Here is a 56,181-nt window from a genome sequence, read left to right as displayed (position 1 = left end):
GCTGCCATGATTGGTCAGCCGCAGTTCGATTACGCATTGAATCGGCAAGCCCACTTTGGATAAATCCACCTTGGCCTGGTAGCCGGTGATCACGCCGCTGGCCTCAAGCTTGGCCACGCGTTCGGCCACGGCGGGGGCGGAAAGGTTCACGGTGCGCGCCAGTTGCGCGTAGGAAGCACGGCCATCTTCAAGCAGGGCGCTGAGGAGCATGCGGTCGTATTTGTCCATGATAAGGCTCCGGTTGCGCGTGGCTTTCGAAAACACGGTTTATAGCCTTGATAACCATGGTTTGAGAAGTGTATTGGCGTTTTAAACAGGTTTTGTAACTTAAGTTTATCCGCCTTCGTTTCTAGAATAAGTCTCCCATTTCCTGCCATAGAGCCGCCCAATGCCTGGCCCACGTCGCTTTCCCTTACCGTTGATCGCCGCCTTTTTTGCGTTGTATGTGATCTGGGGTTCCACCTACCTGGTGATCCGTATCGGCGTGGAGTACTGGCCGCCGCTGTTGCTGGCGGGGATTCGGTTTTGCACGGCGGGGGTATTGATGTATGGCTTCCTCAGATGGCGCGGGGTGCCGGCGCCGACCTGGCCGCAGTGGAAGGCTGCCGGGATGATCGGCATTTTGTTGCTCACCGTGGGCAATGGTGGCGTCAGCGTGGCGGAACATATGGGCGTGTCGTCCGGCGTGGCGGCGCTGGCGGTGGCGACGGTGCCGCTGTTTACCTTGCTGTGTGGTTTTTTCTGGGGCGCGCGTAATACGCGGTTGGAATGGGCAGGCGTGCTGCTGGGGATCATCGGCATCGCCATGCTCAACATGGGCAGTACCTTGCAGTCGAGCCCACTGGGCGCGGTGTTGCTGTTGATGGCGGCGGCGTCCTGGGCCTTCGGCTCGGTGTGGAGCCGCCATTTACCGCTGCCCCAAGGCGCCATGGCCAGCGCCGCGGAAATGCTCGTGGCTGGCGTGGCGCTGCTGATCGTCAGCGCATTGTCTGGCGAGCACCTGAAGGCCATGCCGCCGCTGGAAGGCTGGCTGGCCCTGGCGTACCTCACGGTGTTCGGCTCGATCATCGCCTTCAACGCTTATATGTACCTGCTCAAGCACGTACGCCCGGCGGCGGCGACCAGCTACGCCTATGTGAACCCGGCCGTCGCCGTGTTGCTGGGGATTGTGTTCGTGGGTGAGAGCATCGGCCTGGAAGAAGCCCTGGCAATGCTGGTGATCATCAGCGCGGTGTTGCTGATCAGCCTGCCCCAATGGCGCAAGCCCAAACCCGAAATAAGGTAAACTGCCGCGCATTACGCCCTTGCGCTGAATTTTTCCTACGGTAACTACATGACTTTCGCCACCCTTGGCCTGATCGAACCCTTGCTGCGCGCCCTTGAGACGCTTGGCTACCAGACCCCGACGCCGGTGCAGGCGCAAGCCATTCCGGCAGTGCTGGCCGGTCGCGACCTGATGGCCGCGGCCCAGACCGGCACCGGCAAGACCGCAGGTTTTGCCTTGCCGCTGCTGCAACTGCTGACCCTGGAAGGGCCGAAAGTCGCCGCCAACTCGGCGCGTGCGCTGATCCTGTGCCCCACCCGTGAACTGGCCGAGCAGGTTCATGCCAGCGTTGCCGAGTACGCCCAACACCTGCCGCTGACCACTTACGCGGTGTACGGTGGCGTGAGCATCAACCCGCAGATGATGAAGCTGCGCAAAGGCGTCGACATTCTGGTCGCCACCCCTGGCCGCCTGATCGACCTGTTCCGCCAGAACGCGCTGAAGCTCAACCAGCTGCAAACTCTGGTGCTGGATGAAGCCGACCGTATGCTCGACCTGGGCTTCTCCGAAGAGCTTGCCAACATTTATCGCATGCTGCCGAAAAAGCGCCAGACCCTGCTGTTTTCCGCGACCTTCTCCGATGACATTCGCCTGCTCGCCGGGCAGATGCTCAACGACCCGCTGAGCATCGAAGTCAGCCCGCGCAACGTTGCCGCCAACACCGTCAAGCAGTGGGTGGTGCCGGTGGACAAGAAGCGCAAGCCGGAGCTGTTTGTGCACCTGATGCGCAAGGGCCGTTGGAAGCAAGTGCTGGTGTTCGCCAAGACCCGCAACGGCGTGGATGCGCTGGTGGACAAGTTGCAGGGCCTGGGGGTCAACGCCGACGGCATCCATGGCGACAAACCCCAAGCCACCCGCCAACGCGCACTGGACCGCTTCAAGGCCAGCGACGTGCAGATCCTGGTGGCCACCGATGTGGCGGCCCGTGGCCTGGATATCGAAGACCTGCCGATGGTGGTCAACTTCGACCTGCCGATCGTGGCCGAGGACTACATCCACCGTATCGGCCGTACCGGGCGTGCGGGCAACACCGGTGAGGCGATTTCCCTGGTGTGTGCCGATGAGGTGAACATGCTCTCGGCCATCGAGATGCTGACCCGCCAGACTCTCACCCGCAAAATGGAACCGGATTTCGAGCCGGAGCACCGCGTGCCGGAAACCGATGCCAGCGGGCAGGTGGTGAAGAAACCGAAAAAGCCGAAGAAGCCGAAGGCGTCCGGCGGTGGCGGCAAGCGCAACCTGGGCAAGTGGGTGGACAGTGGGGAAGTAGCCCCGGCTGAGCCGTCGATCAAGCCGGTGCGCAAGGTGCCGGTGTTTAATACTGGGCCGCGTAAGAAGAAGTGATTGATCATTCCCACGCGCGTGGGAACGCATCCTGTGACGCTCTGCGTCACGAACCTAAAGTGGGACGCAGAGCGTCCCTGGCGGCATCCCCACGCAGAGCGTGGGAACGATCAGCGTTGGAGCCATTCCAACATCCCCAGCCCAGCCGCCCGGCCACTGGCAAAACACCCGGTCAGCAAATACCCACCGGTCGGCGCTTCCCAATCGAGCATTTCCCCCGCACAAAACACCCCAGGCAACGGCTTGAGCATCAACCGCTCATCCAGCGCTTCAAACGGCACACCACCCGCCGTGCTGATCGCCTCATCCATCGGCCGCGTTTTCACCAGCGTCAGCGGCAACGCCTTGATATCCACCGCCAATTGCGCCGGGTCGGTGAAGTGTTCAGCAGGCGTCAGCTCGCGCAACAACGCCGCTTTCACGCCATCCAACCCCAGCTGACTGTGCAAATGCTTGCTCATCGACCGCGAGCCACGGGGCTTGGCCAATGCGGCCTGCACCTTGTCCAGCGGCTTGCTGGGCAGCAAATCGATATGCACCGTGGCCGCACCGTCGCGGTTGATCGCTTCGCGAATCGGCGCCGATAAGGCGTAAATCAAGCTGCCTTCGATACCGGTGGCGGTGATCACGCATTCGCCCAGCCGAGGCTTGTCATCCCCCAGGCCAATGGCGACGTTTTTCAACGGCGCGCCAGCGAATTTGCTGACCATCAACTCGCTCCATGCCGACACTTCAAACCCGCAGTTGCTCGGTTGCAGCCTCACATAGGGCAGGCCTTTGCCTTCAAACAGGTTGAGCCATGCGCCGTCGGAGCCCAATCGCGACCAGCTGCCGCCGCCCAGGGCCAGCAGCACGGCGTCGCTGTGGACAACTTTTTCGCCGTCCGGGCTGTGGATAAGTAAATCGCCCTCGTCATTCCAACCCGTCCAACGATGCCGGGTGTGGATAACCACACCTTGCTCCCGCAGACGCTTGAGCCAAGCGCGCAAAAGTGGCGCGGCTTTCATATCGGTAGGAAATACGCGACCGGAGGTGCCGACAAAGGTCTGGATACCCAGGCCATGGATCCATTCGCACAACGCCTCGGCGCCAAAGCTGCGCAGCAGCGGCGCCATGTGCGGGGCGCGTTCGGCGTAGCGCGACAGGAACGCCGAGTACGCCTCGGAGTGGGTGATGTTCATGCCGCCCACGCCTGCCAGCAGGAACTTGCGCCCCACCGACGGCATGCCGTCGTACAGGTCCACGCGCACGCCAGCCTGGCTCAAGACTTCGGCGGCCATCAGCCCGGCGGGGCCGCCGCCGATAATGGAGACGTGGTGGGCAGAAGTCTGAGGCATGGGCAGGGCTACGGTGATGTGAATAGGCCGAGCATTCTACCCGACCACGACGCCGCTGCCTGATCAAAAAACGTACACTTTCCTACAGGCCATGCGGTCAAACGCTTGCAGCCGCTTACGCTCAAGTTATCCACAGGCCGTTCCACAGGCATTGTGGGTAACGCTCACACTTCAATGACAGCCTGATGACGTCCATACCCGCTGCGCGCTGTGGTGCAGGATGCCGTGGCGGCGGGCGAGGGCAGGGCGGTCCTTGCTATAGCCGCCACCGATCACGCCCATCACCGGAATGTCGCGGCCCAGGCAGTGGCGCATCACGCTTTCATCACGGGCGGCGACGCCTTCGTCTGTCAGCTTGAGGTAACCAAGGGCGTCGTCCTTGTGCACATCCACGCCGGCGTCGTACAGCACCAGGTCCGGCTGGTAGAGCGGCAGCAGGTAGTTGAGCGCGTCATCCACCACCTTGAGGTAGTCGGCATCGCCCATGCCCATGGGCAGCGGGATGTCCCAGTCGCTTTGGGCCTTGCGTGCCGGGAAGTTCTTTTCGCAGTGCAGCGACACGGTGATGGCGTCTGGCGTGTTGTGCAGGATGCGTGCGGTGCCGTCGCCCTGATGCACGTCGCAATCGAAGATCAGCACGCGATTGACCCGGCCGCTGGCCAGCAGGTAATGGCTGATCACCGCCAGGTCATTAAAAATGCAGAAACCCGCCGGATAATCGTAATGGGCATGGTGGGTGCCACCGGCCAAATGGCAGGCCAGGCCATGTTCAAGGGCCTGTTCGGCCGCCAGTATCGAGCCGCCCACCGCACGCACCGTGCGCCGGGCCAGGGCTTCGCTCCACGGCAGGCCGAGGCGGCGTTGGTCTTCGCGGGGCAGTCCGCCGCTCATGTAGCGTTCGATATACCCCGGTTCATGGGCCAGGGCCAAAATGTCTGCCGGGCACAGCGGCGGGCGCAGCAATTGGCTGTCTTCGGTCAGGCCGCTGTCCACCAGGTGGTCACGCAACAGGCGAAACTTGTCCATGGGGAACCGGTGGTCCGCCGGGAACTCAGGGCTGTAGTCTTCGTGGTAGATCAATGGTAAGGGCATGGGATTTTCTGACGGGAACCTGCGAAGGATCTTAACAGCGCTGTACACTCACGCACATGGCAAGGCAGGGGGGACCCATGGAGCCGATACTGGAATTGGAAAGTGCACGCTTGGTGCTGCGCCAATGGCGCGACAGCGACCTGCCGGACTTTGCGCGCATGTGCGCCGACCGGCAGGTAATGCGTTACTTCCCGGCTCAATTGAGCCACTTGGAGAGCGCAGCGTTGATCGGCCGGATTCGCGGGCATTTTGCTGAATATGGCTTTGGGTTCTGGGCTTTGCAGCGCAAGGACACCGGTGAATTTATCGGCCTGACGGGCCTTGCGAATGTCAGCTTCGAAGCCGGCTTTACCCCGGCGGTGGAGATCGGCTGGCGCCTGGCCCGCGAACATTGGGGCCTGGGTTATGCCAGTGAGGCGGCCTGGACGGCGTTGCGCTGTGGTTTTGACCGCTTGCAACTGGACGAAATCCTGGCCTTCACCACTGAAGCCAATCTGCCCTCACAAAAAGTCATGCAGGCCATCGGTATGCATTACGATCCGCAGGCAGATTTTGAACACCCGAAAGTCGCAGCCGGTGACCCGCTGCGCCCGCATGTTTTGTACCGCATCACCCGCGCCCAATGGTTGGACACGCTGCACGGATAAGCAGGCGGTCATGCTCAACAGAAACCCGTAGGAGCGAGCTTGCTCGCGAAGAACGTAAGAGCGCTGCGGTAAACCAGAAGCGCTGCGTCATCGTTAACGACCTTCGCGAGCAAGCTCGCTCCTCCAGGTGGATACCGTTTTGCTTTGAGGAGAGTTTCAATGAGCCAAGTATTGGAAGATCTGGTGGACTTGCTGACCCTGGAGCCGATCGAGGAAAACCTCTTTCGCGGCCGCAGCCAGGACCTGGGCTTTCGCCAACTGTTCGGCGGCCAAGTGCTCGGCCAGTCGCTGTCGGCGGCCAGCCAGACCGTAGAAGAAGCGCGGCATGTGCATTCCCTGCACGGTTATTTTTTGCGCCCTGGCGATGCCGCGTTGCCGGTGGTGTATTCGGTGGACCGCGTGCGCGACGGTGGCAGTTTCAGCACGCGTCGTGTCACCGCGATTCAAAAGGGCAATCCGATCTTCACCTGCACGACCTCGTTCCAGTACGACGAACAAGGCTTCGAGCACCAGACCACCATGCCGGTGGTAGTGGGCCCGGAAAACCTGCCGTCGGAGCTGGAGCTGACCCAGCAACGTGCGCACCTGATCCCCGAGCACATGCGCGACAAGTTGCTGTGCCCCAAGCCCATTGAAGTGCGCCCGGTCACCGAAAAAGACCCGTTCAACCCGCAGCCGTCCGACCCGGTCAAGTACGTGTGGTTTCGTGCCGACGGTGCCTTGGCGGACACGCCGGCGCTGCATAAATACCTGTTGGCCTACGCCTCGGACTTCGGCCTGTTGACCACCTCGTTGCTGCCCCATGGCAAGACCGTGTGGCAGAAAGACATGCAGGTCGCCAGCCTCGATCACGCGCTGTGGTTCCACGCCGACCTGCGTGCCGATGACTGGTTGCTGTACGCCATGGACAGCCCGTGGGCTGGCAACTCCCGGGGTTTCTCCCGGGGCAGCGTGTACAACCGCGCCGGGCAACTGGTGGCGTCGGTGACCCAGGAAGGTTTGATTCGCCATCGCAAGGATTGGGCATGAGCCTCTGCGACGTGAAGCACTGGGTGTTCGACATGGACGGCACCCTCACGGTGGCGGTGCATGATTTTGCGGCTATCCGCGTGGCGCTGCAGATCCCGCCTGAAGACGACATTCTCACGCACCTCGCGGCATTGCCGGCAGATGTCGCGGAGGCCAAACATGCCTGGTTGCTGGAGCATGAGCGCGAGCTGGCGCTGGGTTCCATTGCGGCCGAAGGTGCCGTTGAGCTGGTACGCGAATTGGCTGGGCGCGGTTATCGCTTGGGGATCCTGACCCGTAATGCGCGGGAGCTGGCCCTTATCACCCTGGAGGCGATAGGCCTGGCGGACTGCTTTGCCATTGAGGACGTGCTGGGGCGCGATGATGCGCCGCACAAGCCGGATCCCGGTGGGTTGCTGAAACTGGCGGCGGCTTGGGACGTAGCACCCCGCGAAATGGTGATGGTCGGGGATTATCGCTTTGACCTGGATTGTGGCCGGGCAGCGGGCACCAGGACGGTGTTGGTGAACTTGCCGGAGAACCCTTGGCCGGAGTTGGCGGATTGGCATGCCGAGGATTGTGCGGCGTTGCGCCGAATGATCTAACCCGGGCGACAGAGAGCAAATGTGGGAGCTGGCTTGCCTGCGATAGCGGTGGGTCAGCTGACACTTTATCAACTGACAGTCCGTCATCGCAGGCAAGCCAGCTCCCACATTTTGATGGGGTTCCTTCAGGTGCTACTGAGCGAACAGTACCTTTTCTCCCTCTGGCGAGGTAAACATCTTATCCCCGTCATGCCCCACCCCCGGCACTTCTACCAGCCGGTGGCCCAACTGCGGATGCCGCTGCTTGAGGTAGTCAAAGTAGTTGTGGCCACGAAGCAGTCGATACGCACCCTGGGTTTCGGCTTCGCAGCTTTTATCCAATGCCGGGTGGTTGGGGTCGGTGTCCTGCTGGCCCAACAGGTAAGTGATGTCGCGTGAGACGTAGTCTTGTTCCAGCTGCTGGGCACCTCGGCCCCCCACGTAATCCGGCAGGTTTTGCATGCCGTACTTCCAGTCGTTGAAGCCTGGGCAATTGGCAATGTCGAACGTCACCGGGCGTTGCGGGCTGAAGTAAGCATAGGACGACGGGTTAGCCACCACATACCGCAGGCGGATGCCCTCGGAATTGAGCAATGGGTGGTCGTGGCCGGTGAGGGCGAAGCGCTGCACCACTTGGCCGCCACCGGAATGCCCGGCGACCACGATTTCTTTCAGTGCCGGGAACAGTTTGCGGTTGCCCAAGTGCTTGATGATCTGGTCCAGAGCGCCATAAGAGCTGATCTGCCCTGGGCCGGTGGACGCTTCGCCGGCCATCCAGTCGTTACCCTTCCAACGCACTACCTCGTCGCCCAGGTGGTTGCGTTTCACGTCGGCTTGATTGAGAAACTGCGGCGCGATCACCAGTGTACTGCCGCCCACCCCGGCATGCTCGGCGGCGTCGATCCCGCTTTGCAGGTAGGTTTGTGCATTGCGCAGGCGGCCATGCACGATGATCAATGCGCGCGTGACCTTGGGCAGCGGCTGGCCCCAGTTTTGGCTCAGGCCCAGGCTGAGGTCGCCGGCCTCCAGATGAAAACGATCGGGGCTGACCACCTTGACGCCGTGTTCAGCCGCGAAGGTGCAACAGGACACGAGCACACCCAGCAGTAACCCCAACCGTTTGATCATTTAGAGACTCTTGGCCGCGAAGGTATCGCATTGAGTGATCTGGCCCTGGGCGAAGCCGGTCTTGAACCAGCGTACCCGTTGCGCCGAGGTGCCGTGGGTAAACGAGTCCGGCACCACGCGTCCTTGCCCCTGTTGCTGCAAGCGGTCATCGCCGATGGCATTGGCTGCGTTCAGGGCCTCTTCGATATCACCGGGTTCCAGCCAGTTCAGGCGTTTTTGCGCATGGTTGGCCCACACGCCGGCAAAGCAATCGGCTTGCAGTTCCTGGCGAACCAGCAGGCCACCGTCGCCTTCCATCTGCCGACCCTGTTGGCGCGCTGCCTGGATCTTGGACGAGATGCCCAGCAACGTTTGTACGTGGTGCCCGATTTCGTGGGCGATCACGTAGGCCTGGGCGAAATCACCGGCGGCCTGGAAGCGTTGCGACATTTCCCGGAAAAAATCCAGGTCCAGGTACACCTGCTGGTCAGCCGGGCAGTAGAACGGGCCGCTGGCCGAGGTGGCGCCACCACAGGCTGAGTTCACCCGGCCACGGAACAGGATCAGTTTCGGGTTCTTATAGGCCAGCCCATTTTCCTGGAACACCTGGCCCCAGGTGTCTTCGGTATCGCCCAGCACAGCGCGCACAAAGTCGGCTTGCTCATCGTTGGCTGGCGGCGCGTGACGCGGCTGGGTGCTGACCGACGGCGCCTGTTCCATCTGGCCGGTCAATTGGCCAAGAATCTGCATCGGGTCCTGGCCGGTCAGCCAGCCAATGCCGACGATCAGCACGATGGCCGTGAGGCTCAGGCCCTTGCCGCCGCCGAAGCGCATACCGCCACCGCCGCCGCCACTGTCGTTACGGGCATCCACCACGTTGTCGCTGCGTCGGCCTTTTTTCCATAGCATGGGAGCAATCCTCTGTGTGCTAACCGTGATTGATTATGGTCGGTATTAACGGCAATAGCCTTCGCCAGTGGCGACGATCAGGCAGTCTTTTTTATCTGCCAGCCACTTCAAGCCGGTGGCAGCGCCATCGCCAGCGCGCAACAACTGCGGGCCGTCGGGGCGGGTGAAGGCGATGCCGTCTTCAGCGGCCTCACCTTTGAAGGTGCCGGCGTCATCGGCGTCCAGGCCATATTGCATGGTGAGAAGGTAGTGGCCGCGGCCAATGCTGTCGTCCTTGGCGATGGTCAGGTGCAAGCCTTCGACGCCGACCCACTTGCCGACCCATTTATCGGTGGGCGGGGTTTCGGGCACCAGGGTCGCTTGCACGGAGGCGGGCGCGGGCTTGGGGGCTTCTTTCGGGGTTTTATCGCAGGCGGCGAGCAGGGCGAGGGCAGACAGGGCAAAGAGGATTTTTTTCATAGCGGCAAGGCCTTGGTTAAAAAGTGTGCAACGCCGGGGCGAGCGTGCAGCGTTGGACTCGGATCCATCGATTTAGTGCGCTGTTCGCCCGGTGTTTGGTTATGCTCTTGGGGCAGACTCCGGCCCGGCTGCTAGATTACCGGGTTGAGCGCGACTTGGTTCAGCGCTCAGCGTCCCGCTCGCCACACAAGAGAATTCAATGACTGTCAGTACCCCGCTCTCCGGCGTCAACCATCCGTTCAAAGGCATCCTGCTGATTGTGCTGGCGACGTTCCTGTTCTCCAGCCACGACGCCTTGTCCAAATACCTGGCCGGGTTTTACCCGATCGTGATGGTGGTGTGGGCGCGGTACATGGTGCACACCTTGCTGATGGCCGGGATCTTCCTGCCGCAATCGGGCTTGCGCGTGTTGCGCAGCAAGCGGCCGGGCATGCAGGTGGTGCGGGCGTTATGCCTGTTGGGCACCAGCCTGTTCTTCACCACAGCGCTGCATTACATCCCGTTGGCCGAAGCTACAGCGGTGAACTTCCTTGCGCCGATCCTGGTGACGGCGCTGTCGGTGCCGTTGCTCGGTGAGCACGTGACCCGTGGCCAGTGGCTGGCGGTGATCTGCGGGTTTATCGGCGTGGTGATCATTATCCACCCCGGCGGCGAGCTGTTTACCCCGGCGGTACTGCTGCCGCTGTGCTCGGCGCTGTTCTTCTGCTTCTACCAGTTGCTCACGCGCATCCTCAGCCAATACGACAGCCCGACTACCAGCAACTTCTTCGCCGGCCTGTGCAACACCTTGGTGATGAGTGCGATGGTGCCGTTCTTCTGGCAAGTGCCGACGTTGTGGCACGTGGTGATGATGCTGGCGCTGGGCACCTGCGGGATGACCGCACACCTGATGCTCACCCAGGCGTTCCGCTTCGCGGCGCCGGCCTTGCTGGCGCCGTTTGGCTATTGCCAGATCGTGTTCGCGGGGTTGTTGGGCTGGCTGGTGTTCAGCCATACCCCCGATATGACCACGGTGGTGGGTATCGGGGTGATCTGCATGAGCGGGTTGGCCGCTGCCTGGCAGCAGCGGCGGCGTTAGTTAAACGTCTACCGTGGGGATCTTGCGCGGCGCCATGAAGTACATCCACACCAGTGCGATGAAGTACATCGCCGGGATCAGGGTGAACAACACCGTGTAGTTGTTGTTGGTCACCGTGAGGATATGGCCGACGATCTGGGTCATGAACATGCCGCCGATGGCCGCGCACATGCCGCCGAAACCGAACACCGTGCTCATCATGTGCTTGGGCGTGTAGTCCATCACCAGGCTCCAGATGTTGGCGGTCCAGGCCTGGTGCGCGCCGATGGCCAGGGAGATGGCAAACACCGCGACCCACAGCTGGCTGGAGCCGGCCGCCATGATCACGCCGACGATGCAGCAGGCGAACAGCAACATCGACAACAGCCGCGCCTTGATCGAGTTCATCCCACGGCCGATCAGGAATGACGACAGGATCCCACCCCCCACGCTGCCAAAGTCGGCGGTGAGGTAAATGATGATCAGCGGAATGCCCATCTGGGTCACGTTGATGCCCAGGTTGTATTGCTGGTTCAAGAACGGCGGCAGCCAATACAGGTAGAACCAGAACACCGGCGCAGTGAGCGAGTAGGCAAGGGCGAAGGCCCAGGTGCCGCGCATGCGCAGGATGCGGCTGAACGGCACGCGGGGTTGTTCCGGCTCGACTTCCTGTTGCACGTAGTCCAGTTCGGATTGTTTAACGGTGGGGTGGTCTTCCGGGTTGTAGTACTTCAAGCCCCAGAGCACCAGCCAGATACCGCCGAGTGCCGACATGCACAGGAACGCTGCCTGCCAGCCCCACACGTGCAGGATCAACGGCAGCAGCATGGGCGTCATCATCGCGCCGACGTTGGTGCCGGCGTTGAAGATGCCGGTGGCCACTGCCCGTTCACCCGCCGGGAACCACAAGCGTGTGGTCTTGACGCAGGCCGGGTAGTTGGCGGCTTCGGTCAGCCCGAGGACAAACCGGCAGACCATAAAGCCGACCGCCGAGGTGGCCAGGCCATGGGCGCCGGTGGCCAGGCTCCACAGCAGCACGGCGCAGAAGAACACGCGCTTGACGCCGACCCGGTCGATCAAGCGGCCTTGCAGCACAAAGCCGATGGCGTAGCCGACCTGGAACCAGAAGTTGATGTTGGCGTAGTCCATCGCCGTCCAGCTCATTTCCTTGGCGAGGATCGGTTGCATCACGCCCAGGGCGGCGCGGTCGATGTAGTTCAAGGTGGTGGCAAAGAACACCAGGGCCAGCATGCCCCAGCGCGTTTTACCCACGGCCAGGGCACCGCGGATCTTGTCGCCGATGCCGGCGTGCGGGTTGCCCGGGCGCGCGGCCAGGGCTGAATTTTGCAGAGGCATGAGGTTTGTACCCGTTTTTTGAAATTCTTATGGTGTGTTCTGGGTCTTTGTTACATGAGCGAATTGCCCGGTCGATGGTGCGCAGTGGTTAAAAAGTCGTCAATTCGCCAAAGAGGCTTAGTGTTCGATAATCGCACCAAAAACTAACCGGTTCGTACATTTTAATTGCTGCCTGTAGGCTGGGGGCGAATAATTTGCCACAAACAACAATTGCCGGGAGTCTTCCATGCAACGTTCTATTGCCACTGTGTCCTTGAGCGGCACCCTGCCGGAAAAACTCGAAGCCATCGCCGCCGCCGGGTTTGATGGGGTGGAGATCTTTGAGAACGACTTGTTGTATTACGACGGCAGCCCTCGGGAAGTCCGGCAAATGTGCGCCGACCTCGGCATCGCCATCACCCTGTTCCAGCCGTTTCGCGACTTCGAAGGCTGCCGCCGTGATCGCCTGGCACGCAACCTGGAGCGTGCCGAACGCAAATTCGATTTGATGCAGGAACTGGGCACCGATCTGGTATTGGTGTGCAGCAATGCCTCGGCCGACAGCGTGGGCGACGAACGTATTTTGCTCGATGACCTGAGCCTGCTGGCCGAACATGCGGGAAAGCGCGGCCTGCGCATCGGCTATGAAGCGTTGGCCTGGGGCAAGCATGTGAACACCTGGCAACAGGTGTGGAACCTGGTGCGCCAGGTCGATCACCCAAGCCTGGGCGTGTTGCTCGACAGCTTCCACACCTTGTCGCTCAAGGGCGACCCGAGTGGCATCGCGCAGATCCCCGGCGACAAGATTTTCTTTGTGCAAATGGCCGACGCGCCGATCCTGGCCATGGATGTGCTGGAGTGGAGCCGGCATTTCCGCTGCTTCCCAGGCCAGGGCGAATTTGACCTGGCGGGCTTTCTCGCGCCGATCATCCAGAGTGGCTACACCGGGCCGTTGTCCCTGGAAATTTTCAATGACGGTTTTCGTGCTGCGCCGACCCGCGCGAATGCGGCGGATGGCTTGCGGTCACTGTTGTACCTGGAAGAAAAAACCCGCCAGCGCCTGGCGCAAGAAGCCCCCGCTGCGCCCGTGGATATCCTGTTTGAAACTCCGGCGGCCAGCGAATACGACGGTATCGAGTTTCTTGAATTTGCCGTGGACGAAAGCCTCGGCGCCAAACTGACCCATTGGCTGGAGCGCCTGGGTTTCGCCAGGGCCGGCCAGCATCGCTCCAAGAATGTGAGCCTGTTGCGCCAGGGTGACATCAACCTGATCCTCAACTGCGAACCCTATTCCTTCGCCCACAACTTTTTCGAGGCCCACGGCCCGTCGCTGTGCGCCACGGCAATTCGGGTCAAGGACAGTGCCAAGGCCCTGGAGCGGGCGGTGGCCTACAAGGGCCAGCCTTATCGCGGCCTGGTCGGCCCCAACGAGCTGGAATTGGCCGCCGTGCGTGCACCGGATGGCAGCCTGATTTACCTGGTCGACCCCAGCGAAGGCGGGCTGTACGACACCGATTTCAACCTGCAAACGGCTGCACCCGCCAGTGGCGGCTTGCTGCGCATCGACCATATGGCCATGGCGCTGCCGGCCGACAGCCTCGACAGTTGGGTGTTGTTCTACAAAAGCCTGCTGGATTTCGAAGCCGATGACGAAGTGGTCCTGCCCGACCCCTACGGCCTGGTGAAAAGCCGTGCGTTGCGCAGCCGTTGCAGTTCGATTCGCCTGCCGCTGAATATCTCCGAAAACCGCAACACGGCGATTTCCCACGCGCTCTCCAGCTATCGCGGTTCGGGCGTGCACCACATTGCCTTCGATTGCGCGGATATTTTTGCCGAGGTACGCCGGGCCAAAGAGGCCGGTGTGCCGTTGCTGGATATCCCGCTCAACTATTACGACGACCTGGCGGCACGCTTCGATTTCGACGATGAGTTTCTCAGTGAGTTGGCGTATTACAACGTGCTGTACGATCGCGACGCCCAGGGCGGTGAGTTGTTTCATGTGTACACCGAGGCGTTCGAGGGGCGGTTTTTCTTCGAGATCATCCAGCGCAAGAATGGCTATGCCGGCTACGGCGCTGCCAACGTGGCGGTGCGTCTGGCGGCGATGGCCAAGTCGCGCAGTGGGGCGGTACGCCAGGCTCGGCTATAACCGCAAGGCAGGTGCTTCCTTCGGGGAGCGCCGCGGCCCATAATCAGCGCCTGCACAACAATGGCCGTGAGCGCACCATGACCTCGAGTCCCGATCTCCCCGCGGTAGCTGACGCACCGCGCAAGAGTCGCAAGAACAATCCGGAAAAGACCCGGGAGAATATTCTCCAGGAAGCCATTGTCGAGTTTGTTCAACAGGGCCTGGCCGGCGCTCGCGTAGACGCCATCGCCGAGCGCATCCACACTTCCAAGCGCATGATCTATTACTACTTCGGCAGCAAGGAGCAGTTATACGTCGAGGTATTGGAGAAGCTCTACGGCGATATCCGCAACACCGAAACCCGCATGAACCTCACGGCCCTGGAGCCGCGTGAGGCGATTCGCCGGTTGGTGGAGTTCACCTTCGATCACCACGACCAGAACGTGGATTTCGTGCGCATCGTCAGCATCGAAAATATCCACAACGCCGAGTACGTCAAGCGCACCGACACCATCAAGGCGATGAACAGCAAAATCCTGGAAGGGTTGGGGGAGACCTTGCGCCGCGGGGCTGAGTTGGGGCTTTTTCGCGAAGGGCTGGAGCCGCTGGATGTGCACTTGCTGATCAACTCGTTCAGTTTCTACCGGGTGTCCAACCGGCACACCTTCAGCGAGATTTTCCAGATCGAACTGTCGGATGAGGCGATCAAGCAGCGCCATCGGGAAATGATTTGCGAGTCGGTGTTGCGCTACCTGCAAGCCTGAGAACTGATCGTTCCCACGCACTGCGTGGGAATGCCGACATGGACGCTCTGCGTCTGCTGTCAAAGTCGTGACGCGGAGCGTCACGTGAGGCGTTTCCACGCAGAGCGTGGGAACGATCATGATGGGGTTGCATCCCTAGATATTCATGCTCTGGAAGTGCGCCAGCATCCTGTCTGCATCCGCCACTTCGCCGCTGAACAACTCAAACGCCTTCACCGCCTGAAACACCGCCATATTGCCGCCATCCAGGGTACGGCAACCCAAGGCGCGCGCGTCGCGCAGCAGTTGGGTTTCCAGCGGGAAGTACACAATTTCCGCCACCCACAATTCAGCCCGCAACAACGCCGCAGGCACAGGCGTGCCGGGCAGCTTGGCCATGCCCATGGGCGTGGTGTTCACCAGGCCATCGGCTTCGGCCATGGCGTTTTCCAAGTGGCTGCCGACTTGAGCGCGACCGATGCCGAACTGCTGGGCAAGGTTATCCACAAGGTCCTGGGCGCGAGTGCGGTCGACATCGAAGATGCTCAAGTACTCCACGCCTTCTGCCAACAGTGCATGGGCCACTGCCGCGCCCGCACCACCGGCGCCCATCTGCACCACGCGTTGGCGCGGTACGTTGTGCAAGTTGCGCCGAAAACCTTCGGCGAACCCCAGGCAGTCGGTGTTATGACCGATGCGTTTGCCGCCCTTGAACACCACGGTGTTGACCGCACCAATACCCTTGGCCTCATCGGAGAGCTCATCGAGCAACGGCAGGATCGCCTGCTTGCACGGGTAAGTAATGTTCAAACCGGTGAAGTGCATCAGCTCGGCGGCCCGTAGTAATTCCGGCAGGGCGTTGAGGTCCAGGTGCAGCGACTCCAGGTCGATCAGGCGATACAGGTAGCGCAAGCCCTGGGCGTCGCCTTCCTGCTCATGCAGTGCCGGGGTGCGTGAGGCCTGGATACCGGCGCCGATCAGGCCGGCGAGAATGCGTGGTTTCATCAGGTGCGTCCCTTCAGCGTCAGGCTGAAATGTTCCAGTGCCAGGTGGTAGCCATGGCTGCCAAACCCGGCCAGCACGGCCTGGGCGATCGGTGACACAAACGAGTGATGACGAAAGGCTTCACGGGCATGCACGTTGGATAAATGCACTTCGATCACCGGCACTTCACTGGCCACCAGGGCATCGCGGATCGCGACCGAAGTGTGAGTCCAGGCCGCCGGGTTGATCACAATACCCGCGCAGCGGTTGCGGGCGCCGTGGATCCAGTCGAGCAATTCGCCCTCGTGGTTGGTCTGGCGAAACTCGATCTTCAGCCCGAGCTTGTCGGCGCTGCGACCACACAGGGCGGCAATGTCGGCCAAGGTTTCATGGCCATAAGTGGCAGGCTCGCGGGTGCCGAGCAGGTTGAGATTGGGGCCGTTGAGCACCAGCACGATGGGCGGCATAGAGGCTTCTCCACAGTTCTTATTGGTTGTGGAGTCAAAATGTACTGGTTGGTTAATTTGGTCAATGGATGGCTGCGGATCTGTTCGGTGATCGAACGTTTAATCAATGCAATTGCTGGATCACCGGCTGACGTGCATTCGGTTGAAGTATTGCGCGAGGTTGCTGAACGAGGAGGACTTTCGAGCATTGGCCGGGTCGTTCCAGTCGTTGGCATCACTGGTTACAACCCGGCATTCGCCGGGTTTTTTGTGGTTACTAATCTGTGAAACAGCTTCGGGAATAGGAGCCGGTTGTCGGGTGGCAGAGGGAAATTGTTACCTGACGGAAAATAACCTAACGGATGGGTTACGATGAGAGTAGGTGCTTACAAAGGCTATGTCATTTCGGTGTTTATCAGGGATGAGCATTGCCCGCCCCATGTGCATGTCAGGGGCAAGGGATGGGATGCGCGGTTTCGTTTCAGTTTCCTGGATGGGGAAGGTGAGTTGTGGGATGTAGAGCCTGAACGGAGGCGGCCACCCGCAGCACTTCTGAAGGAGATACGCGGGGCGATCATGCAGCGGCACTACTTGGCGCGGGCACGCAGGATTTGGTGGGAAAAACTGCAGACGGTTTGCCTGGAGAATCATTCCTGGAATTGGGACGCTGGTGAGTTGGTTCCAGGATTGGTCATTCGACACGGCGTCTATGTCATCGCCAGCGCCAGGCACGATGTCATAGCGCAACGGACTATTTTGAATCTGGTAAGAGCGCCAGATTGCGTGGGGATTAATTTATGAAAATCATAAAAGCCAAAGTCACACCTTATGTACCTCTCACTGAAGCCGACGTTGACAAGGCAATCGCCCGAGGACGCAGGTTGAAACGCCTGTACGCCAACGCCAGTAACGTACGTTATGAAAACGATTGCCTCTCCATTGGCTTCAGCGATGGCAGCCGCGTTGTGTTGCCGGTGGCTGGCCTGCCGGAGTTCGAAGGGTTTTCAGAGAAGGATTTCCAGCAACTGGAAGTGACGTTCGGTGGCAAGGCGATTAGCTGTGAAGCGCAGGACCTGGATGTTTCGATCACAGGGTTGATCGCTACAAGCCAGCCGCTGATGGACCTGGCAACCAGCCTGGTGGCATCGCGCAATGGTCGCAAAAGCAGCGCGGCCAAGACCGCAGCGGCCCGGGCCAATGGCAAGAAGGGTGGCCGGCCACGCAAGAAAGTACCGCAGCCCCCAGAGACAACAGACACTTGAATAAACAGTAGGAGCGAGCTTGCTCGCGAAAACCCCACAGGCACCGCGTTCATCCAGGAAGCACGCGTTATCGTTGACGTTTTTCGCGAGCAAGCTCGCTCCTACAACCCACAGGTTTATCGGCGGGTCAGCAACACACCCGACTCCATATGGTGCGTCCACGGGAACTGGTCAAACATTGCACACTGGGTGATCCGGTGCGTGTCGTGCAGTTGCGCGATATTCGCCGCCAGCGTCTCCGGGTTGCAGGAGATGTACAGGATGTTGTCGAAGCGCCGGGTCAGCTCGCAGGTGTCCGGGTCCATGCCAGCGCGGGGCGGGTCGACGAAGACGCTACCGAACTCGTAGCTTTTCAGGTCGATGCCGTGCAGGCGGCGGAACGGGCGCACTTCGTTCAGGGCTTGGGTGAGTTCTTCGGCAGAGAGGCGCACCAGGTTGACGTTATCCACGCCATTTTCATCCAGGTTGCTCAGGGCCGCATTCACTGAGGTCTTGCTGATCTCGGTGGCCAGCACCTTGCGCACGCGGGTCGCCAGCGGCAGGGTGAAGTTGCCGTTGCCGCAGTACAGCTCCAACAAATCGTCCGGGCGATCGCCCAGCGCTTCGTAGGCCCAGTTGAGCATCTTCTGGTTCACCGTGCCGTTGGGCTGGGTGAACGCGCCTTCGGGTTGGCGATAGCTGAAGGTGCGCCCACCGATGTCGAGTTTCTCCACCACGTAGTCGTGGCCGATCACATCGCGCTTGCCCTTGGAGCGGCCGATGATGCTCACATTCAGCTCAGCGGCCAATTTGTTCGCGGCGGTGTGCCAATGTTCGTCCAGCGGGCGGTGATAGCACAGGGTGATCATCGCGTCGCCGGCCAGGGTGGTGAGGAACTCCACCTGGAACAGCTTGTGGCTCAGGGCGGCGCTGGCTTGCCAGGCGGCCTTGAGTTGCGGCATCAACTGGTTGATGCGCTGGCTGGCGATGGGGAACTCTTCGATGAGGATCGGCGTGCGCTTGTCCTCCTGGGAGAACATCGCGTAGTGGCGCTCGCCGCCTTCGCGCCACAGGCGGAACTCCGCGCGCAGGCGGAAGTGCTGCAGCGGCGAGTCGAAGACCTGCGGCTCGGGCGCGTCGAACGGTGCGAGCAGGTCACGCAGGCGCGTGACCTTGTCTTGCAGTTGAACGGTGTAACTTGCGGCGTCGAAAGTCATGCGTTGAACCAGCCCAGCTTGATCACAAACAGGATCGACAGGATCACCAGTGCCGGGTTCAGCTCACGGTAGCGGCCCGAAAGCAGCTTGATGGCGGTCCAGGCGATGAAACCGAAGGCGATGCCGTTGGCGATGGAGTAAGTGAAGGGCATCGCCAGGGCGGTGATCACCACCGGCGCTGCCACCGTAATGTCGTCCCAGTCGATTTCGGCCAGGCCTTGGCTCATCAGCACCGCCACAAACAGCAAGGCTGGCGCGGTGGCATAGGCCGGCACGCTGGCGGCCAATGGCGAGAAGAACAGCGCCAGCAAAAACAGAATCGCGACCACGATGGCGGTCAAGCCGGTCCGGCCACCGGCGCTCACGCCTGCAGCCGATTCGATGTAGCTGGTGGTGGTCGAGGTGCCCAGCAGGGAGCCGGCCATGGCGGCGGTGCTGTCGGCAATCAGCGCGCGGCCCATTTTCGGCATATGGCCGTCCTTGCCCATCAGGCCGGCGCGCTTGGCGACGCCGATCAGGGTGCCGGAGTTGTCGAACAGGTCAACGAACAGGAAGGCGAAGATCACGCTGACCAGGCCGATGTCCAGCGCGCCCTTGATATCCAGCTGCAGGAAGGTCGGCGCCAGGGACGGCGGTACCGAGGTCACACCGATGAACGGCGTGAAGCCCAGGACGATGGAGGCGACGGTCACCGCCAGGATGCCGATCAGCACTGCGCCGCGTACGGCCAGGGCTTCCAGCGCGACGATCAGCACGAAACCCAGGGTGGCCAGGATCGGCGCCGGTTGTTTCAGGTCGCCCAGGCCCACCATGGTGGCCGGGTTGCTCACCACGATACCGGCGTTATGCAGGGCGATCAGCGCCAGGAACAGGCCGATGCCGGCGGCAATCGCCGAGCGCAGAGGCAGGGGGATGGCGTTGATGATCCACTCACGAATGCGGAAGATCGACAGCAGGAAAAACAGCACCGCCGAAATGAATACCGCGCCCAGCGCCACCTGCCAGGTGTGGCCCATGTGCAGGACCACGGTGTAGGTGAAGAAGGCGTTGAGGCCCATGCCCGGTGCCAGGGCAATCGGGTAGTTGGCGATCAGGCCCATCACGGTCGAACCAATGGCCGCCGCCAGGCAGGTGGCGACAAACACCGCGCCCTTGTCCATGCCGGTCTCGCCGAGGATGCTCGGGTTCACGAACAGGATGTAGGCCATGGCCAGGAAGGTGGTGATCCCCGCGAGAATCTCGGTGCGCACATTGGTGTTGTGGGCTTTGAGTTGAAACAGCTTTTCCAGCATGCCGGCTCCCTGTGACGCTAGTGTGCGTCGTGATTTGTTGACCTCTAAGTCAAAGCACAAACTGCGCCAAACGCTTGTGGTTTCAGAGAGGATCGGAAAAAGCGGCGCATCATACCAGCAGCCGAGGCTGTGTGGCGCATGGGCTTGAGGCATACTGCGCCGACGTTCAACAGCCGGTCATCGACAGCATGAAAAAAGCCAACCCGTGGAGTCTAGCTCTGATCGCCAGTATCAGCCTGTGGCTGGGCGCGGCACCGGCATGGGGCGCGGCTGCACCGGCCTTGAGCGAGGTGCGGGTGTTCAAGGTGGAATCGGCCGACTGCAGCGAAGCGATCCCGGAGCGGGTCAACACCACCCAGATGTGCGAGCACCGCGGGCCCACCCAGGTCTCGGTGATGGAAGTCGGCCTGGGCAACAGCCCCATGGGCCGCTTTAACGGCGCAGAGTTGAATGGGCAACGCACAGCGGTGTGCCAGGTCGGCAACATCAGTGAGGTGTGCAACGGCGTGGGCACCTTGATGGGCTACATCTATGTGTTCGACCTGAACGTCCAGGCCCAGGGCTGGTTCGAATTCACCAATACCTCGATCAACCCACCGCAAAACACCCTGAAAGCCCAGCTCAATATCCGCTGATCAATCATCTTGAACGCTCAAAACCCCAGGAAGTCGTACCCCTAAGACGGCGACTTTCCTGAACGCCGCGGACGTACACCAACCCGTGAGGTGTTTATGAGCGCTACCCCTAATGGCGCGGCGGCCCAGCCGTTCGTCGCCCACCCGATACGCCTGACACTCAACGGCCAGGATCGTCAACTGAACGTGTTGCCCTGGACCACCTTGCTGGACTTGCTGCGTGAGCAGTTGGACCTGGTGGGCAGCAAAAAAGGCTGCGACCACGGCCAGTGCGGCGCCTGCACCGTGTTGCGTGACGGCAAACGCGTGAATGCCTGCCTGACCCTGGCCGTGATGTGCGACGGTGCCGAATTGACCACCATCGAAGGCCTGGCCGACGGCGACCAACTGCACCCCATGCAACAGGCCTTTATCCAGCACGACGCGTTCCAGTGCGGCTATTGCACCCCCGGCCAGATCTGTTCTGCCGTGGGCCTGGCCAATGAAGGCCGCGCCCACGACCGTGCGCAGATCCAGGAATTGATGAGCGGCAACCTGTGCCGCTGCGGCGCCTATAACAACATCCGCGATGCCATCGAAGACGCGCTACCGGCCTGTCGCGGCCAGGGAGGTGAGTCATGAACCCCTTCCACTACAGCAGGCCGACCGATGTGCAGCAGGCCGTTCAGATGAGCAGCGCCGCCTCGCGCTTTATCGCCGGTGGCACCAACCTGCTGGACCTGATGAAGGAAAACATCAGCCATCCCGAGCACCTGATCGACATCACCGGCTTGCCGCTGCACGACATTCAAGAGACCGCCGAGGGTGGCCTGCGTATCGGTGCGCTGGTGAGCAACGCCGACCTGGCCTGGCACCCACTCATTGAGCAGCGTTACCCGTTGCTGTCCCAGGCCATCCTCGCCGGGGCGTCCCCGCAGTTACGCAACATGGCCAGTACCGGCGGCAACCTGTTGCAGCGCACCCGTTGCTATTACTTCTACGACGCCGCGGTGCCGTGCAACAAGCGCCAGCCCGGCAGCGGCTGCCCGGCGCGCAACGGTTTGAACCGTATCCATGCGATCCTCGGCGCCAGTGAGCAGTGCGTGGCCACCCATCCATCGGACATGTGCGTGGCCCTGGCGGCGCTTGCGGCGCGGGTGCATGTAGAGGGACGTGGCGGTGCGCGGGTGATCGAGTTCGCCGACTTCCATCGCTTGCCAGGCGATGCGCCGCAACGTGACAACCAATTGGCCGACGATGAGCTGATCACGGCCATTGAGCTGCCCGCCGATCACCTGGCCCGCCACAGCCATTACCTGAAGATCCGTGACCGTGCCTCCTATGCCTTTGCCCTGGTTTCGGTGGCCGCCGCCTTGGAACTGGACGGCGATGAAATCATCGACGCCCGCCTGGCCTTGGGCGGTGTGGCGCATAAACCATGGCGTGACCGCGCAGTGGAAGCCTTGCTGATTGGCCGCACGGTCAGCCGCGAAACCTTCAGCGCCGCCGCCGACGCCCTGCTGCAAGACGCCGAACCGTTGGAACACAACGGCTTCAAGGTCAAGCTGGCGCGGCGAGCAATCATTCGTGCCCTGAGCGACGCCGCCGTCGCAGGAGAACAGCCATGAGCGCCATCGGCAAACCCCTGGACCGCGTCGACGGTCTGCTCAAGGTCACCGGCCAAGCGCGCTATGCCGGTGAGTTTCCCGAGGACGGCCTGCTGCATGGCAGCGTGGTGTCGAGCACTATCGCCAAAGGCCGGGTGCTGAGCATCGATGCGTCCAAGGCGTTGGCCTTGCCCGGTGTAGTGGACGTGATCCATCACCTCAACCGGCCGAAAATCGCCAGCTATGACGAGGCGTTCGCCGATGCCGATGCGGCCGATGGCTCGCCTTTTCGTCCGCTGTATAACGACCGCGTGCTCTACAGCGGCCAGCCCCTGGCCCTGGTGATTGCCGATAACCTCGAACTGGCGCGGCACGCCGGCTCGCTGGTGCAGATCGACTACGCGCCCGAAACCTTCGAAACCGACCTGCTCACCCAGCAAGCGGCGGCGCACCCGTCGCCCCAGACCCCGCCCGAACCGCGAGGCAACTTCGAAGCTGAATGGGCCGGTGCCGCAATCAGTCTGGACCTGCACTACAGCACGCCCATCGAGCATCACAACCCGATGGAACCCCACGCCAGCACCGTGCTGTATCAGTCCGATGGCACTCTGCATATCCACGACAAGACCCAGGGCCCGCAGAACTGCCAGGCCTATGTGCAAAAAGTCTTCGGCTTGGACAAGCGCCAGGTGCGCATCTTCGCCGCTTTCGTCGGTGGCGCCTTCGGTTCGGGCCTGCGCCCGCAATACCAATTGCCGCTCGCGGTGATGGCGGCCATGGCGCTCAAACGCTCGGTGCGCGTCACCCTGACGCGCCAACAGATGTTCACCTTCGGCTATCGTCCGCGCACCTTGCAGCGTTTGCAGATGGGCGCCGCCGCCAATGGTCGCTTGCTGGCGTTGGGGCATACCGCGATTGGCCAGACGTCGCGCTTTGAGGATTTCAGCGAGCACGTGGTGGAGTGGAGCGGCATGCTCTATCACTGCGACAACGTGCAACTGACGTACAAGTTGGCGCCGTTGGATGTGTTTACCCCGCTGGACATGCGTGCCCCCGGCGCCGCACTAGGCGTGCTCGGCCTGGAGTGCGCCATGGACGAACTGGCGTGTGCCCTGGCCATCGACCCGGTGCAATTGCGCCTGATCAACTACGCCGAACGTAACCAGAACGAAGACAAACCCTGGTCGAGCAAGGCCCTGCGCGAGTGCTACAGCGAAGGCGCCGAACGCTTCGGCTGGCACCAACGCAACCCGGAACCGCGTAGCATGCGTGACGGCCGCCAACTGATCGGCTGGGGCATGGCCGGCGGCGTGTGGGAGGCCATGCAGATGAAAGCCAGCGCCAAGGCGCGCCTCGACGCGCAGGGCAAGCTCACCGTCAGCAGCGCCACCACCGACATTGGCACTGGCACCTACACGGTGATGACCCAGATCGCCTCCCAGGCCAGCGGCGTGGCCATGGCCGACGTGCGTTTTGTGCTGGGCGATTCGTCGTTGCCCACGGCGCCGTTGCAGGGCGGCTCGTTTACCGTGTCCTCGGTGGGTACGGCGGTGCAGCAAGCCTGTGAAGCGCTGAATGCCAAGTTGCTCCAGGTCGCCCGGCAGACCTACCCGGTGTTCAAGGACGCCGAAGCCGTGCGGTTTGAAGAGGGCCAACTGCATGCCGGTGATGTGAGTGTTTCGTTGGCGCAACTGGTCAAGGACAGCGGTGAGGAGGTGCTGCAAGCACAGGTTGACAGCGAGCCGGACAAGAAGCGCCAGGGCTATGCCTGCGCGACCCATTCGGCGGTGTTTGTCGAGGTGCGGGTTGATGAAGACCTGGGCACCATCAGGGTCAGCCGTGTGGTCAGCGCCATTGCCGCGGGGCGCGTGGTCAACCCCAAGATGGCCCGCAGCCAGATCCTTGGCGGCGTGGTGTGGGGCATTGGCATGGCCCTGCATGAAGAGACCCAGGTCGACCATGAGCTGGGGCGTTACATGAACCACAGCCTGGCCGAGTACCACATCCCGGTGAACGCCGATATTGGCGAGATTGACGTGCTGTTTGTCGAAGAGCACGACGAGATCGTCAATGCGCTCGGGTCCAAGGGCGTGGGGGAAATCGGCATTGTCGGGGTAGCGGCGGCGGTGGCGAATGCGGTTTACCATGCCACCGGCAAGCGGGTTCGGGAGTTTCCGATTACCTTGGATAAGGTGCTATAGCCCAAACCGTCAGACCAATGAAGTTCCAGTGTGGGAGCTGGCTTGCCTGCGATAGCGGTGTATCAGCCACCAGAAAGTTGCCTGATACACCGCTATCGCGGGCAAGCCCGGCTCCCACAGGGTATGGCGGTGAAGCCTATGGCTTGGTTTCTTCCACCGGCACATGCATGCGATCCCGGTTGGCCAGGGTCGGGAACAGCTTGATCCACACCCCGGTCACCACCAGGGTGCCAACCCCGCCCATCACCACCGCAGGCACGGTGCCAAACCAGTGGGCGGTAATCCCGGATTCGAATTCGCCCAATTGATTGGACGCACCGATAAACAGGCCATTGACCGCACTCACTCGCCCGCGCATTTCATCTGGCGTTTCCAACTGCACGAACGATGCACGGATCACCATGCTGATCATGTCTGCCGCGCCCAGTACCACCAGCACCGCCAGTGAAAACCAGAACGAAGTCGACAGGCCGAAGGCGATGGTTGCCACCCCGAACACGCCGACGGCGGTGAACATCACGCGGCCCACCTTGCGGTCTACTGAGAACCGCGCCAGCCACAGTGACATCAGCAATGCGCCCACGGCCGGGGCCGACCGCAGCAGGCCCAGGCCCCAGGCACCGGTCAGCAGGATGTCCTTGGCGAACACCGGTAACAGCGCGGTGGCGCCGCCCAGCAGCACGGCAAACAGGTCCAGGGAGATGGCGCCAAGAATGTCCGGGCGGCTGCGGATAAAGCGTATGCCGGCCAGCAGCGAGTCCAGGGTGGCCTTGGCTTTGTTCAGCGGAGTCTGGCGTGCGGGCAGGTTAAGTGTCAGCACGCAGGCGATCAGGTACAGCGCCACGGTGGGGCCGTACACCCACACGCTGCCAAACGCGTAAAGCAAACCGCCCACGGCCGGTGCGACGATGGTCGCCAGTTGCTGGGCCGATTGCGATGCCGCCACGGCCCGGGGGAACAGCGCGCTGGGCACGATGCTCGGCAACAGTGCCTGGGTGGTGGGCATTTCAAATGAGCGCGCAGCGCCGAGCAGGAAGGCGAGGATGAAGATCATCTCGCGAGTCACGTTGCCGGTCAGGCCGCCAATGGCCAGGGATAAGGCAATCAGCGCCTGTAACGTCTGGCAAATGGCGGCGACCTTGCGGCGTTCATAGCGATCGGCCACATGCCCGGTGTGCAGCATGAACAGCACGCGTGGTACGAATTCCACCAGGCCAACCAGGCCCAGGTCCAGCACGTTGCCGGTCAGTTGGTAGAGGTTCCAGCCGATTGCCACGGTGAGCATCTGGAAGCCGCTGGCGGTAAAGATCCGCGCCAGCCAGAACGCGATGAAAGGACGGTGGTGACGTAGCAGCAACGCAGGTTCACTGGGCATCGGAAATTCAGGTCAGGAGCGGGGGAATGGCGAGATTAGCATCAAGCTGTAACAAATAGTTGCAAGAACAGGGCTGAGGCAAGCTGTCACGCGGCAAAAGACCACACAGTCCTACAGCAAAAATGGGACTACTCTTTCAACGATGCTTGATCCAGATCAAAACCTGCCCCGGGATTGTTCTGGCGGCCGCAAGGCCAGATTCCCCACGCGATGGGTAATAAAAGAAACGAATTGAAATTCGCCACACTCCATATCCGTGGGGGCAGTGGGTGCAGGCTCCCAGCCAGCAGCCGGTATTACCTGACAGAGGAAGACTTATGTTCGGTTTGGAGGCGCTAGATCTCGCCCGAATTCAATTCGCGTTCACCATCTCATTCCACATCCTGTTCCCGGCGATCACCATCGGCCTGGCCAGTTACCTTGCGGTGCTGGAGGGCTTGTGGCTCAAGACCCACAACGACACCTACCGTGACCTCTACCACTTCTGGTCGAAGATCTTTGCCGTCAACTTCGGCATGGGGGTGGTATCGGGCTTGGTCATGGCCTACCAGTTCGGTACCAACTGGAGCCGCTTCTCGGACTTCGCCGGTGCCGTCACCGGGCCATTGCTGACGTACGAAGTGCTCACGGCCTTCTTCCTCGAGGCCGGTTTCCTGGGCGTGATGTTGTTCGGCTGGAACAAGGTGGGGCGCAAGCTGCACTTCTTCGCCACGGTGATGGTGGCCGTGGGTACGTTGATCTCCACGTTCTGGATTCTTGCCTCCAACAGCTGGATGCAGACGCCCCAGGGCTTTGAAATCATCGATGGCCGCGTAATACCGACCGACTGGCTGGCGGTGATCTTCAACCCGTCGTTCCCCTACCGCCTGATGCACATGGCCACGGCTGCTTTTGTTGCCACGGCGTTCTTCGTCGGCTCGTCGGCGGCCTGGCATTTACTGCGCGGCAAGGACAACCCGGCGATCCGCAAAATGCTCTCGATGGCGATGTGGATGGCCCTGATCGTTGCGCCCATCCAGGCGGTGATCGGCGACTTCCACGGCCTCAATACCCTCAAGCATCAACCGGCCAAGATCGCCGCGATTGAAGGCCACTGGGAAAATATCGGCAACGAGCCCACGCCGCTGATTTTGTTCGGTTGGCCGGACATGCAAGCCGAGAAAACCAAATACGCGGTCGAGATTCCGTACCTGGGCAGCCTGATCCTGACTCACTCCCTGGACAAGCAGGTGCCGGCGCTCAAGGAGTTCCCGCCTGAGGACCGTCCCAACTCCACCATTGTGTTCTGGTCGTTCCGGGTCATGGTCGGCCTGGGGTTCCTGATGATCTTCACCGGTCTGTTCAGCCTGTGGCTGCGCCGGGGCGACAAGATGTACACGTCCAAACCGTTCCTGTACCTGGCGCTGTGGATGGGCCCGTCTGGGCTGATTGCGATTCTTGCCGGTTGGTTCACCACCGAAATCGGCCGCCAGCCCTGGGTGGTCTACGGGTTGATGCGCACGGCGGATGCCTCCTCCGGGCATAGCCTGACGCAGATGACCATTACCCTGGTGTTGTTCGTGGTGGTGTACTTCGCGCTGTTCGGCGCGGGCCTGGGCTACATGATGCGCCTGGTGCGCAAAGGCCCCGTGACCCACGACAGTACCGAGCCCGCCCACGGTGGCCCCGGCCAGAAACGCACCCCCGCGCGTCCGTTGTCTGCTGCCGACGATGGCAGTGATAACGACCACGACCACATCCAGCACAAGGGGAATTGAGATGGGTATTGATCTTCCGCTGATCTGGGCCGTGATCATCATCTTCGGCATCATGATGTACGTGGTCATGGACGGCTTCGACCTGGGGATTGGCATTCTTTTCCCGTTTGTTCCGGGCAAAGTCGACCGTGACGTGATGATGAACACCGTGGCGCCCGTATGGGACGGCAACGAAACCTGGCTGGTACTCGGGGGCGCGGCATTGTTCGGCGCGTTCCCGCTGGCCTATTCGGTGGTGTTGTCGGCGCTGTACCTGCCGCTGATCCTGATGCTGATCGGCCTGATCTTCCGCGGCGTGGCCTTTGAGTTCCGCTTCAAGGCCAAGGACCACAAGCGTCACCTGTGGGACAAGGCGTTTATTGGCGGCTCGCTGGCGGCGACCTTCTTCCAGGGGGTGGCGTTGGGCGCCTTTATCGACGGTATTCCGGTGGTGGATCGCCAGTTCGCCGGCGGCTCACTGGACTGGCTCACACCCTTCACGATGTTCTGCGGCGTGGCGCTGATCGTGGCGTATGCCTTGCTCGGCTGCACCTGGCTGATCATGAAGACCGAAGGCAAGTTGCAGGAGCAGATGCACAACCTGGCGCGGCCTTTGGCGTTTGTGGTGTTGGCGGTGATCGGCATCGTCAGCATCTGGACGCCGCTGACCCACCCGGAAATCGCCTCGCGCTGGTTCACCTTGCCGAACCTGTTCTGGTTCCTGCCGGTGCCGATCCTGGTGCTGGTCACCATGTACGGGCTGATCCGCGCCGTGGCGCGTAACGCGCACTACACGCCGTTCCTGTTGACGCTGGTGCTGATTTTCCTCGGCTACAGTGGCTTGGGGATCAGCCTGTGGCCGAACATCATCCCGCCGTCCGTGTCGATCTGGGATGCCGCCGCGCCGCCGCAAAGCCAGGGCTTCATGCTGGTGGGCACGCTGTTCATCATCCCGTTTATCCTGGGCTATACCTTCTGGAGCTACTACGTGTTCCGCGGCAAGGTCACCCACGAAGACGGCTATCACTAGGAGGGTTGAAACATGTCAAAACCTTCGTTGCATGAGATTGAACAGGCCGAGAAGCAGCCGTTGTGGCGGCGCCTGGGGTGGCTGGCGATGATCTGGACCGGCAGCGTGCTGGCCCTGTTCGTGGTGGCCAGCCTGATGCGCATGTTCATGAATGCGGCAGGCCTGAGCACGCATTGACACTGTAGGAGCGAGCTTGCTCGCGAAAAACGTCAACGATAACGCGTGCTTCCTGAATAAACGCGGCGTCTGTGAGTTTTTCGCGAGCAAGCTCGCTCCTACGAAAAAGCCCTGCTTTTCTTGATCGAAAAGCAGGGCTTTTTTATTTACGCGCCTTGAGGATGACGAACTTGGGCGTGGCCGCTACTTGCTCGACACCACGGAACAACCGCGCCAGCTTGCTGTGGTAGCCCAGGTGACGATTCCCGACGATGTACAAGGCGCCACCGACCACCAGCGCTTCGCGTGCCTGCTGGAACATGCGCCAGGCGAGGAAGTCGCCGACCACTTGTTGTTGGTGGAACGGTGGGTTGCACAACACCACTTCCAGCGATTGCGCCTCCTGGCCGGCCAGGCCATCGTCGGCACGTACGCTGACGTCCCGCTCTCCCAAGGCGGCTTGCCAGTTTTCGGCGGCCGATTGCACTGCCATATACGACTCATCCACCAAGGTGTAGTGCGCGTCGGGGTTCTGCAGGGCGCTGGCAATCGCCAGTACGCCGTTGCCGCAGCCCAGGTCCGCCACGCGTGCACTGCCCAGGTTTTTTGGCAGGTGCGGCAGGAAGGCACGGGTGCCGATGTCCAGGCCTTCGCGGCAAAAGACGTTGGCGTGGTTACACAACTCGATGACCGGCGCATCCAGGGTATAGCGGGTCGGGTAGGGCGAGACCGCGGCAGGGCGCGGCTCGACGCTGGCAATCAGCAACCGCGCCTTTTTGACCGCCAATGAGGCGTGCATGGGCCCGATGTAACGCTCCAGCAATTCGCCCGCAGCCCGTGGCAAATGCTTGACCATTGCACCTGCGATCACCTCGGCGCCGGGCGCCAGTTGCCCTTGCAGGCGGATCAGTTGTTCTTCCAGCAACGCCAGGGTTTTCGGCACGCGGATCAACACGCGATCGAACGGCCTGGTCGCGAGCTGGCTGGCCGGTATGAAGGGCACGGCATCAAAGGGCTTGCCGTTGCGCACCAGGTTTTTCTCCAGGCCCTGAGCGGCGAGGAACGAGTCACCGCTGGAGGTCACTTGCACCTGGCCTTGAAGGCTGGCTGCCAGGGCGCCGAAGCTGTCATTGAGCACCAGCACGCGGGTGGCGGCAGTGGGCTGTTGCGCGGCGAGGTGGCTGAGCAGGTATTCGTCGGCGGCATCGAAGGCTTGCAGCGGATCATTGTGTTGCTCTGGCTGACGAATCAGGTCGAGCTGGGCGAAAGGGCTGTCAAGCAGGGGCATGGCGGGGCGAGGCTCTGGGTAATCGACGGACCGTCTGAGTGAACGGCGGGGCCACCGTGGAAAGCGCACCCTCAACACTCAGAATTGGCCGTAAATGTTACGTTTTTTTCAATGCGATGACATGCGGTGTTTTACGTGGGCTAAAACAGCCCGGCTTTAGCGGCGCGCAGCACCGCCTGGATCTTGTTATGCACGCCCAGTTTCTTGAAGGTACTGCTGATATGAAACCCCACGGTGCGCTCGGACAGGCAAAGAATCGCGGCAATCTCCGAGGCGGTCTTGCCCATCGCCGACCACTTGAGGATTTCTGTTTCCCGGGCAGTCAATTTGCTGGGCGCTTTGATGTCGGGGGCGTCGGCGTACTTCTGCGCGACGACCGCATGCATCGCATGGCAAAGCCACAACACCTGGCCGGCTTTTTCGTAAAGCTCTTCAGGGCTGACCTCGCCCTTGCTGCGAACCAGGGTCAGCATGCTGAATACACCCTGGAAGTCATGCACGGCTTGGGTCCAGCCTAAATGCACCCCGCATGACTGGGCCAATTCCCACAGCTTGGGGGTGTTGGCAAAGGTTTTTTGTTCCCAGAGAATAGGCAGTACCGAGGTTTTACAGTGGGTTACAACGGGGTCTACATCGAAGAAGTGCGCTTGTTTATAAATGCTAAGCCATTCATTTGGATAGTTATTAAACAGAATGGGTTTTGTTTGGGGGCTTTGTGATTGGGAACTCATGGTAAAGGAGCAATATTCGAAACCTAGTTCATAAGTGTGGTTTATCACCATCTCAAACACACTGGTGATTTCACTCTCGCCGTCCAGCTTGGGCAGCCGGGTATTATGCCAATTGACCATCGGTGACTCTCCATGCGCGTATATGTGACCTGGGTACGTCCTGATCCCCCATTGCAGCTCGAAAACAAGTGTAGGGTAAGTCCTACAACTGAGCTTGAAAAATATTTTACTTCCAGGGTTTGTTTAGTTGGCGGGTTTTGTACAAGGCTTGAAGTTTTGTATAAGGGCGCTTGGCAAGTTACTTTTTTTCAATATTATTAATATCTTGAAAGTAGTATCAAAATGATGTCGCTGTACGTGCCGTTTCATCTCGGGAGGTATTCGGGGCGCGTTAATAGCCAAATAGTTAGTGCTAGTGGTGAACCCATGGTTTACCCCTGGACTTGGTTGAAAAACGCGCAGGCCAGCCGCGTGAACCTTGAGTGACGGCAAAGCCAGTACCAATCATCAGTGTTTGCGCGGTCTGTTTTGAGGGACACTAACGGCCTGTGCAAAACGGAGCCCCCCATGACGGCCAGTGCTGAGAAATTTACCCGCCAGACCCTGCTCGATGTGCAGTCGCTGACCCCCAGCCTGTTCACCCTGCGCACCACCCGCGATGCCGGTTTTCGTTTTACCGCCGGCCAGTTCGTGCGCCTGGGCGTTACCAAGGCGGATGGCAGCACCGTCTGGCGTGCCTATTCCATCGTGTCTTCGCCGTTTGACGAGCATCTGGATTTCTTTTCCATCGTGGTCCCCGGTGGTGAGTTCACCAGTGAACTGAGCCGCCTGAAGGTGGGCGATACCTTGCTGGTCGAGCGCCAGGCCACCGGGTTTCTGACCCTCAACCGCTTTGTCGACGGGCGTGACTTGTGGTTGCTGGGAACCGGAACGGGCGTCGCGCCGTTCCTGTCGATCCTGCAGGACTTCGAAGTGTGGGAAAAATTCGAGCGCATCATCCTGGTGTACAGCGCCCGGGAAGCCAAGGAACTGGCCTACCAGTCGCTGATCGACACGCTGGGTGAGCGCGAGTACCTGGCCGAGTACGCCCACAAGCTCACCTACATTCCCATCGTCACCCGCGAGCAGCATCCGGGCGCGTTGAATGGGCGTATTACGGCCTTGATCGAAAATGGCGAATTGGAGCGGGCCGCCGGCGTGGAGCTGACGGCACAGGATTCGCGTGTACTGATTTGCGGCAACCCGCAGATGGTCGATGATACGCGCCAGTTGCTCAAGCAGCGGGACATGCAACTGAGCCTGAGCCGACGACCTGGCCAGGTGGCGGTAGAAAATTATTGGTAGAAAAAAGGCGCCTTGCGAGGCGCCTTTTTTGCATCCGCAGGTTAAAGCGGCTTGTTGTTCTGTGCCTTGAGCAGATCGCGGATCTCGCCCAGCAGCACTTCTTCTTTGCTTGGCGTCGGCGGCAAGCTTGGGGCCACGGCTTCTTCACGTTTCAGACGGTTGATCGCCTTCACACCCATGAAGATTGCAAACGCGACGATTATAAAGTCGATGATGCTCTGGATGAACTTGCCGTAAGCCAGCACAACAGCGGGTACATCACCCTGTGCTGCCTTGAGCGTGACGGCCAGATCGGCAAAGTCCACGCCACCGATCAGCAGGCCGATGGGAGGCATTATCACGTCGCCTACAAATGAGGAAACAATCTTGCCGAAGGCAGCACCGATGATGATACCGACGGCCATGTCGACCACATTACCTTTGACCGCGAAGGCCTTGAACTCACTGATCACGCCCATAGGTTATTCCTTGTTACAGTTGAGGAGGGTGGAGGTCAGTGTAATTCAGTCGAACAGCGCTTGCTCGAAACAACTGTTAACACTGTCGGTTTTTATCGACACATCAAATCGCAAATAGTTTGCAAAGTGCCACTAGTCGCGCGCGAATTAGCCGCTATTTCAGCGGGTTACCAGATTTTTTTCTTAATCGGGCCTGTGGTGTTTTTCTATTTATCTTCTGACTCATAGGTCACTAGCCTCTGGCAAGCACAACTGAATGTGCATTAAAAAACCAGAGGAAACCTCGATGAACACTCCAATCAGCCGCAGGCCCGTGTCGGCGCGCCACGCGCTGGCACTGGTGACCGCCAGCCTGCTTTCCCTCTCCGTACAAGCCGCCAACCTGACCCGCGATAACGGGGCCAACGTCGGTGATAACCAGAACTCCCAAACCGCCGGTGCCAATGGTCCGGTGCTGCTGCAAGATGTGCAACTGATCCAGAAACTGCAACGCTTCGACCGCGAGCGCATCCCAGAGCGCGTAGTGCACGCACGCGGCACGGGCGCCCATGGCACCTTCACCGTGACCGACAACCTCAGCGACCTGACCAAGGCCAAAGTGTTCGCCGCCGGTGAAACCACACCAGTGTTCGTACGCTTCTCGGCCGTGGTGCATGGCAACCACTCCCCGGAAACCCTGCGTGACCCACGGGGCTTCGCCACCAAGTTCTATACCGCCGAAGGTAACTGGGACCTGGTCGGTAACAACTTCCCCACGTTCTTTATTCGGGATGCCATCAAGTTCCCGGACATGGTCCATGCCTTTAAACCGGACCCACGCACTAACCTGGACGATGACTCGCGCCGTTTCGACTTCTTCTCCCATGTTCCAGAGTCCACTCGTACACTGACCGAGTTGTACTCGGACTCCGGCACCCCTGCCAGTTACCGCGAAATGGACGGCAACGGCGTACATGCCTACAAGTTGATTAACGCCAAAGGCGAAGTGCACTACGTCAAGTTCCACTGGAAGAGCCAGCAGGGCATCAAGAACCTTGATCCCAAGCAAGTTACCGAGGTGCAGGGGCGTGACTACAGCCATATGACCCATGATCTGGTCACGCACATCAACAAAGGCGACTTCCCTAAGTGGGACCTGTATGTGCAGGTGCTCAAGCCTGAAGACCTGGCCAAGTTTGATTTCGACCCACTGGATGCCACCAAGATCTGGCCGAATGTGCCCGAGCGCAAAGTCGGGCAAATGGTGCTGAACCGCAACCCGGCTAATGTGTTCCAGGAAACCGAGCAAGTCGCGATGGCCCCGGCCAACCTGGTACCGGGTATCGAGCCGTCGGAAGACCGCCTGCTGCAGGGGCGCGTGTTCTCCTACGCCGATACGCAAATGTACCGCCTGGGCGCGAACGCCCTGCAGTTGCCGATCAACGCTCCACGGGTCACCGTCAACAACGGCAACCAGGACGGCGCGATGAACGTCGGCAAGACCACCACCGGCGTCAACTACCAACCAAGTCGCCTGTTGCCGCGGGAAGAGCCGCAAACCGCACGCTACAGCCAGTCGCCGCTGTCGGGCAGCACCCAGCAGGCCAAGATTCAACGTGAGCAGAACTTCAAGCAGGCCGGTGACCTGTACCGCTCCTACACCAAGAAAGAGCGCGAAGACCTCATCAACAACTTTGGCGGCTCATTGGCCACCACCGATGACGAGAGCAAGCACATCATCCTGTCGTTCCTCTACAAGGCGGACCCGGAATACGGCACCGGCGTGGCCAAGGTCGCCAAGGGCGATCTGGCTCGCGTAAAGGCGCTGGCGGAAAAACTGACCGACTGATTCATTGGTTGCGGTCGGCGCCTTCACGGGCGTCGACCTTTGGCAGGAGAACACCCTATGCGTATCTCTATTGGCTTACTGATGGCCATGCTGGCCTTTACCGCTCATGCCGAGTCCCCCGACCCGGTGGCGCTCAAGGCGCAGTTGCAGGATTACTATTTCGACGCCGCCCGTCGTGGCGACCTCGACATGCTCAACACCTTCATAGAGTCCGGCTACGGCCTCAATGCCCAGGATGACAAGGGCTACACCGCGTTGATCCTGGCTGCTTATCACGGCCAGGGCCCGTATGTGGAGCGTCTGCTCGATGCCGGCGCCGACGCCTGCGTCCAGGATAAACGCGGTAACACGGCGTTGATGGGCGCCATCTTCAAAGGCGAGCTGAAAATCGCCCAGCGCCTGTTGGCCACCGACTGCAACCCCGACCAGCGCAACGGCGCAGGGCAGACCGCCGCCATGTACGCCGGGTTGTTCAAGCGCGTCGAATTGTTGGGGGCGCTGCAAGCCAAAGGCGCAGACCTGAACGCCGAGGACCCCGTGGGTAACAGTGCTTCACGTTTAGCAAAGGGCGAAATCCGGACCCCAGCGTCGCGCTGAGCTATCATCGCGGTTTTTCGGTTGGAGGTTCTCACATGGCAAAGGCCAAGCGCATGTACGGCTGCACAGAGTGCGGCGCGACCTTTCCCAAATGGGCGGGCCAGTGCTCCGAATGCGGCGCGTGGAACACGCTGACTGAAACCATGATCGAGAGTGGCGGTGCCGCGGCCCCCACCGGCCGTGCCGGCTGGACCGGGCAACAGGCGCAGATCAAGACCCTGGCCGAAGTCAGCGTCGAAGAGATCCCGCGCTTTTCCACCGCCTCCGGCGAATTGGACCGGGTATTGGGCGGTGGCCTGGTGGACGGCTCGGTGGTGCTGATCGGCGGCGACCCTGGCATCGGCAAGTCCACTATCCTGCTGCAAACCCTGTGCAGCATCGCCAGCCGCATGCCTGCGCTGTATGTCACCGGCGAAGAGTCCCAGCAGCAAGTGGCCATGCGTGCCCGGCGCCTGGGCTTGCCCCAGGACCAACTGCGGGTCATGACCGAAACCTGCATCGAAAGCATCATCGCCACGGCGCGCATCGAAAAGCCTAAAGTCATGGTCATTGACTCGATCCAGACGATTTTCACCGAACAACTGCAATCGGCACCCGGCGGCGTGTCTCAGGTGCGCGAAAGCGCGGCGCTGTTGGTGCGTTACGCCAAGCAGAGCGGCACGGCGATCTTCCTGGTCGGCCACGTGACCAAAGAAGGCGCACTGGCCGGGCCACGGGTGTTGGAACATATGGTCGACACCGTGTTGTATTTCGAAGGGGAATCCGACGGTCGCCTGCGCCTGCTGCGGGCGGTGAAGAACCGTTTTGGCGCCGTCAACGAACTGGGTGTGTTCGCTATGACCGATCGGGGGCTGAAAGAAGTCTCGAACCCCTCGGCGATTTTTCTCACCCGCGCTCAGGAAGAAGTCCCAGGCAGTGTGGTGATGGCCACGTGGGAAGGCACCCGGCCGATGCTGGTGGAAGTCCAGGCGCTGGTGGATGACAGCCATTTGGCAAACCCACGGCGGGTCACACTGGGCCTGGACCAGAACCGCCTGGCGATGTTGCTGGCGGTGCTGCACCGGCATGGTGGCATTCCGACTCACGATCAGGATGTGTTCCTTAACGTGGTGGGCGGGGTCAAGGTGCTGGAGACTGCGTCCGACCTGGCGTTGATGGCGGCGGTGATGTCCAGCCTGCGTAATCGGCCGTTGCCCCATGACTTGTTGGTGTTTGGCGAGGTGGGTTTGTCGGGCGAAGTGCGCCCGGTGCCGAGTGGGCAGGAGCGCTTGAAGGAAGCGGCCAAGCATGGCTTCAAACGGGCGATTGTGCCCAAGGGCAATGCGCCGAAGGAGGCGCCGCCGGGGTTGCAGATTATTGCTGTGACGCGGCTGGAGCAGGCGTTGGATGCCCTGTTCGAATAATCCGCAGCACCGCTGAACCCCTGTGGGAGCTGGCTTGCCTGCGATGGCGGTGTATCAGGCAAGAATGGGTAAGCTGACCCGCCGCTATCGCAGGCAAGCCAGCTCCCACATTTTGATTGATGTGCGTTTTCAGATCTCCAGCAGGGCGCCCAGCTCGCGCTCCAGTTCTTGCTCATCACCCAGGTTCAACTCAACGAACCTACGCAAATGGCTGATCGAATCCAGATCAATGTGTTTGCACACTAAGCCCAATTGACCCTGCTCTTCATGGGTCAGCCGCGCTTGCATCTTTATATGCGTCTTCTGGTCCAGGCGTATGTCGACGTCAAAGGGCAGCGCTTTATTTCCCTTCCAGTTGTCAGGCCGTTCCACCAGCAATCCCTTGAGTGATAAATCCACCAGTTTTACCGGCCATTCGCTGCCGTTTTGCCGAAGTTCGGCCGTGGCATCAAAGGCGATCCGGCGAAAACGGCGACGTTCGGACGCATGCTCGGTCATGGTAAAGCCCTCTGTGAATGGGAGGAGTGTAGCCCGGGGCCATCAAGAGGCGTTTATTTCGGCTTTTTTTAGCGGTTGAAGGCTCTAGACCAACGTAGGGGGCTGGTCTTTGAGGCCAGTAGCGCTAAACTCGGGCTGGCTGTCCTTTCTGTCCACCCTGGCTGGAATATAAAAATGAAAAATAATAATAGCCTGCTACGCCACTTACCCTGGCTGGTGCTGGCAATTGTAGGAGCGTGCGCCCTGGGCGTAGTGGCCTTGCGCCGCGGCGAGGCGATCAACGCCTTGTGGATTGTGGTCGCTGCTGTGGCCATCTACCTGGTTGCGTACCGTTACTACAGTCTGTTCATCGCCAACAACGTGATGCAACTCGATCCCCGGCGGGCAACCCCTGCGGTGGTCAACAACGATGGTCTGGACTACGTACCAACCAACAAACACATTCTTTTCGGTCACCACTTTGCGGCGATTGCCGGTGCAGGCCCGTTGGTCGGCCCGGTGCTGGCGGCGCAAATGGGCTATCTGCCCGGCACCCTCTGGCTGATTGCCGGGGTGGTGCTGGCCGGTGCGGTGCAAGACTTCATGGTCCTGTTCCTGTCCACTCGTCGCAACGGCCGTTCCCTGGGGGACATGGTTCGCGAAGAGATGGGCCGCATTCCGGGGACCATCGCGCTGTTCGGCTGCTTCCTGATCATGATCATCATCCTCGCGGTGCTGGCGCTGATCGTGGTCAAGGCCCTGGCCGAGAGCCCATGGGGCATCTTCACGGTGATGGCGACCATCCCGATCGCGATGTTCATGGGCATCTATATGCGCTACATCCGCCCGGGCCGCATCGGGGAAATCTCGATCATCGGCGTGCTGTTGCTGCTGGGTTCGATCTGGCTGGGCGGGCAGATTGCCGCTGATCCAGAGTGGGCCAAGGCGTTCACCTTCACCGGTATCCAGATCACCTGGATGCTGATCGGCTACGGCTTCGTGGCTGCTGTGCTGCCGGTGTGGCTGATCCTGGCGCCCCGCGACTACCTGTCGACGTTCCTGAAAATCGGCACCATCATCGCCCTGGCGATTGGCATCCTGGTCACCATGCCTGACCTGAAAATGCCGGCACTCACCCAGTTCATCGACGGCACCGGCCCGGTGTGGAAGGGCGGCCTGTTCCCGTTCCTGTTCATCACCATTGCCTGTGGCGCGGTCTCGGGCTTCCATGCGCTGATCTCCTCGGGCACCACGCCCAAGCTGCTGGCCAGTGAAAGCCACGCCCGTTACATCGGTTACGGCGGCATGCTGATGGAGTCGTTCGTGGCCATCATGGCGATGGTTGCCGCTTCGGTGATCGAGCCTGGCGTGTACTTCGCCATGAACAGCCCGGCTGCCATTGTCGGTACCGACGTGGTCACCGTGGCGCAAACCGTCAGCAGCTGGGGCTTTGCAATTACCCCTGAGGCGTTGTCGGCCGTTGCCCACGATATCGGCGAAACCACCATCCTGGCCCGTGCCGGCGGTGCGCCGACGTTGGCGGTGGGCATCGCGCAGATCCTGCACAGTGTGCTGCCAGGTGAAAACACCATGGCGTTCTGGTACCACTTTGCGATCCTGTTCGAAGCGCTGTTCATCCTTACGGCAGTGGATGCCGGTACCCGCGCCGGTCGTTTCATGCTGCAAGACCTGCTCGGTTCCTTCGTGCCTGCGCTCAAACGCACCGAGTCGTGGACTGCCAACCTGATTGCAACCGCAGGCTGCGTGGCGATGTGGGGTTACTTGCTGTACCAGGGCGTGATCGACCCGCTGGGTGGCATCAATACCTTGTGGCCGCTGTTCGGTATCTCCAACCAGATGCTGGCCGGTATCGCGCTGATGCTGGCGACCGTTGTGCTGATCAAAATGAAGCGTCAGCGCTACATCTGGGTGACCATGTTGCCGGCTGTCTGGCTGCTGATCTGCACCACCACCGCAGGCTTCATCAAGCTGTTCGACGCCAACCCGGCGATCGGCTTCCTGTCGCTGGCCAAGAAATACAGCGATGCCCTGGCTAACGGCCAGATCCTCGCCCCGGCCAAGAGCATCGACCAGATGCAACACGTGATCTGGAACGCCTACACCAACGCAACGCTGACGGCGCTGTTCCTGTTCGTGGTGTTCAGCATCCTGTTCTATGCGCTCAAAGTCGGCGTCGCCGCCTGGGGCAACAAAGAGCGTACGGATAAAGAAGCCCCGTTCCAGGCTGTACCGGACGCATAACGAGGATTGCAGACATGTTCAATGACATCAGTCGCCTCGGTAAATACCTCGGTCAGGCCGCCCGCCTGATGGTCGGCATGCCCGACTACGACACCTACGTCGAGCATATGCAAACCAAACACCCGGACAAGCCGGTGATGGACTACAAGGCGTTCTTCCGGGAACGCCAGGAAGCCCGTTACGGCGGCAAGGGTGGGCCCAAGTGCTGCTAACCCGGTAACGCGGGCCAATGCGATACCCCTGTGGGAGCAGGGTTTTCTGTGGGAGCTGGCTTGCCTGCGATAGCATCACCTCGGTCTGACGCAAGCACCGAGTTGTCTGCATCGCAGGCAAGCCAGCTCCCACAGAGGCCTTTGCTCCCACATTTGTTTCTGTGTTTCTTCAAGGAGAATCTCTTTGTCCTCTCCCATCCCCGTCACCATCCTCAGCGGCTTCCTCGGCGCCGGCAAGACCACCTTGCTGCGCCACCTGCTCAAAGCCGAGCACGGCTTGAAAATCGCCGTGATCGAAAACGAATTCAGTGACGCCGGTATCGACACCCAATTGCTGGGCGACGAGCCAGTGCAAGTGATGACCCTGTCCAACGGCTGCGTGTGCTGCACCATCCACACCGACCTGACCAAAGCCCTGTACCTGTTGCTGGAACGCCTGGACAGCGGCGAGATCGCCTTCGACAGGCTGGTGATCGAATGCACCGGCCTGGCCGACCCTGCACCGGTGGCCCAGACCTTCTTCATCGACGAAGAGCTGCGCGAACGCTATATCCTCGACGGCATCATCACCCTGGTGGATGCGGCCCACGCCGAGCATCATCTGACCCAGACCATTGCCCAGGCCCAGATCGGCTTTGCCGACCGCCTGCTGGTGAGCAAGCGCGACCTTGTAGACGACGCCAGCTTCGACGCCCTCAGCCAGCGCCTCACCCGCATCAACCGTCGTGCGCCAATTCGTGTGGTGGATCACGGCAAGATTGACCTGGCCGAATTGCTGGATGTGCGCGGCTTCAACCTCAACGCCGGCATGAGCCTGCGCCCGGTCAGTGCAGCGCCTTCGGTCGACCGTATTTCCAGCCTGGTGCTGCGCACCGACCAGCCGCTGGATATCGACCGTCTCAGCGAGTTCATGAACGAACTGCTGGAAGACCATGGCAAGCAACTGCTGCGTTACAAGGGCGTATTGAACATTGCCGGAGAAGACCGACGCATGGTGTTCCAGGGCGTGCTGAAGCTGTATGGCTTCGACTGGGATACCGAATGGGCCGAGGGCGAGGCGCGGGAGAGTGTGATCGTGTTTATTGCCGATGAGCTGCCCGAAGACAAGATCCGCCAAGGCTTTGAGCGGGTCTACCAATAAACCCGACTTGAAATGCACTCCAATGTGGGAGCTGGCTTGCCTGCGATAGCGGCGGGTCAATCACTGATGGGCTGACTGCAAAACCGCCATCGCAGGCAAGCCAGCTCCCACACTTGACCCTGTTTCAAATTGAAATCGGCATAAAAAAGCCCGGCTCATGAGCCGGGCTTCTTATTCACGCAACTGCCATCAAGCGCCGTATACCGGCAGCTTCTTGCAGATGGCCTTGACCTTCTCACGTACCGCGTCGATCACGGCTTCGTTGTTCAGGTCGGCCAGGATGTCGCAGATCCAGCCCGCCAGTTCCTTGCACTCGGCTTCCTTGAAGCCACGGGTGGTCACTGCCGGGGTGCCGAAGCGCAGGCCGGAGGTGACGAACGGCGAACGTGGGTCGTTCGGCACGGAGTTCTTGTTCACGGTGATGAAAGCTTTGCCCAGGGCAGCGTCAGCATCTTTACCGGAAATGTCCTGCTTGATCAGCGACAGCAGGAACAGGTGGTTTTCAGTACCGCCGGACACCACGTCAAAACCGCGCTCGATGAACACGCTGGCCATGGTCTTGGCGTTCTTGACCACTTGTTGCTGGTAGGTCTTGAACTCAGGCTGCAGTGCTTCCTTGAAGCAGATCGCCTTGGCCGCGATCACGTGCTCCAGCGGGCCGCCTTGGGCGCCCGGGAAAACGGCGGAGTTGAGCTTCTTCTCGATCTCGGCGTTGGCGCGTGCCAGGATCAGGCCGCCACGTGGACCGCGCAGGGTCTTGTGGGTCGTGGTGGTGACCACGTCGGCGTAAGGCACTGGGTTGGGGTAAACGCCCGCAGCCACCAGACCGGCCACGTGGGCCATGTCGACGAACAGGTAGGCACCGACCTTGTCGGCGATTTCACGGAAGCGTGGGAAGTCCAGGATCTGCGAGTAGGCAGAGAAACCGGCCACGATCATTTTTGGCTTGTGCTCGACCGCCAGGCGCTCGACTTCGTCGTAGTCGATCAGGCCGTTGGCATCGATACCGTACTGAACGGCGTTGTACAGCTTGCCGGAGGACGAAACCGTGGCGCCGTGGGTCAGGTGACCGCCGTGGGCCAGGCTCATGCCCAGGATGGTGTCGCCGCCTTGCAGCAGGGCCAGGTACACGGCGCTGTTGGCTTGGGAACCGGCGTGTGGCTGGACGTTGGCGTAATCGGCGCCGAACAGCTCTTTTGCACGGTCGATGGCCAACTGCTCAACCACGTCGACGTACTCGCAACCACCGTAGTAGCGCTTGCCTGGGTAGCCTTCGGCGTACTTGTTGGTCAGAACCGAACCTTGAGCCTCCATCACCGCAGGGCTGGTGTAGTTTTCCGAAGCGATCAGCTCAATGTGCTCTTCCTGGCGCACGGCTTCTTGCTCCATGGCGGCGAAGAGATCGGCGTCGTACTTGGCAATAGTCAAATCACGGCTGAACATGGCGGTCCTCAAGGATCGGGGGCAGAAAAGGAGGGCATTCTAACCCAATGGGTTTTAGATGGCATATGAAAGGACATCATGTCGCGGACAAGTGGGGTTCATCTGGGGATGATCGTTCCCACGCTGCGTGGGAATGCATCCCGTGACGCTCTGCGTCACATTTAAAAGCGGACGCAGAGCGTCCAGAATTGCGTTCCCACGCGGAGCGTGGGAACGATCAGGGAAGCCCCGGCACAGCTTTTAGTCAAACATGAACAGCGCATCATTACTGAACTGCACCTCAAACCGATTCGCCGGCATCGGCCGCCCGAACAGGTAACCCTGCACCTCATCACAGCCATGCTCACGCAGGAAGTCCAACTGCTCATGGGTTTCCACGCCTTCGGCGATCACTGCCAGGTTCAGGCTGTGGGCCATGGCAATAATCGCCCGGGCGATCTGCGCGTCCTGCTCACCGGAGGGCAGGCCATCGACGAAGGTGCGGTCGATCTTCAGCACATCGATGGGGAATTGCTTGAGGTAGTTGAGCGACGAATAGCCGGTGCCAAAGTCATCCACCGCGATGCTCAGGCCCAGGTTTTTCAGGCTGGCGAGGATCTGCAGGGCTTCGTTGACTTCACGCATCAGGATACTTTCGGTCAGTTCCAGCTCCAGGCACGCCGGCGGCAGGCCGGTGTCCTTGAGGATGGTGGCGATGCGCGTGCCCAACTGGCCGTCGGAGAACTGCCGCGCCGAGATGTTCACTGATACTTTCGGCACGCGCACTTTGTTCTGGTGCCAGGTCTTGAGCTGGCGGCAGGCTTCGCCGATCACCCAGTCGCCCACATCCACCACCAGCCCGAGCTCTTCCAGTACCGGGATAAAGTCCCCGGGCGGTACCAGTCCACGGCGCGGGTGGCGCCAGCGCAGCAGGGCTTCGGCGCCGGTCAGGCGTTTGCCGTCGCCGCTGAATTGCGGCTGGTAATAGAGCACGAATTCGTTCTGGTCCAGGGCGTGGCGCAGGTCGCTTTCCAGTTCCAGGCGCTCCAGGGCGCTGGCGTTCATGTCGGCCTGGTAGAACTGGAAGTTGTTTTTGCCGCGCTCTTTAGCGTGATACATCGCCGTGTCGGCGTTTTTCATCAATTGGCTCAGCTCGTTGCCGTCTTGCGGGCTGAGGGCGATGCCGATACTGGCGGTCACGAAGAACTCGCGGCCTTCCAGCACAAAGGGTTTGACCAGGCTGGCGAGGATCTGCTCGGCCACATGAATGGCGCGGTTCAGCGCCATATCGCGGCTGACCCGTGGTTGGAGGAGCAAGGTGAATTCGTCGCCGCCCATGCGCGCCACGGTGTCGTCCTCGGCCACACAACCGAGCAGGCGCGTGGCCATTTCCTTGAGCATCCGGTCGCCGGCCGCGTGGCCGAGGGAGTCGTTGATCGGCTTGAAGCGGTCAAGGTCGAGGAACATTAGCACCACCCACGACTTCTGCCGTTCGGCGGACTGCAACGCGGTGTGCAGGCGGTCCTGGAACAGGGTGCGGTTGGGCAGGTGGGTCAGGGCGTCGTAGTAGGCCAGGCGGTGGATGCGCTGCTCACTGGCCTTGCGCTCGCTGATATCGCTGAAGAAACACACGTAGCTGGCCAGGTCGCCTTCGTCGTCGAACACCGCGGTAATGCCGACCCAGGCCGGGTAATGCTCGCCATTGAGACGCTTGAGCCACACCTCGCCTTCCCAGGTGCTGTGCTGGTGCAATTGCTTGAGCACATAACGCAGATGGGCTTCCTGCTGCTCATCGACGGTGAGCATATTGGGCAACTGGTCGAGCACATCGCTCACCGCATAGCCGCTAACCCGGCTGAACGCCTCGTTGGCCTGCACGATATAACCGGCTGGGTCGGTGATCAGGATCGCCGAAGTGGAATGTTCGAACACCGTGGCTGCCATGCGCAGGTCTTTTTCGGCGCGTCGTTGCTGGCTGATATCGCGGCCTACGCCGAGGATGCCTTCAAACGCGCCATGTTCATCCCACACCAGCACCAGGCGCAGTTCGATCGGCACTTTGCGCCCGTCGGCGCGCAGGCAGTCGAACAGAAACAGTTGGGTCTGGACTTCATCGCGCAACGTGTTCAAGGCGTCGGGGTTGCCGAGGGCGCGGCTGACCTGTTCCATCAGGCTGTAAATGCCGGTCAACTGCTGAGGGTTGGCAACGATCGACTGCCAGCCGTTCTTGAACACCCAGTCCACGTCATAGCCCAGGACGGTGTTGACCGAGGGGCTGATGTAGTTGAGGGCCAGTTGGCTGTCGGTGGAGCAGATCACGTCGCTGATGCTTTCGGCCAGCATCCGGTAGCGCTGTTCACTGTCGCGTAGTGATTCACTGGCCTCGATCTGGTCGGTAATGTCCTTGGCCACGCCGATGATCCGGGTGACCACCGTAGAGGTATCGCGGGCCAGGGCCTGTTCGCGGATATCGAAGCGGCGCCACTGGTTATTGCGGTGGCGAAAGCGCAGTTGGCAGTGCAGTTGGGTCGTGTAGCCGACCTGGCGTTGCTGTTCGCGCGCGTCATGGTAGTGCTCGGCGTCTTCGGGGTGTAGCAGGATTTCCCAGAAGTACTCACCCATTTGCTGCAGTTCGGCTTTGTTGTAGCCCAGGGTGTGACCCAGATGATGGTTGCTGAAAATCATGCGCTGGCTGATCACGTCCTGCACATACAGGTGATCGGGCACGGTGCGCACCACATCCGACCAGAAGCTTTCACGCTCCACCAGCGACAACTCGATCAGCTTGCGGCTGGTGATGTCGCTGATGCTGAGAATCACGGCCTTGACGTCGTCCTGCTGCTCCGGCAAACGCATCACCAGCCACAGGTACTGTTCGTTGCCGGCCACGTCGTTGAGCTGGATTTCCAGCTCCAGCTGTTTTTGCCGGGTCAGTACCGCTTCCAGCACTTGATAGCCGATGGACGTGGCATTGCTCGGGCAATCATCGATCAGGCGCTCCCACGCCTCCTCGCAAGACGCGACGTTGAGCAGGCGCACGGCCATCTGGTTGACCTCGGTGACGCGCAACTCCTTGAGCAGTTGCTTGCGCTCGGCGGGGTTGGCCTGCAACCAGGCGTGCAACTGCTCACGGCTTTGCACCTGGGTCTTGTTGCAAAACGCCTTCAGCCCCGACAGGTCCAACACGCACAACGCGACGCCGGTGCCTTCGAAGATGTCCTGGTAGCGTCGCCGGCCTTCGTTCACCTGGCGTTGGCGACGGCGCATGTTGAGCAGCACGATCACCGGGATCAGCGAAAACGCCAGGCCCAGCAGGCACTTGCCGATAAAGGCGGGCAGTAGTTGTTCCAACACCGCGCTGCGGTCAAACATGCCGCGCAGTTGCCAATCGCTTTTGCTCAAGGGCGTGACCAGCACGCTGCGGTTCAATTCTTCCGGCGTCAGGGCGCCGGACCACTGCGCCGGCATGCCGCTGTCACGGCTGACCACACGATGGTTCAGGCTGTTCTCGATCGCCCACATCGGGCGTTGACCCTGGACATCCTGGCGCGTGAGGTTGGCCAGATAATTGGGCGCCAGGCGCAAGGCCCAGTACACCTTGGAGCCACCGCTGGGTTGGTGCAGCAACAGATAGATGACCGTGCCGTCATTGTCGTTGCTCAGGTAGTAGGACTGGGCGTGACTGCGCTTGACCAGGTCTTCGAGCAGGGCACTGTCTTGGCTGCCTTCGGCAGTGTCGCTGATCAGTGCGCCGCTGGGGGCGAGCAGGGCGAAGCTGCGCAGGTCCGGCAGCGAGCGCTGCAACGTGCGCATCAGGGCCTGCTGCTGTTCGGGGTTGCGCGGCGGCTCGACAATCGGCAACAGGTTCAGGGCGATCTGCGCGCTCAGGGCCATGCTCTGGCTGATCTGCTCGGCCAGGTCGGCACTGTAGTCGATGGTGTATTGCTGTTGGTTTTTCTGGTTTTGCTGCAATTGGTCCAGCAGTTGCCAGAACAACAAGGCGAGCAACAGCAGGACAAGCGTCGCCAACGCGCCTTTCAAGGTGCCGTGCAGGGGCGCTCCCGGCGCAATATGAGCGGCGCGCAAGGGCGTGGGCGGCGTGACGTTGGACAAACTGTGATCCTGCGGTTTGGCTGGACTGGCGCGCGACGTGCACTATAAGCCGGACGCCCGAAGGGCGGCTAGCATGCCTTGAGTTGTGGCAAAGTGCCAGTCCTGCCTGGCTGGACTGCCCCAGCGCATTCAGGTAGCTTTGCCGGTTACGCGGGGGCGTTCCAGCCCCAGACATTCAGGCTTTTTTTGCTCGCTGGCATTGATGATAGTCAAAGGCCCGCGCGGCGCATGGCCTGGCACGGGCTTCGTCCGCTTAATTCATCAGTCACTGACGCTAGGTTCACCATGGCTCAATACGTCTTCACCATGCATCGGCTGGGAAAAGTTGTTCCGCCGAAGCGGGAAATCCTGAAAAACATTTCGCTGTCCTTCTTCCCAGGCGCCAAGATCGGCGTGCTCGGCCTCAACGGTTCGGGTAAGTCCACCCTGCTGAAAATCATGGCGGGCGTCGACACCGAGTTCGAAGGCGAAGCCCGCCCGATGCCGGACCTGAACATCGGCTACCTGCCGCAAGAGCCGATCCTGGACCCGACCAAGACCGTGCGTGAAGTGGTCGAAGAAGCCGTCAGCGTGATCAAGGACGCCCAGGCCCGCCTCGATGAGGTGTACGCCGCCTACGCCGAACCGGATGCCGACTTCGACAAGCTGGCCGCCGAACAGGCCAAGCTCGAAGCGATCCTGCAGGCGGGCGATGGCCACAACCTGGAGCGCCAACTGGAAGTCGCCGCCGATGCGCTGCGTCTGCCAGCCTGGGACGCCAAGGTTGAACACCTGTCCGGTGGTGAGAAGCGTCGTGTGGCCCTGTGCCGCCTGCTGCTGTCGGCCCCTGACATGCTGCTGCTCGACGAACCGACCAACCACCTGGACGCCGATTCCGTCGCCTGGTTGGAGCACTTCCTCCACGATTTCCCGGGCACCGTGGTTGCGATCACGCACGACCGTTACTTCCTGGACAACGTCGCCGGCTGGATCCTGGAGCTCGACCGCGGCGCCGGTATCCCTTACGAGGGCAACTACTCCGGTTGGCTGGAAGCCAAGTCCGACCGTCTGGCCGCCGAATCCAAGCAGCAATCGGCCCACGAAAAAGCCATGAAGGAAGAGCTGGAGTGGGTGCGCAAAGGCGCCAAGGCCCGCCAGTCCAAATCCAAGGCGCGTCTGCAACGCTTCGAAGAAATGCAGTCGCAGGAATTCCAGAAGCGCAGCGAAACCAACGAGATCTACATCCCGGCCGGTCCGCGCCTGGGTGACAAGGTCATCGAGTTCAAGAACGTGACCAAAGGCTATGGCGACCGCGTGCTGATCGACAACCTGTCGTTCGCCATGCCAAAAGGCGCGATCGTCGGCGTTATCGGCGGTAACGGTGCGGGTAAATCCACACTGTTCCGCATGCTGATGGGCAAGGAAACCCCGGACTCCGGCAGCATCGAGATCGGTGACACCGTGCAGTTGGCCTGTGTGGACCAGAGCCGCGACGACCTCGACGGCAGCAAGACTGTGTTCCAGCAGATCTCCGACGGTTCCGACCAGATCCGCATCGGCAACTATGAAATCCCGTCGCGCACCTACGTCGGCCGTTTCAACTTCAAGGGCGGCGACCAGCAGAAGTTCGTCAAGGACCTGTCCGGTGGTGAGCGCGGTCGCTTGCACCTGGCCCTGACCCTGAAAGAGGGCGGCAACGTCCTGCTGCTCGACGAACCGTCCAACGACCTCGACGTTGAAACCCTGCGTTCTCTGGAAGAAGCCCTGCTGGACTTCCCGGGCGCCGCCATTGTGATCTCTCACGATCGGTGGTTCCTTGACCGCGTCGCGACCCACATCCTGGCGTACGAAGATGACTCCCAAGCGGTGTTCTTCGAAGGTAACTACACCGAGTACGAAGCCGACCGTAAAAAGCGCTTGGGTGAGGCCGCTGCCCAGCCGCACCGCGTACGCCACAAAAAACTGGCCTGATGCTGCAATAGCCGCAACAGCCTGTTGAAAAAATACCCCTCACGCAGGGGTATTTTTTTGCCCGCGTTATGCCGGGAGCGTCGTGGGCGCCAGCGCTGGGCGGCTGCGCAGCAATTCTTCGACCACCCCCATGAACGCCTCGACCAACAATGAGCGTGACGGTGAGCGCGTGAGTATCAGCAGGTGTACCCAGGCTTCGGGGTCTGCCAAGGGGCGGTAGACCACGCCTTTCCTGGCCAGGGTTCGGGTGCACTGGGGCACGAGCGAGACACCTTGGCCTGCCGCCACCAGGGCGATGATCGAGGTGATCTGACGCCCCGCAGGGCCCGGGCGCAGCGCCAGGCCGCGGCGTTGATACAGGTGCTCGATGGAGCCGTTGAGGCCCGAACCGTAGTCGCTGGGGAACAGAATCAACGGGTACTCACTGAGCTGGGCGAGGGTGACTTCGTCCTGGTCCGCCAGCGAGTTGTCGCTGCAAAGCGCCGCCACCAGCGGTTCTTGCCCCAAGGACAAAGCCTCGACGCCGGTTTGCCCGGCCTCCGGCAGCAGGCGGCTCATGCCGACGTCGATGCGCCCGTCTAGCACGTGCGTGTGCAGGCTACCGGAAGCGCTTTCCACCAGGGTCAGTTGCACATCGGGAAAACGCTGGGCGAAGGCTTGCAGGGTTTGGCTGAAGAGTTCCGACAACGCGATCGAGCTGGCATAGCCTACGACCAGTTGGCCGGTCGAGCCGGCAGCCAATTTGGCGGCGATGTCTTGTGCAAGCCTGGCGTGCTCCAGCGCTGCGCGGGCATACGGCAAAAAGTGCTGGCCTTGGGCGGTCAGTGTGACCGTGCGACTGGTGCGGTCGAACAGGCGAAAGCCAAGCTCGGTTTCCAGGGCCGAAATCTGCCGCGTCAGGGGCGGCTGGGCAAGGTGCAGGCGCTGGGCTGCGCGGCCGAAGTGCAGCTCTTCGGCGACCGTCAGGAAGTACCGTAACTTGCGTAGATCAAGCATTCTGTTTCCTGGGTATTGATCGGTCCGAATTCGGTATTGGTGTTCCCTGCGCTGGGTATTCTATAAACATCCTCGACTATAAGACGAGAGGCCACATGAACCCGCGCATGCATCACGCCCGCTTCGCCGTGTTCCTGTGTGGCTGTGCGGCGTTTCTGAATCTCTATGCGACACAGAGCATCCTGCCTGTGTTTGCCGAAAGCTTCCAGGTGAGTGCCCGGCAGGCAGGGTGGAGCATTACGGTGACCACGCTGGCGGTGGCGGTGACCGCGCCGTTTGTCGGGCGCCTGACCGGCCGTTTCGAGCAGCGCACGGTGATTGCCGTGGCCGCATTGCTGCTGGCGCTACCGACGCTGCTGACGGCCTATGTGGACAGTTTTGCCGAGCTGCTGGTGTGGCGTTTTGTCGAAGGGATGTTGATTCCCGTGGTGTTCGCCACCAGCGTGGCTTATATCGGTGATCGCTGGCGTGCGGCCACGGTCACCGAGATCACCAGTTTGTACGTCGCGGGGACGGTGCTCGGTGGGTTTGCCGGGCGCTTTGTCTCGGGTGTCATGACCCAATATGTGGGCTGGCGCGAAGCCTTCGAACTGTTGGCGGTGATCAGCCTGCTGGTCGGCCTGCTGATTGTGTGGCTGTTGCCGGCCAATCCGGTGGCGCGGCCCGGCGTTGCGGCCGTGGGCATGCACGGGGTGCGCCGGCTTCTGCGCAAACCCTTGCTGGCGGCCTATGGCGTCGGTTTCTGCGTGCTGTTCTCCCAAGTCGCAACCTTTACCTATGCCGGGCTGTATCTCAGCCAGGCCCCGTTCAACCTGGGCGCCGCCGCCTTGGGCACTTTGTATGCGGTGTTCCTGCTGGCGCTGGTGGTCATTCCTGTTGCGGGGCGCTTGAGCAAATCGCGACCACAATCGCAGTTACTGACCGGCGCTGTTGCGCTCGGCATCTGTGGCTCGGCGCTGACATTGTTGCCGTCCCTGTGGCTGATCGTGTTGGGGCTGGCCCTGAGTTCGACCGGCGTATTCCTGGCACAGGCATCCGCCAATGCGTATATCGCCACCACGGCAGGCCCGGACAAGTCCGGCGCCGTGGGGCTGTACCTGACCGGCTATTACCTGGGCGGCAGCGCCGGCGCCGTGGTCCCGGCCATGCTTTGGAATCAATGGGGCTGGCCGGGCTGCGTCGCGTTGGTCGCAGGTTTTCAGCTGTTGTCGCTGGCGATTGCCCTGCTGGGCTGGAAACCGGTAAAGCCCCAGGCCCTGATCGCCGGACAGCGCGGCAAACCAGCCTGATTTTTCATCCAATAAAGGACTATGAGAGGTGAACATGACTAACACCGTGATCAAGCGCAGCCAGTTGTTGAAGCTCATCGAACCGGTATTGAACGACATGCCGGCCGGCGCCTTGCGCCACGCTCTGTTCGAAGCCTTCTGGGCTCAGGAAGACGGGCTGGTGGATATCGAAGACGCTTTTGCGCGACTCACCTCGCGTCGGCATTCGCCGGCGGTACTGCGCAAGTTCTTCGCCAGTTGGTCCAAGACCAATAATTCGGCGGCCAGTGTGTCCGGCCTGGCCAACCGCATAACATTGCTGGCGCGCTCCGATGAAGGCTCCGCCGCCGCCGCGCAGTTGTACCGCGCCTGCGGCAGCCTGCAACGCATCACCGATGAAGATCTGGGCGCGTTGGGTAATACCTTGCACGCGGACCTGTTCTACACCATGGCCACCGCGCTGTGCGGTGATGACCAGTGGATATTGAAGGACAATTGCCTGCCCTCGGCACAGGCGTTCAAAGACTGGACCGACACCCGCCGCCTGCGTGATCGCGACCTGTTGCAGGGGTTACTGACCACGTTGATCCACGAGGTGTACACCCACGGCGAAGTGGAATTCATCCACCCGCTGTACTCGCAGTGGTTCGTGCGGGACATGGGCGTGCCGCCGGAGAAATCCCGGGCGACGGTGGCCTGGGTCACGGTGCACACCGGCGGTACCGAGAGCAACCATTTCGCCCATGCGGTGGCGGCGGTGAATGAGTTCACCACTGCCATGCAGATTGAAGTGGACCCCGCCACGGCGCGCGACATTTTTGCTCAATACCTGCAGCGTAAAGCCAGTGTGATGAGCGACTGTGCGCAGTTGCTGGGTTAACCCGGCCTTTTTGCCTGAGAGCCTCTGACCCAGATGAACACCCTGAAGCAGACCGCAACGCCATCGTTGTCGTCGCCTGACCCGGTCAGCGTGCGTCGCCGCGCTCTGGTGGCAGGCTGCGGCGCGCATGCCGTGCACGATGGGCTGACCGATGTGATTTATGTGCTGTTGCCGATCTGGCAAGCGCAGTTCGGCCTCAGCTACGCCCAGATCGGCCTGTTGCGTGGTGCTTACGCGGGCATGATGGCCGGTTTTCAGTTACTGGCCAGCCGTGCTGCCGCACGCTGGGGGCGTGAACGCTTGCTGGTAGGTGGCACTGCGTTGGCGGGACTGGCCTACCTGCTGGCCGGCCAGGCTGGCGGGCTGGGCGTGTTGCTGTTGGCGCTGCTGCTGGGCGGGCTCGGCGCGAGTACGCAGCACCCGCTGGCCTCGTCGTTGATCACCGATACGCACGAGGCCGGAGGGGGCGTCAAACAAGCGCTGTCGCAGTACAACTTCAGCGGCGATATCGGCAAGACCCTGATCCCGGGGTTGATCGGGCTGTTGCTGGCGGTCATCAGTTGGCGCGCCAGTGTCACCCTGCTGGGTGTACTCGGGCTGCTGGCGGCAGGCCTGTTGTGGTGGCTGATCCCGGCACGCGCCGAGGCTTCGGCGGCGCCGGTGAAAGCCGCCCGTACGAGCGCCGGCGCCGGCTCTGCGAGCGGCCTGCGTGCGCTGATCGTGACCGGCACGCTGGACAGCGCCGTGCGCATGGGTTTCCTCACGTTCCTGCCGTTTTTGCTCAAGGCCAAGGGCGCCGGGCCTGCGGGCATCGGCCTGGCGCTGACCATGCTGTTCGTCGGCGGCGCCTTCGGCAAATTGCTGTGCGGTTACCTCGGTGCGCGCATCGGCATGATGAAAACGGTGTGGGCCACGGAGTTCACCACGGCCGTGCTGATCGTCATGGCGGTGTACTTGCCCTACGCCGGCTTGATGGTGATGTTGCCGCTGCTGGGGCTGGCGCTGAACGGCACGTCGTCGGTGCTGTACGGCGCAGTCCCGGACTTGGCAGGGCCGGGCAGGCGCGACCAGGCGTTCGCCGTGTTCTACACCGGCACCATCGGTGGCGGCGCCTTGGCGCCGGTGCTGTTCGGCAGCCTTGGGGATGCCACCGGTGTGCCCATGGCCGTCCTGTTGCTGGCCGCCACCCTGTTGCTGACCTTGCCGCTGTCCTGGCGGGTTCAGCAAGGGCTGGAGGTCCAAGCCCGGTAAGGCGAACGAATTTTTCAGCGTGTTCTGGCAGGTATAACAATGAATAACAGTGAACCCTCTGCCGTGTCATTGCCGTTGTCCCAGCGTGCGCAACGTCTCAGCGCACCCGGCACATCCAGCATGCGCAGTAAAGCCAATGCCTTGAAAGAAGCCGGCGTCAACTTGGTCAACTTTGCCGCGGGCGAATTGTCCTTCGATGCCTGCCCGGTGATGAAAGCCGCCGCGACCGATGCGCTCGCCACCGCCCGCAACCGCTATACGCCGCCCATCGGCCTGCCCCAGCTTCGCCACGCGCTGGCGCAGCAGGTCACTCAGCGCTGCGGGGTGAATTACGCCGCCGATGAAATAGCGGTGACCGCGGGTGCCAAGCAGGCGCTGTACAACGCTGCAATGGTGCTGCTCAATCCGGGGGATGAAGTCATCGTCGCGGTGCCGTACTGGGAAACCTTCCCCACCCAGATCCAACTGGCCGGTGGCGTTCCCGTCTATGTCGACACGGCTGCGGATGACTATCGCCTCACCTGCGCAGCGGTCCAGAAGGCCCTGACCCCGCGTACCCGGATGATTGTGATCAACACCCCGAACAATCCGACAGGCACGGTTTATCAGCGCGAAGAACTGTTGGGTATTGCCCGGCTCGCCTTCGCACACAGGCTTTGGGTAGTGTTCGACGAGTGTTACCGCAAACTGGTGCGCGCGCCCCATGAACATCACAACATCGTGTCGCTGTTTGCGCCGCTCAAACATCAGACGGTACTGGTCGATTCGTTTTCCAAGAGCCACGCGGTCACCGGCTGGCGGGTAGGGTATGCGTGCGCGCCGGCCCCAGTCATCGCCGCCATGCACAACCTGCAAGGGCATACGACGTCCAACCCCAGCAGCCTGTCCCAATATGCTGCGCTCGGCAGCCTGATGGCGGACGCGCCGCACTTTACCCGCCAGGTCAATGCCTTCCTCGACCAGCAATTGCTCGCGGCCTGCACTTGCCTGGGGCATGTCGACGGCATTCGGTGCGCCCCGCCGGAAGGGGCGTTCTATCTGTTTATCGATGTGTCCCGCAAGTTGGGGGGTCGCTACCTGGGCACCGTTATTCGTGACGTCGACCACTTGGCCGATCTGTTATTGACCGAGGCCCATATTGCGGTAGTGCCAGGCTCTGGCTGTGGTGACGGCAACAGCATCCGTATCTCCTACGCCGTTGAGCGTGAAGCGCTGATTGAGGGCCTCACACGCTTCGCTCGTTTCATGTCAGAAATCGTTGCGCATTAACCCCACCTTAAAAGGATATGAGCCGTGGAAAATCTGAGCCGCCAATTTATCGGGTACGTGAACCAGGCGCTGGTGGATGTCGAGGACGGACATCTGGCCCAGGCCCTGCTCAGCGGTTTCAACAGTCAAACCGACGCGCTGGACACGTACTGCGAGACCTATGTCGACATGACCTCCAGTAATTGGAGCGAGTCGTCACTGTGTACGTTCTTCTGTGGCTGGCGTAGCCCGGACGGCGCCGCCCATGCCGTATCGAGCATCATCGTGCGCATCCTCCAGGAGTCGGCATCGTTGACGGATGACGCCCGGTTGAAAATGCTCGAGGCGGCGGCCCATTGTGGGGAGATCATTGTCGAGGACATCGGGCTGGGTGAAATGCATGGGCATCCGCACCATTCCAAGCTGTATTACCGCATGGCTTCGGCCATCTGCGGCTCCGATGAATGGCGCCTGCAAGACAAATTCCTCAACCCGATTACCAAGGAGTTCTCCGGTTGGGTGGGGGAAAAGCGCCCGCTGGCGCCGCTGCTCATCGAAGCGCTGGAAATGATGGCCATGACGGAGTTGTTCAATACTGGCGAATACAACCTGATGACCCCGCTATGGAAACAGTGGTTGGGCGATGTACGGGGCTATAGCGCCGGTGAGGCCAGCCGCGTCGCGAGTTTTCTCAGTGTGCATTGCGGCAGCGTGGAAGCACGCCACTTCAAGCATGCCGCTGAGGCGTTGCGGCTGTATGCCAGCGCCACCGGGCAGGCCGTGGATTACGCGCGTATCGCACGGCTCTCCAAGGAGTACGTGGCCAGGGCCTGCGAACATCTGCAAAAGATGGCGTCGGTGCTCAAGTGCGAACAGCCCGCCTGGGATTGAGGCTGTTCGATAACCCTTGTTGTGCCGCTGATAAGGAGCCTGAACCCTATGATGGATACCGAAGCGCGCCGACGCCCTCTGTCGGCGCTATTGGATAGCAACCGTTGCCTGCGTGTACTCGAAGCCCATAGCCCGATATCGGCGTTGCTCGCGCAACGCGCCAGGCTGGAGATCAGCCCCGGGCATACGGTGGGGTACGACGCCATCTGGTCGAGTTCGCTGACCGACTCGACCCAGCGCGGGTTACCCGACATCGAAATTCTTTCGCCCAGTAACCGATTGCCGGGGATTCGCGAAATATTCGACGTGTGCTCGCTGCCGCTGATCTTCGATGCCGATACCGGCGGCAAGGCCGAACATTTCGCGATTCATATCAAGATGCTGGAGCGTGCGGGCGTCTCGGCGGTGGTGATCGAAGACAAATGCGGCCTGAAGAAGAACTCACTCTTGGGCATCGAGGTCGACCAGGCGCAGGAGTCCATCGAGGCCTTTTGCGCCAAGCTCCAGGCCGGGTGCACGAGTCGCACCGGCTCAGGGCTGATGATGATTGCCCGGTGTGAAAGCTTGATTCTGAATCGCGGCATGGAAGAGGCGATGGCGCGATGCCTGGCGTATGTCGAGGCGGGGGCGGATGGCATCATGATCCACAGCCGCAAGCAGGATGGCCTGGAAATCCTGGAATTCGCCCGGCAGTTTCGCCTGCAGCGGCCCAGGGTACCGCTGATTTGCGTGCCGACCAGCTATGTTCACCTGAAGTTCGAGGTGCTGGAGCGAGCAGGTTTCAACGCGGTGATTTATGCCAATCACATGTTGCGCAGTGCCTACCTGGCCATGCGCGATACCGCCGTCGGAATCCTCGCCAATGGCAGGACGCTGGAACTGGAGCCACGTTGCCTGGGCATTGACGAGATACTCGACCTGGTGCCGGGCACGCGTTAGAGACATGCGCGGGTCTGTGGGCAAATGCTGTGGGAGCGGGCTTGCTCGCGAAAGCGTTGGGTCAGTCGCTGCATCTGTCACTGCACCGCCGCCATCGCAGGCAAGCCAGCTCCCACATGACCGGTGTACTCGATCAAATGTGGGAGCTGGCTTGCCTGCGATGGCGGCCTACCTGTTGGTGCGAAATTCAGAGTGAAATCCCCATTTAAGGGCAGAAAACGTGGGTTATTTATACTTATTGCGCCATTTAATTTCACAAAAGCGACATTTTGCCCTGTCACGGTGCGAAACGAATTGATAAAGTCCGGCTCATTCTCTGTTTAACAACAATCAATTTGCCGAGACTTTTCATGACCGAATCCGTCGATTCCTTCCTTGCCCGCCTCAAGAAACGCGACCCGGACCAACCGGAATTCCACCAGGCTGTAGAAGAAGTTTTGCGCAGCCTGTGGTCCTTTCTTGAAGCCAACCCGCACTATCTGAACTCGGGCATTCTGGAACGCATTTGC

At 61.0% G+C, this 56,181-nt stretch carries 52 protein-coding genes (2 of these 52 only partly in view); 33 read left to right on the top strand and 19 right to left on the bottom strand.

The features are described 5' to 3' along the window. A protein-coding gene (locus tag OC445_RS03065; protein ID WP_054918076.1) for an Lrp/AsnC family transcriptional regulator crosses the window boundary here: on the bottom strand, positions 1 to 228 show its 5' end (the start). It extends 234 nt beyond the left edge of the window; only the first 228 of its 462 coding nucleotides appear in the window; its start codon is at positions 226 to 228; its stop codon lies off the left edge, out of view. A 160-nt stretch (positions 229 to 388) separates the two neighbouring features. Here OC445_RS03065 and yedA point away from each other — a divergent pair, with 160 nt between their 5' ends. Both yedA and OC445_RS03055 read left to right on the top strand, forming a co-directional pair. After that, positions 389 to 1,285, top strand: coding sequence for a drug/metabolite exporter YedA (gene yedA / locus OC445_RS03060; protein WP_072448278.1), 897 nt, complete (start codon positions 389 to 391; stop codon positions 1,283 to 1,285). Positions 1,286 to 1,333: 48 nt separating this feature from the next. Then, on the top strand, positions 1,334 to 2,668 hold the full coding sequence (locus OC445_RS03055) for a DEAD/DEAH box helicase (RefSeq protein ID WP_198790888.1): 1,335 nt from the start codon (positions 1,334 to 1,336) through the stop codon (positions 2,666 to 2,668). A 110-nt stretch (positions 2,669 to 2,778) separates the two neighbouring features. Here the strand turns inward: OC445_RS03055 and OC445_RS03050 are convergent, their stop codons facing one another. Both OC445_RS03050 and OC445_RS03045 read right to left on the bottom strand, forming a co-directional pair. Beyond that, positions 2,779 to 4,005 carry a TIGR03862 family flavoprotein gene (locus tag OC445_RS03050; RefSeq protein WP_198790889.1) on the bottom strand — a complete coding sequence of 409 codons (1,227 nt, stop codon included), beginning with the start codon at positions 4,003 to 4,005 and terminating at the stop codon, positions 2,779 to 2,781. A gap of 171 nt (positions 4,006 to 4,176) precedes the next feature. Next, positions 4,177 to 5,097: a histone deacetylase gene (locus OC445_RS03045; protein ID WP_198790890.1), complete on the bottom strand. Its 921-nt coding sequence runs from the start codon at positions 5,095 to 5,097 to the stop codon at positions 4,177 to 4,179. Positions 5,098 to 5,174: 77 nt separating this feature from the next. Here OC445_RS03045 and OC445_RS03040 point away from each other — a divergent pair, with 77 nt between their 5' ends. The 3 genes from OC445_RS03040 (at position 5,175) to OC445_RS03030 (ending at position 7,357) form a co-directional block, all read left to right on the top strand. Continuing rightward, entirely contained in the window at positions 5,175 to 5,744 is a 570-nt protein-coding gene (locus OC445_RS03040) for a GNAT family N-acetyltransferase (protein WP_198790891.1), read from the top strand. Between the two features lie 159 nt (positions 5,745 to 5,903). After that, positions 5,904 to 6,773: an acyl-CoA thioesterase II gene (tesB, locus tag OC445_RS03035; protein ID WP_014720043.1), complete on the top strand. Its 870-nt coding sequence runs from the start codon at positions 5,904 to 5,906 to the stop codon at positions 6,771 to 6,773. Next, positions 6,770 to 7,357, top strand: a complete 588-nt coding sequence (locus tag OC445_RS03030; protein WP_262019934.1) for an HAD family hydrolase — start codon at positions 6,770 to 6,772, stop codon at positions 7,355 to 7,357. Before tesB ends, OC445_RS03030 begins: the two co-directional genes overlap by 4 nt. Before the next feature lie 132 nt (positions 7,358 to 7,489). Here OC445_RS03030 and OC445_RS03025 read toward each other — a convergent pair whose 3' ends face one another. The 3 genes from OC445_RS03025 to OC445_RS03015 are packed head-to-tail and all read right to left on the bottom strand — an operon-like array spanning position 7,490 to position 9,811. Next, positions 7,490 to 8,464, bottom strand: coding sequence for a hypothetical protein (locus OC445_RS03025; protein ID WP_089042496.1), 975 nt, complete (start codon positions 8,462 to 8,464; stop codon positions 7,490 to 7,492). Further along, the gene (locus tag OC445_RS03020; RefSeq protein ID WP_089042495.1) at positions 8,465 to 9,352 is read right to left on the bottom strand and encodes a neutral zinc metallopeptidase; all 888 of its coding nucleotides are present in this window, start codon (positions 9,350 to 9,352) and stop codon (positions 8,465 to 8,467) included. A 45-nt stretch (positions 9,353 to 9,397) separates the two neighbouring features. After that, positions 9,398 to 9,811, bottom strand: a complete 414-nt coding sequence (locus OC445_RS03015) for a lipoprotein (protein ID WP_034126935.1) — start codon at positions 9,809 to 9,811, stop codon at positions 9,398 to 9,400. Between the two features lie 199 nt (positions 9,812 to 10,010). Here OC445_RS03015 and OC445_RS03010 point away from each other — a divergent pair, with 199 nt between their 5' ends. Continuing rightward, complete coding sequence (locus tag OC445_RS03010) at positions 10,011 to 10,889, top strand: DMT family transporter (protein WP_262019933.1); 879 nt, start codon at positions 10,011 to 10,013, stop codon at positions 10,887 to 10,889. On the opposite strand, the gene OC445_RS03005 is transcribed toward OC445_RS03010, so the two are convergent. Further along, positions 10,890 to 12,224, bottom strand: a complete 1,335-nt coding sequence (locus OC445_RS03005; protein ID WP_014720038.1) for an MFS transporter — start codon at positions 12,222 to 12,224, stop codon at positions 10,890 to 10,892. Between the two features lie 226 nt (positions 12,225 to 12,450). Here OC445_RS03005 and quiC point away from each other — a divergent pair, with 226 nt between their 5' ends. Both quiC and OC445_RS02995 read left to right on the top strand, forming a co-directional pair. Continuing rightward, complete coding sequence (quiC, locus tag OC445_RS03000) at positions 12,451 to 14,352, top strand: 3-dehydroshikimate dehydratase QuiC (RefSeq protein ID WP_197900947.1); 1,902 nt, start codon at positions 12,451 to 12,453, stop codon at positions 14,350 to 14,352. A 77-nt stretch (positions 14,353 to 14,429) separates the two neighbouring features. Beyond that, complete coding sequence (locus OC445_RS02995) at positions 14,430 to 15,095, top strand: TetR/AcrR family transcriptional regulator (protein WP_054896166.1); 666 nt, start codon at positions 14,430 to 14,432, stop codon at positions 15,093 to 15,095. A gap of 135 nt (positions 15,096 to 15,230) precedes the next feature. Here the strand turns inward: OC445_RS02995 and OC445_RS02990 are convergent, their stop codons facing one another. Both OC445_RS02990 and aroQ read right to left on the bottom strand, forming a co-directional pair. Then, positions 15,231 to 16,079: a shikimate dehydrogenase gene (locus tag OC445_RS02990; protein ID WP_127881445.1), complete on the bottom strand. Its 849-nt coding sequence runs from the start codon at positions 16,077 to 16,079 to the stop codon at positions 15,231 to 15,233. Further along, positions 16,079 to 16,525 (bottom strand): type II 3-dehydroquinate dehydratase, encoded by a 447-nt coding sequence (gene aroQ, locus OC445_RS02985; RefSeq protein WP_019818037.1) that lies wholly within the window; start codon positions 16,523 to 16,525, stop codon positions 16,079 to 16,081. Before aroQ ends, OC445_RS02990 begins: the two co-directional genes overlap by 1 nt. 39 nt (positions 16,526 to 16,564) lie before the next feature. Between aroQ and OC445_RS02980 the strand changes: the two genes are divergently transcribed. The 3 genes from OC445_RS02980 to OC445_RS02970 all read left to right on the top strand — a co-directional run bounded on the left by OC445_RS02980 (position 16,565) and on the right by OC445_RS02970 (position 17,766). After that, positions 16,565 to 16,792, top strand: coding sequence for a hypothetical protein (locus OC445_RS02980; RefSeq protein WP_127881444.1), 228 nt, complete (start codon positions 16,565 to 16,567; stop codon positions 16,790 to 16,792). An 84-nt stretch (positions 16,793 to 16,876) separates the two neighbouring features. Beyond that, entirely contained in the window at positions 16,877 to 17,305 is a 429-nt protein-coding gene (locus OC445_RS02975) for a DUF4160 domain-containing protein (protein ID WP_198790893.1), read from the top strand. Further along, entirely contained in the window at positions 17,302 to 17,766 is a 465-nt protein-coding gene (locus OC445_RS02970) for a DUF2442 domain-containing protein (RefSeq protein WP_127881442.1), read from the top strand. Before OC445_RS02975 ends, OC445_RS02970 begins: the two co-directional genes overlap by 4 nt. Positions 17,767 to 17,882: 116 nt before the next feature. On the opposite strand, the gene trmA is transcribed toward OC445_RS02970, so the two are convergent. Next, on the bottom strand, positions 17,883 to 18,962 hold the full coding sequence (trmA, locus tag OC445_RS02965) for a tRNA (uridine(54)-C5)-methyltransferase TrmA (RefSeq protein ID WP_198790894.1): 1,080 nt from the start codon (positions 18,960 to 18,962) through the stop codon (positions 17,883 to 17,885). Further along, positions 18,959 to 20,254, bottom strand: a complete 1,296-nt coding sequence (locus OC445_RS02960) for an NCS2 family permease (RefSeq protein ID WP_003194342.1) — start codon at positions 20,252 to 20,254, stop codon at positions 18,959 to 18,961. The genes trmA and OC445_RS02960 overlap by 4 nt, the downstream gene beginning before the upstream one ends. Before the next feature lie 188 nt (positions 20,255 to 20,442). Between OC445_RS02960 and OC445_RS02955 the strand changes: the two genes are divergently transcribed. The 4 genes from OC445_RS02955 (at position 20,443) to OC445_RS02940 (ending at position 24,676) form a co-directional block, all read left to right on the top strand. Further along, entirely contained in the window at positions 20,443 to 20,889 is a 447-nt protein-coding gene (locus OC445_RS02955) for a DUF4879 domain-containing protein (RefSeq protein ID WP_198790895.1), read from the top strand. 96 nt (positions 20,890 to 20,985) lie between these two features. Beyond that, positions 20,986 to 21,510 (top strand): (2Fe-2S)-binding protein, encoded by a 525-nt coding sequence (locus OC445_RS02950; protein ID WP_198790896.1) that lies wholly within the window; start codon positions 20,986 to 20,988, stop codon positions 21,508 to 21,510. Further along, positions 21,507 to 22,496, top strand: a complete 990-nt coding sequence (locus tag OC445_RS02945) for an FAD binding domain-containing protein (RefSeq protein ID WP_020301733.1) — start codon at positions 21,507 to 21,509, stop codon at positions 22,494 to 22,496. Before OC445_RS02950 ends, OC445_RS02945 begins: the two co-directional genes overlap by 4 nt. Next, on the top strand, positions 22,493 to 24,676 hold the full coding sequence (locus tag OC445_RS02940; protein WP_072448293.1) for a xanthine dehydrogenase family protein molybdopterin-binding subunit: 2,184 nt from the start codon (positions 22,493 to 22,495) through the stop codon (positions 24,674 to 24,676). The genes OC445_RS02945 and OC445_RS02940 overlap by 4 nt, the downstream gene beginning before the upstream one ends. Before the next feature lie 136 nt (positions 24,677 to 24,812). On the opposite strand, the gene OC445_RS02935 is transcribed toward OC445_RS02940, so the two are convergent. Then, complete coding sequence (locus OC445_RS02935) at positions 24,813 to 26,051, bottom strand: MFS transporter (RefSeq protein ID WP_089042492.1); 1,239 nt, start codon at positions 26,049 to 26,051, stop codon at positions 24,813 to 24,815. Between the two features lie 317 nt (positions 26,052 to 26,368). Between OC445_RS02935 and OC445_RS02930 the strand changes: the two genes are divergently transcribed. Genes OC445_RS02930 through OC445_RS02920 form a run of 3 tightly spaced genes read left to right on the top strand, consistent with a single transcriptional unit; the run spans position 26,369 to position 28,994 of the window. Continuing rightward, positions 26,369 to 27,808, top strand: a complete 1,440-nt coding sequence (locus tag OC445_RS02930; protein ID WP_096144099.1) for a cytochrome ubiquinol oxidase subunit I — start codon at positions 26,369 to 26,371, stop codon at positions 27,806 to 27,808. A gap of 1 nt (position 27,809) precedes the next feature. Continuing rightward, positions 27,810 to 28,817, top strand: coding sequence for a cytochrome d ubiquinol oxidase subunit II (cydB, locus tag OC445_RS02925; RefSeq protein ID WP_034126946.1), 1,008 nt, complete (start codon positions 27,810 to 27,812; stop codon positions 28,815 to 28,817). Between the two features lie 12 nt (positions 28,818 to 28,829). Next, positions 28,830 to 28,994: a DUF2474 domain-containing protein gene (locus tag OC445_RS02920; RefSeq protein ID WP_003194328.1), complete on the top strand. Its 165-nt coding sequence runs from the start codon at positions 28,830 to 28,832 to the stop codon at positions 28,992 to 28,994. A 142-nt stretch (positions 28,995 to 29,136) separates the two neighbouring features. On the opposite strand, the gene OC445_RS02915 is transcribed toward OC445_RS02920, so the two are convergent. Together OC445_RS02915 and OC445_RS02910 are read right to left on the bottom strand one after the other, a co-directional pair. After that, positions 29,137 to 30,261, bottom strand: coding sequence for a methyltransferase (locus OC445_RS02915; RefSeq protein ID WP_198790897.1), 1,125 nt, complete (start codon positions 30,259 to 30,261; stop codon positions 29,137 to 29,139). A 140-nt stretch (positions 30,262 to 30,401) separates the two neighbouring features. Next, positions 30,402 to 31,112: a helix-turn-helix transcriptional regulator gene (locus OC445_RS02910; RefSeq protein ID WP_054896158.1), complete on the bottom strand. Its 711-nt coding sequence runs from the start codon at positions 31,110 to 31,112 to the stop codon at positions 30,402 to 30,404. A gap of 447 nt (positions 31,113 to 31,559) precedes the next feature. Here OC445_RS02910 and OC445_RS02905 point away from each other — a divergent pair, with 447 nt between their 5' ends. Then, complete coding sequence (locus OC445_RS02905; RefSeq protein WP_019818025.1) at positions 31,560 to 32,336, top strand: ferredoxin--NADP reductase; 777 nt, start codon at positions 31,560 to 31,562, stop codon at positions 32,334 to 32,336. Positions 32,337 to 32,377: 41 nt separating this feature from the next. On the opposite strand, the gene mscL is transcribed toward OC445_RS02905, so the two are convergent. Next, positions 32,378 to 32,794, bottom strand: a complete 417-nt coding sequence (gene mscL, locus OC445_RS02900; RefSeq protein WP_014720019.1) for a large-conductance mechanosensitive channel protein MscL — start codon at positions 32,792 to 32,794, stop codon at positions 32,378 to 32,380. Positions 32,795 to 33,080: 286 nt separating this feature from the next. Here mscL and katB point away from each other — a divergent pair, with 286 nt between their 5' ends. Genes katB through radA form a run of 3 tightly spaced genes read left to right on the top strand, consistent with a single transcriptional unit; the run spans position 33,081 to position 36,622 of the window. Beyond that, entirely contained in the window at positions 33,081 to 34,622 is a 1,542-nt protein-coding gene (gene katB, locus OC445_RS02895) for a catalase KatB (RefSeq protein WP_181124026.1), read from the top strand. 57 nt (positions 34,623 to 34,679) lie between these two features. Continuing rightward, positions 34,680 to 35,219, top strand: a complete 540-nt coding sequence (locus tag OC445_RS02890) for an ankyrin repeat domain-containing protein (RefSeq protein WP_054896156.1) — start codon at positions 34,680 to 34,682, stop codon at positions 35,217 to 35,219. Between the two features lie 35 nt (positions 35,220 to 35,254). Continuing rightward, positions 35,255 to 36,622, top strand: a complete 1,368-nt coding sequence (gene radA, locus OC445_RS02885) for a DNA repair protein RadA (protein ID WP_003194313.1) — start codon at positions 35,255 to 35,257, stop codon at positions 36,620 to 36,622. Between the two features lie 129 nt (positions 36,623 to 36,751). Here radA and OC445_RS02880 read toward each other — a convergent pair whose 3' ends face one another. Continuing rightward, positions 36,752 to 37,120 (bottom strand): PilZ domain-containing protein, encoded by a 369-nt coding sequence (locus OC445_RS02880; RefSeq protein WP_198790898.1) that lies wholly within the window; start codon positions 37,118 to 37,120, stop codon positions 36,752 to 36,754. 174 nt (positions 37,121 to 37,294) lie between these two features. On the opposite strand from OC445_RS02880, the gene OC445_RS02875 reads away from it, so the two are divergent. The 3 genes from OC445_RS02875 to yjiA all read left to right on the top strand — a co-directional run bounded on the left by OC445_RS02875 (position 37,295) and on the right by yjiA (position 40,714). Further along, on the top strand, positions 37,295 to 39,361 hold the full coding sequence (locus tag OC445_RS02875; RefSeq protein WP_054896154.1) for a carbon starvation CstA family protein: 2,067 nt from the start codon (positions 37,295 to 37,297) through the stop codon (positions 39,359 to 39,361). Positions 39,362 to 39,375: 14 nt separating this feature from the next. Further along, positions 39,376 to 39,573: a YbdD/YjiX family protein gene (locus OC445_RS02870; RefSeq protein ID WP_003194308.1), complete on the top strand. Its 198-nt coding sequence runs from the start codon at positions 39,376 to 39,378 to the stop codon at positions 39,571 to 39,573. 184 nt (positions 39,574 to 39,757) lie between these two features. After that, positions 39,758 to 40,714: a GTPase gene (gene yjiA / locus OC445_RS02865; RefSeq protein WP_014720013.1), complete on the top strand. Its 957-nt coding sequence runs from the start codon at positions 39,758 to 39,760 to the stop codon at positions 40,712 to 40,714. 189 nt (positions 40,715 to 40,903) lie between these two features. Here yjiA and glyA read toward each other — a convergent pair whose 3' ends face one another. Both glyA and OC445_RS02855 read right to left on the bottom strand, forming a co-directional pair. After that, a complete protein-coding gene (gene glyA, locus OC445_RS02860) occupies positions 40,904 to 42,157 on the bottom strand; it encodes a serine hydroxymethyltransferase (protein WP_003194304.1) in 1,254 nt (417 codons plus the stop codon). Positions 42,158 to 42,397: 240 nt separating this feature from the next. After that, complete coding sequence (locus OC445_RS02855; protein ID WP_220382898.1) at positions 42,398 to 46,249, bottom strand: bifunctional diguanylate cyclase/phosphodiesterase; 3,852 nt, start codon at positions 46,247 to 46,249, stop codon at positions 42,398 to 42,400. A 285-nt stretch (positions 46,250 to 46,534) separates the two neighbouring features. On the opposite strand from OC445_RS02855, the gene ettA reads away from it, so the two are divergent. After that, entirely contained in the window at positions 46,535 to 48,199 is a 1,665-nt protein-coding gene (gene ettA, locus OC445_RS02850; protein ID WP_014720011.1) for an energy-dependent translational throttle protein EttA, read from the top strand. A 66-nt stretch (positions 48,200 to 48,265) separates the two neighbouring features. On the opposite strand, the gene OC445_RS02845 is transcribed toward ettA, so the two are convergent. After that, positions 48,266 to 49,195 carry a LysR family transcriptional regulator gene (locus tag OC445_RS02845; protein WP_198790900.1) on the bottom strand — a complete coding sequence of 310 codons (930 nt, stop codon included), beginning with the start codon at positions 49,193 to 49,195 and terminating at the stop codon, positions 48,266 to 48,268. Positions 49,196 to 49,290: 95 nt separating this feature from the next. On the opposite strand from OC445_RS02845, the gene OC445_RS02840 reads away from it, so the two are divergent. The 7 genes from OC445_RS02840 to gdhA form a co-directional block, all read left to right on the top strand. Continuing rightward, on the top strand, positions 49,291 to 50,484 hold the full coding sequence (locus OC445_RS02840; protein WP_127881435.1) for an MFS transporter: 1,194 nt from the start codon (positions 49,291 to 49,293) through the stop codon (positions 50,482 to 50,484). A 34-nt stretch (positions 50,485 to 50,518) separates the two neighbouring features. Beyond that, on the top strand, positions 50,519 to 51,343 hold the full coding sequence (locus OC445_RS02835; RefSeq protein ID WP_198790901.1) for a hypothetical protein: 825 nt from the start codon (positions 50,519 to 50,521) through the stop codon (positions 51,341 to 51,343). 33 nt (positions 51,344 to 51,376) lie between these two features. Beyond that, positions 51,377 to 52,594 carry an MFS transporter gene (locus OC445_RS02830; RefSeq protein ID WP_198790902.1) on the top strand — a complete coding sequence of 406 codons (1,218 nt, stop codon included), beginning with the start codon at positions 51,377 to 51,379 and terminating at the stop codon, positions 52,592 to 52,594. A 39-nt stretch (positions 52,595 to 52,633) separates the two neighbouring features. Then, a complete protein-coding gene (locus tag OC445_RS02825) occupies positions 52,634 to 53,863 on the top strand; it encodes a pyridoxal phosphate-dependent aminotransferase (protein WP_198790903.1) in 1,230 nt (409 codons plus the stop codon). A gap of 24 nt (positions 53,864 to 53,887) precedes the next feature. Further along, positions 53,888 to 54,733, top strand: coding sequence for a hypothetical protein (locus OC445_RS02820; RefSeq protein ID WP_262019932.1), 846 nt, complete (start codon positions 53,888 to 53,890; stop codon positions 54,731 to 54,733). A 48-nt stretch (positions 54,734 to 54,781) separates the two neighbouring features. After that, the gene (gene aepX / locus OC445_RS02815) at positions 54,782 to 55,672 is read left to right on the top strand and encodes a phosphoenolpyruvate mutase (protein ID WP_072448313.1); all 891 of its coding nucleotides are present in this window, start codon (positions 54,782 to 54,784) and stop codon (positions 55,670 to 55,672) included. 350 nt (positions 55,673 to 56,022) lie between these two features. After that, positions 56,023 to 56,181: the start of an NADP-specific glutamate dehydrogenase gene (gene gdhA, locus OC445_RS02810; protein ID WP_198790905.1), read on the top strand. Its footprint extends 1,179 nt past the window's final position; the window shows 159 of its 1,338 coding nt (coding positions 1-159); the start codon lies at positions 56,023 to 56,025; its stop codon lies beyond the right edge, outside the window.

The sequence above is a fragment of the Pseudomonas sp. Pse35 genome, from assembly GCF_024519715.1.
Lineage (GTDB): Bacteria > Pseudomonadota > Gammaproteobacteria > Pseudomonadales > Pseudomonadaceae > Aquipseudomonas > Aquipseudomonas paracarnis.
Note: the sequence above shows the minus strand (reverse complement) of the source record. Positions and strands in the feature narration are given on the sequence as shown.

Excerpts from the sequence above, each read along its gene's own strand:
- OC445_RS02905 (WP_019818025.1), top strand. The coding sequence starts at position 31,560 with ATGACGGCCAGTGCTGAGAAATTTACCCGCCAGACCCTGCTCGATGTG.
- OC445_RS02840 (WP_127881435.1), top strand. The coding sequence starts at position 49,291 with ATGAACCCGCGCATGCATCACGCCCGCTTCGCCGTGTTCCTGTGTGGC.
- OC445_RS02875 (WP_054896154.1), top strand. The coding sequence starts at position 37,295 with ATGAAAAATAATAATAGCCTGCTACGCCACTTACCCTGGCTGGTGCTG.
- OC445_RS03055 (WP_198790888.1), top strand. The coding sequence starts at position 1,334 with ATGACTTTCGCCACCCTTGGCCTGATCGAACCCTTGCTGCGCGCCCTT.
- aepX (WP_072448313.1), top strand. The coding sequence starts at position 54,782 with ATGATGGATACCGAAGCGCGCCGACGCCCTCTGTCGGCGCTATTGGAT.
- OC445_RS02995 (WP_054896166.1), top strand. The coding sequence starts at position 14,430 with ATGACCTCGAGTCCCGATCTCCCCGCGGTAGCTGACGCACCGCGCAAG.
- cydB (WP_034126946.1), top strand. The coding sequence starts at position 27,810 with ATGGGTATTGATCTTCCGCTGATCTGGGCCGTGATCATCATCTTCGGC.
- OC445_RS03030 (WP_262019934.1), top strand. The coding sequence starts at position 6,770 with ATGAGCCTCTGCGACGTGAAGCACTGGGTGTTCGACATGGACGGCACC.
- OC445_RS02950 (WP_198790896.1), top strand. The coding sequence starts at position 20,986 with ATGAGCGCTACCCCTAATGGCGCGGCGGCCCAGCCGTTCGTCGCCCAC.
- OC445_RS03005 (WP_014720038.1), bottom strand. The coding sequence starts at position 12,224 with ATGCCTCTGCAAAATTCAGCCCTGGCCGCGCGCCCGGGCAACCCGCAC.
- OC445_RS02890 (WP_054896156.1), top strand. The coding sequence starts at position 34,680 with ATGCGTATCTCTATTGGCTTACTGATGGCCATGCTGGCCTTTACCGCT.
- OC445_RS03010 (WP_262019933.1), top strand. The coding sequence starts at position 10,011 with ATGACTGTCAGTACCCCGCTCTCCGGCGTCAACCATCCGTTCAAAGGC.
- OC445_RS02835 (WP_198790901.1), top strand. The coding sequence starts at position 50,519 with ATGACTAACACCGTGATCAAGCGCAGCCAGTTGTTGAAGCTCATCGAA.
- OC445_RS03040 (WP_198790891.1), top strand. The coding sequence starts at position 5,175 with ATGGAGCCGATACTGGAATTGGAAAGTGCACGCTTGGTGCTGCGCCAA.
- glyA (WP_003194304.1), bottom strand. The coding sequence starts at position 42,157 with ATGTTCAGCCGTGATTTGACTATTGCCAAGTACGACGCCGATCTCTTC.
- OC445_RS02930 (WP_096144099.1), top strand. The coding sequence starts at position 26,369 with ATGTTCGGTTTGGAGGCGCTAGATCTCGCCCGAATTCAATTCGCGTTC.
- aroQ (WP_019818037.1), bottom strand. The coding sequence starts at position 16,525 with ATGCCGCCCATCGTGCTGGTGCTCAACGGCCCCAATCTCAACCTGCTC.
- radA (WP_003194313.1), top strand. The coding sequence starts at position 35,255 with ATGGCAAAGGCCAAGCGCATGTACGGCTGCACAGAGTGCGGCGCGACC.
- ettA (WP_014720011.1), top strand. The coding sequence starts at position 46,535 with ATGGCTCAATACGTCTTCACCATGCATCGGCTGGGAAAAGTTGTTCCG.
- OC445_RS02915 (WP_198790897.1), bottom strand. The coding sequence starts at position 30,261 with ATGCCCCTGCTTGACAGCCCTTTCGCCCAGCTCGACCTGATTCGTCAG.
- OC445_RS02845 (WP_198790900.1), bottom strand. The coding sequence starts at position 49,195 with ATGCTTGATCTACGCAAGTTACGGTACTTCCTGACGGTCGCCGAAGAG.
- OC445_RS02870 (WP_003194308.1), top strand. The coding sequence starts at position 39,376 with ATGTTCAATGACATCAGTCGCCTCGGTAAATACCTCGGTCAGGCCGCC.
- OC445_RS02955 (WP_198790895.1), top strand. The coding sequence starts at position 20,443 with ATGAAAAAAGCCAACCCGTGGAGTCTAGCTCTGATCGCCAGTATCAGC.
- OC445_RS02880 (WP_198790898.1), bottom strand. The coding sequence starts at position 37,120 with ATGACCGAGCATGCGTCCGAACGTCGCCGTTTTCGCCGGATCGCCTTT.
- OC445_RS03025 (WP_089042496.1), bottom strand. The coding sequence starts at position 8,464 with ATGATCAAACGGTTGGGGTTACTGCTGGGTGTGCTCGTGTCCTGTTGC.
- OC445_RS02910 (WP_054896158.1), bottom strand. The coding sequence starts at position 31,112 with ATGGTCAATTGGCATAATACCCGGCTGCCCAAGCTGGACGGCGAGAGT.
- OC445_RS02825 (WP_198790903.1), top strand. The coding sequence starts at position 52,634 with ATGAATAACAGTGAACCCTCTGCCGTGTCATTGCCGTTGTCCCAGCGT.
- OC445_RS03050 (WP_198790889.1), bottom strand. The coding sequence starts at position 4,005 with ATGCCTCAGACTTCTGCCCACCACGTCTCCATTATCGGCGGCGGCCCC.
- OC445_RS02975 (WP_198790893.1), top strand. The coding sequence starts at position 16,877 with ATGAGAGTAGGTGCTTACAAAGGCTATGTCATTTCGGTGTTTATCAGG.
- OC445_RS02970 (WP_127881442.1), top strand. The coding sequence starts at position 17,302 with ATGAAAATCATAAAAGCCAAAGTCACACCTTATGTACCTCTCACTGAA.
- OC445_RS02980 (WP_127881444.1), top strand. The coding sequence starts at position 16,565 with ATGTACTGGTTGGTTAATTTGGTCAATGGATGGCTGCGGATCTGTTCG.
- OC445_RS02945 (WP_020301733.1), top strand. The coding sequence starts at position 21,507 with ATGAACCCCTTCCACTACAGCAGGCCGACCGATGTGCAGCAGGCCGTT.
- OC445_RS02990 (WP_127881445.1), bottom strand. The coding sequence starts at position 16,079 with ATGAAACCACGCATTCTCGCCGGCCTGATCGGCGCCGGTATCCAGGCC.
- katB (WP_181124026.1), top strand. The coding sequence starts at position 33,081 with ATGAACACTCCAATCAGCCGCAGGCCCGTGTCGGCGCGCCACGCGCTG.
- OC445_RS02935 (WP_089042492.1), bottom strand. The coding sequence starts at position 26,051 with ATGCCCAGTGAACCTGCGTTGCTGCTACGTCACCACCGTCCTTTCATC.
- yedA (WP_072448278.1), top strand. The coding sequence starts at position 389 with ATGCCTGGCCCACGTCGCTTTCCCTTACCGTTGATCGCCGCCTTTTTT.
- OC445_RS03015 (WP_034126935.1), bottom strand. The coding sequence starts at position 9,811 with ATGAAAAAAATCCTCTTTGCCCTGTCTGCCCTCGCCCTGCTCGCCGCC.
- OC445_RS02940 (WP_072448293.1), top strand. The coding sequence starts at position 22,493 with ATGAGCGCCATCGGCAAACCCCTGGACCGCGTCGACGGTCTGCTCAAG.
- OC445_RS02830 (WP_198790902.1), top strand. The coding sequence starts at position 51,377 with ATGAACACCCTGAAGCAGACCGCAACGCCATCGTTGTCGTCGCCTGAC.
- mscL (WP_014720019.1), bottom strand. The coding sequence starts at position 32,794 with ATGGGCGTGATCAGTGAGTTCAAGGCCTTCGCGGTCAAAGGTAATGTG.
- OC445_RS02960 (WP_003194342.1), bottom strand. The coding sequence starts at position 20,254 with ATGCTGGAAAAGCTGTTTCAACTCAAAGCCCACAACACCAATGTGCGC.
- tesB (WP_014720043.1), top strand. The coding sequence starts at position 5,904 with ATGAGCCAAGTATTGGAAGATCTGGTGGACTTGCTGACCCTGGAGCCG.
- OC445_RS03020 (WP_089042495.1), bottom strand. The coding sequence starts at position 9,352 with ATGCTATGGAAAAAAGGCCGACGCAGCGACAACGTGGTGGATGCCCGT.
- quiC (WP_197900947.1), top strand. The coding sequence starts at position 12,451 with ATGCAACGTTCTATTGCCACTGTGTCCTTGAGCGGCACCCTGCCGGAA.
- OC445_RS02920 (WP_003194328.1), top strand. The coding sequence starts at position 28,830 with ATGTCAAAACCTTCGTTGCATGAGATTGAACAGGCCGAGAAGCAGCCG.
- OC445_RS03045 (WP_198790890.1), bottom strand. The coding sequence starts at position 5,097 with ATGCCCTTACCATTGATCTACCACGAAGACTACAGCCCTGAGTTCCCG.
- trmA (WP_198790894.1), bottom strand. The coding sequence starts at position 18,962 with ATGACTTTCGACGCCGCAAGTTACACCGTTCAACTGCAAGACAAGGTC.